Origin of the sequence: Photorhabdus luminescens subsp. luminescens (genome assembly GCF_001083805.1) — a bacterium.
In the GTDB taxonomy this organism is placed as follows: domain Bacteria; phylum Pseudomonadota; class Gammaproteobacteria; order Enterobacterales; family Enterobacteriaceae; genus Photorhabdus; species Photorhabdus luminescens.
This window is the reverse complement of record NZ_JXSK01000004.1, coordinates 461371-519041: the sequence shown is the minus strand read 5'-3', so window position 1 is coordinate 519041 and position 57671 is coordinate 461371. Positions and strand designations below refer to the sequence as shown.

The window sequence follows — 57671 nt, the reverse complement described above, 5'->3', positions numbered from 1 at the left end:
CGACAAACAAGCTGTTGTCCGGCAGGCGGGTATCTGGAGCAACGATACGGATAAGGGGTTCGACGCTTTGACCTTTGACGGTATCAGACGGTAGCGTCAGTTCAAATTGTTGGCCTGTTGGTAACACCAGCGGGCGATCATCCAATGTACCACTATTTGGTAGGGTGACAGTGGCAGGAGGGAGTACCCGTTCAGTTTGTTGAACTGGAGGAAGTACCGGGTGTTCAGTGAGTGCATCTCTGTTTGGTAGCGCCACTGCGCCGGACGATAATATCTGCTCAGTCTGTTGGCCTGTAGGTGAAAATATTGGGTGTTCAGTCAGCGCATCTCTGTTTGGTAGTGCCACTGTGCCGGACGATAATATCTGCTCAGTTTGTTGGCCCGTAGGTGAAAATATTGGGTGTTCAGTGAGTGCATCTCTGTTTGGTAGTGCTACTGCGCCGGACGATAATATCTGTTCAGTTTGTTGGCCCCTAGATGAAATTAATGGGCGATCAGTCGGTATGTCTCTGTTCGGTAGTGTGATGGCGTTGATAGTGGCATTTATGAACGTAACTTCACCGGCTTCTGCCATTCTTGAGGTCAGGTTAATCCCGGTTGGCGCACTTTGAACACGGTTTGTCTGCCTGTCACCTATTGTTATGCCGGTAGAGTTTGGACGAGTGTTGCCCTGCCAGGCTAGGGCTTTCAGGTCAATGGTTTCGGTTATCGGCGCTGGGTTATAGTCGTCCCAGTCTTTTCCTTGGGAGGTTTTGGTTCCTCTGAATCGACGTTTTTTCTTTTTGGCATACCAACGGATTTCGCTACCTTCATCCGTGATGATACGTTCGCCTTTGGTGGCGTTATTGTGCAGCTCGTCAATATCACCCCCTAGTATTCCGCCCGCTACGATCTGACTGTCGTCATTAGTCAGTATCGCGCTATTGATGGTCATATTACCCCCGGACAGGATTTTACCCGGATCACTCTCTTTTATCTGGGTTTCATTGATGGTACGGGTATATCGGTACTCGTAAAACTCATCATCGCTGCTACCATCCGGCATAACAGCGGTATGTACGCCGTATTTGTTGCTGTAGGAAGTGTCTACTTGTGACCAGTCATAGCGGGTGGTGTAGCCGCTCAATACTGCTTCATGACGCTGGGATTTTTCCGTTTCGACGATTTGGGTGACCAGACCGTTGTTGGTATTTTTGATAATAGCGGCATCAATCTTTAGGTTACCCCCGGCCTCAATGGTTGCCGCGTGGTTGTCGAGCATCCCGGCCTGACTAGTAGCAGTTAGGTTCTCATCCAGTTGTCCACCGATGCGCATATCTCCCGCGCTGAAAATATGGGCATGGTGACTGTTGTTGAGGGTTCCGGTGCCAATATCTAATTTATCTCGGGCGGCAATGACGGCGGCCTTATCATCTTTTGCTGTGTTATTGAGCGTGCCAGTCTTGAGGGCTATTTGGTCACCGTAAATACGTCCGGTTCCGGTGTTGTCCAGTACTTTGGCGGTGAGATGGGTCAGTTCGCCGTCAATGAGCCCGGTGTTGGTCAGCGTGTTTCGGACGTTGACTTCGGTTTGCTTAGCTCTGATTTCCGCGGCTTGGGTGTTGGTGAGATTTTGGGCTTCCAGGTATGCCTGTTCGGCTTTAATTGTGCTGTCATTGATGATGTTGCCGTCGGTTTCCAGAGACAGCTTGCCGTCGGCGGCGATGTTGCCGGTGTTGTGGAAGTCTTGTTTTAATTTCACCTCTATATCGCCCTGCGATACGATTTGACCGTCGCCGCTCAAGGCGTTGGCTTTAATTTTGACCTTTTCACTTCCAGTCAGTGTGCCTTGCTGGTTATTCACCGTCAGTTTCTGGGTTTTATCTTCGATGGTGAGTTGTTTTCCACCGGAGACTAGCCCTTGCTCGTTTTTCAGAGACTGATTAATGATAGCTTGCAGACGGTTGGCTCCCTGTAATGTTCCCTGGGTGTTATCCACCTGTTGAGCTTCAATTATCAAGTCTTGGGCTTCGGTACCTTGGTCAGGGTGATTAGTCTCCCGGTTAATAAGTTCTGCTGTTTTTAGTGTCAGTTGTTGGTCGCTGTGGATAAGGCCGCCAGTATTGTTCGTTTGTTTCGGGGTGTTAATCGTCGCGTCACCTATGGCTCTGACCTGTCCGCGACGGTTGTCGAGCTGTAGGGTATTCAGGTTCATGGTGTCTGTTGACAACAGTTTACCGTCTTGGTTATCCGTATCGGCTTGTCCGGTGTTGATGGTGAGTTTTTTGCCCTGAATGTGTCCGTGTTGGTTATTCAGTTTGCCGCTGGTCACGGTGGTGTTGTCATCGCCAATAATACGGCCATGCTGGTTGTCCAGTAGCTGCCCGTTGGTGTCAATATTGACAGTCTTTGCTGACTTTAATGAGCCATTGTTGTTGATAAGCGTCTGGCTATGAATTTCCAGCCCACTGTTACCCGCAATCAGTCCTTTTTCATTGGTAAGGGTTGTACTGGTAATCTTAGTTTTGCCATCCGTGGCGATAAAACCAGCGTCGTTGTTTAACTCACCGATATCCAGTGTCAAATCTCCTCGGGCAGAGAATTCGCCTGATTTATCTTTGTCGCCGGTGTTATTCAGGCGTTTGCCTTGAGTGTTGAGGCTCAGGTTGCCATCAGAATGGACATGGCCTTGTTGGTTATTAAATGCTTGGGTAATCAGCTTTATCTGTTGGGTGCCGACAATGGTGTCTTGAGTGTTATTTACGGTTGCGATTTTGCGATTGGTAATCTTACCAGCTTGATTATGTAAATCACCGCTGGTAATTAACATGTCGTCCTGGCTGCGGATACCGCCCCGATCACCACTGTTTTTATTAGTAAGTGAATGACCGTGTGTATCGAGAGTCAGTTTACCTGCGGATTGCAACAGACCGCCGCTGTTGTCAGTTTGGTTCACTGATAATGTTAGCGCCCCTTTTTCGCTGATAAGGGTTCCGCCCTGGTTGTTCAGTTCACCCCCGGTAACCGTTGCTGCTCCGGTACTGATGATCGCCCCATCCTGATTGTCGATATCACCGGCAGTCAGGGCCATCGTTCCTTTACTGATAACGCCTTTGGTATCGCCGCTTTTGGCGGTGGTCAGTTTTTCTCCGTGAGTATCTAGCGTCATGTTGCCGTCAGACTTTATTAGTCCACCGGTACTGTTTAACTCGCCGCTATCGAGTTGCAGGTTTTTCTTACTGACTATAGTGCCGGTTAGATTGCTTAATGTCTGTTGATGAGAATTGATGTGAGTTTCATCGCCACGGATATATCCGAGATCATTGATGAGTTCACCTGTAAGCAGTTTTAGGCTATCCCCTGCGAGGATTCCGTTAAGTTCTCCGCTATCGGTATTCGTCAGTTTTTGCTGTTGGGTATCCAGTTTCAGACTGGCAGCGGATTGTATCAGCCCACGTTGGTTGTTGACGGCTTGTGTTGTCAGATCGGCTTTTCCCTCTGAGAGGATTTTACCGTCGGTGTTGTTGAGGTTTTGGCTGGTCAGTGTAGTTTCACCTTTTGAGTCTATCACGCCCGCAGTGTTATCGATTTCGCCAGCTTCCAGGGTCAAGTCACTGCCGCTGCGTATACCGAGGTCATCCCCGCTTTGCGTATTAGTCAGCTTTTGGCCGTGGGTGTTAAGAGAAAGGGTTGTTTTGGATTGCAGCAAACCACTGGTGTTATTCAGTTCACCGGTATTCATGGTGAGTTGTTGATTCTGGCTGACAATTTTACCGCTGGTATTATCAACGGCTCCTGTTGATGTCACTTTGAGCTGTTTATCAGCGATAACTCTTCCCTGTTGGTTATCGATGGTACCCGCAGTTATTGCCAATTCTCCTTGGCTTGAGATCCCTTGCTCGGGTTGGCTGTTGCGGTTGGTTATTTTGCCTTGTTGCACATCCAGAGTCAGGTTTTTATCCGCATGGATCCAGCCTGCTTCATTATTGATACCTTGAGCAGTCAGCTTGACATTGCTTGCACTGACTATGCCTCCGGTCTTGCCGCTGTTGAGGTTAGTCAGTAGTTCGCCTTGTGTATCGAGTGTCAGATCACCCGCGGATTTCAACAAGCCGCCGCTGTTGTCGGTTTTTTTCACGGTCAATGTGAGCGCGCTGGTTTCACTGGCGAGGGTTCCGCCCTGGTTTTTCAGTTCGCCACCGGTAACGGTCGTTGTTCCTCTACCTTTGATAAAACCCTCTCGGTTGTCGATCTCGCCAGTAGTCAGCGTCAATGTTCCTTGACTGATAACGCCGCCGGTTTTACCGCTTTTGGCGGTGGTCAGTTTTTCTCCGTGCGTGTCCAGTGTCATATCGCCGGTAGACTCTATTCTTCCACCAGTACTGTTGAGTTCTCCGCTATCGAGTTTTAGATTTTTCTTACTGAATAGGGTGCCAGCCAAGTTGTTTAGCGCTTGTTGATGGGTGTTAATGTGGGTTTCGTTACCACGAATTTCGCCGCGGTCATTGATCAGTTTACCGGTAGTCAGTTCTAAGGCATCTTCCGCGACGATCCCGCTGTTTTTACCGCTATCGGTGTTGGTTAGTTCATGCTGTTGGGTGTCTAATTTCAGACTGGCTGAGGATTGTATCAGCCCGCTTTGGTTGTTGACCGCTTGTGTTGTCAGATCGGCTTTTCCTTTCGAGAGGATTTTACCGTCGGTGTTGTTGAGGTTTTGGCTAGTCAGCGTGGTTTCGCCTTGGGAATCTATCTTGCCTGCGGTGTTATCAATTTCACCAGCTTCCAGGGTCAGGTCACTGCCGCTGAGTATGCCGAGGTCATCCCCGCTTTGCGTATTAGTCAGTTTTTGGCCGTGGGTGTTAAGAGAAAGGGTTGTTTTGGATTGCAGCAAACCACTGGTGTTATTCAGTTCACCGGTATTCATGGTGAGTTGTTGATTCTGGCTGACTATTTTACCGCTGGTATTATCAACAGCTCCTGTTGATGTCACGTTGAGCTGCTTATCGGCGATAACTCTTCCCTGTTGGTTATCAAGGGTACCCGCAGTTATTGCCAACTCCCCCTGGCTTGATATCCCCTGTTCAGGCTGGCTGTTGCGGTTGGTTATTGTGCCTTGTTTCCCATCCAGAGTCAGGTTTTTATCCGCATGGATCCAGCCTGCTTCATTATTGATGCCTTGAGCGGTCAGCTTGACATTGCTTGCACTAATTATGCCTCCGGTCTTGCCGCTGTTGAGGTTAGTCAGTAGTTCACCTTGTGTATCGAGTGTTAGATCACCTGCGGATTTCAACAGGCCGCCGCTATTGTCGGTTTTTTTCACGGTCAATGTGAGTGTGCTGGTTTCACTGGCGAGGGTTCCGCCTTGGTTTTTCAGTTCACAGCCGGTAACGGTGGTTGTTCCTGTACCTTTGATAAAACCCTCTCGGTTGTCGATCTCGCCAGTAGTCAGCGTCAATGTTCCTTGACTGATAACGCCACCGGTTTTACCGCTTTTGGCGGTGGTCAGTTTTTCTCCGTGTGTGTCCAGTGTCATATCACCAGCAGACTCTATTCTTCCACCAGTACTGTTGAGTTCTCCGCTATCGATTTTTAGATTTTTCTTACTGGCGATGGCGCCCGCCACATTGTTTAGCGCTTGCTGATGGGTGTTAATGTGGGTTTCATCACCACGGATAGATCCACGGTCATTGATCAGTTTACCGGTAGTCAGTTCCAGGGCATCTTCCGCGATAATCCCACCGTTTTTACCGTTATCAGTGTTAGTGAGTTCATGCTGTTGTGTATCTAATTTCAGACTGGTTGCGGATTGTATTTGTCCGCTTTGGTTGTTGACTGTTTGTGTTGTTAGATCGGCTTTTTTCCGCGAGAGGATTTTACCGCCGGTGTTGTTGAGGTTTTGGCTGGTCAGCGTGGTTTCGCCTTGTGAGTCTATCACGCCAGCGGTGTTGTCAATTTCACCGGCTTCTAGGATCAGATCACTGCCGCTGCGGATACCGCGTTTTTCTCCGCTCTGTGCGTTAATCAGTTTCTGGCCTTGGGTGTTGAGTGACAGAGTTGAGCCGGATTTCAGCAGACCACCGGTATTGTCAATTGTCCCGGATGTTACGGTGAGTTGTTTATCAGCTTCCACAGATCCTTGATGGTTATCAATAGCACTTGCCGTCAGCGTTAAGTCTCCTGAGCTACGGATACCCTGATTAGGCTGGCTGTTGCGGTTGGTTATCGCTCCCTTCTGTCCGTCAAGGATCAGGTTCTTACCCGCATGGATTAGGCCCGCATCATTGTTAACCCCTTGGGTCTTCAGCTTCATGTTGCCTGTGCTGATTATGCCTCGGTCTTCGCCGCTGTGGGTGTTGGTTAGCAGCCCACCTTGCGTATCCAGTGTCAAATCACCCGCGGATTGCAATAGTCCACCGCTGTTGTCAGTGTTGTTTACCGTTAATGTTAGTGAGTCGGTTTTGCTGACCAGTTTTCCTCGTTGGTTATGGAGTTCCCCACCGGTGATAGTTGTCGTTCCGGTACCAGTTATGGTGCCATCGTGGTTGTCGATCTCACCTGTGGTTAAGGTGAGCTTTCCCCCGCTGATAATGCCATTGGTGTCGCCACTTTTCGCGGTGGTTAGTTTTTTCCCGTGGGTGTCTAATGTCATGTCGCCATCAGATTTTATTTGCCCACTGGTACTGTCGAGTTCTCCGCTGTCAAGTTGCAGATTTTTCTTGCTCTCTATGGCGCCCTTTTGGTTGCTTAGCTGATGTTCATGGGTGTCGATGTGAATGCCATGACCAAGGATAACGCCCGCATCATTAGTGAGTTTACCGCTGGAAATCCGTAATGCGTCTTTGGCAATAATACCGCCCGTTTTGCCACTATTGGTATTGGTCAGGGCTTGGTTTTGGGTATCCAACAACAAGGTTGACTCTGATTGGATCTGTCCACGAGTGTTATCTAATGCCAGTGTAGTCAGCTCCGCCATCTGCTGTGATACGAGTTGACCATCGGTATTGTTAACATTACCGGCGTTAAGGGTGGTTTTTCCTTTGGCGGAAATAATGCCGGTGGTGTTGTTGATATCCCCGGTACGGAGTTCCAGATTGCCATTGCTTAATATGATGCCTTTTTTGATCTCTTTTTTGTCATCATTTTTAGTGTCTTTGGTGCTTTTCTGGTCTTTCGTATTAGTTAGTTTCTGCCCATGAGTATTGACTATCATGTCACTGTCGGATTGTAATAGACCGTCAGTGTTATCCAGCTCGCCGCTGTTTAGGGTGAGTTTTTCTCGGGCAATAACCTGTCCTGCGGTGTTGGTGAATTTATGTCCTTTTGTCTGGCTGTCTATTTGCTGAGCTAGTAATAAGCCTTGATGGTTATCCAACGCCTGACTTTTTGTGGTGAGTTCTGTTTTGGCTTCGATTCGTCCGTCAACGTTTTTAATGTTTTCCGCAATGATCAGCTCTGTGCTGCCACCGGTTGCAGCGATTTTGCCCCGGCTGTTATCAAGTTGTGTTGCTGTCAGTTGGATATCTTGACCGGCTTCCAGGTGTCCATCTTGGTTATTCAGAGCGTCATCAACGGTCAATTCCAAGTTGCCTTGTTTGGCTGCTATGATTTTGCCTTTGCTGTTATCCAAGGTAGTGGCATTGATTTTCAGGTTGCCATTACCTTTAATCTCGCCATTTTGGTTATTCAGAATATTGGCAGTCAGGGACATTTTGTCCGTGCCCTGTTGCTGCATTACTCCACTATGATGGCTTAATGTGTCTGTTTTTATTGTAATCTTATCGGCGGTAGTGACTGCTTTTTTGTTCAGTTGCAGGTTGTGGGCTTGTATATCTAGTTCACCATTGGAGAGCAGCTCGCCTCCGTCACCTATCCACTGATGGGTGTTGAGTGACAGTTTACCTTTACCGGCGAGTTGAATTGTCCCGCCTTCCGTGTTGTTCGCTTCCTTGTGGACGGTTAGGTTCAGATCATCCCCATTATTGGCGATTTTTCCATGACGGTTGTCCAGATTGCTTGTAGTGATAACCAGACGTTTCCCCTCATTGAGAAGGGTCCCGCTGTGGTTATTCAGTTTTTGGGTGTTCAGTACCAGCTCGCCGTTGCCGGTTTGATTAATTTTCCCTTGCTTGTTGGATAAGTCTGGAGTCGTTAAGTTGATTTCCCGTGCGACCAGTGTGCCGCCGTCATTGTTAAATTGGCCGGGTGTTTTAGCTGTAAAGCGGTCAGCGGTGACTGTAGCGTTGGCAGTGCTAACTTCTTGCTGGCTGGCAGTGAGTTGAATGTTGTTGGCCGAAGTTTGGCTGTCGCTGAGATCAATCTTTTTACTCTGTACTTCCAGCGTGTTGGTTGTCAGATTTTTTCCATTGGCCTGAATTTGCTGTTTGGCGGTCAGTGTCAGCGATCCGGGCAGTGTAGCTTTCCCTTTATCATCAATTCCGGCAGCCAGGGTGCTGCCTTTGGCGCTCTGTATCGATTCCGCCTTGATTGTGGTATTACTCCGCGCAGCAATCGTGCCGCTATTCTCAATCTGCCCATCAACTGTGAGACGGACCTCACCGGCGGTTGCTCCTATGTGGCCGGCGTTACGTACCCCTACGCCAAATTCGGTGCCCACCAGCACGATTTTATTGGCGTACATGCCGCCCAAAGCTGCTACATCCAGCGTAAATGAGGGATTCTTGCTGCCGTCAGCAGATTTTTTCTCAATGTTCTGGTGAGCCGCATCAACGATATTACGTCCGGTGGTAACTTTCAGATCTTTCGCGTGCAGTTTGCCGTTGATGACCACCGAGCGGGCAATAATTTCGGTGTAATTTTGTTGTGAGCTGTCCAGTCCCAGATCTTCAATGCGGACTTCTCCCCGCTCAATATCAAAGCCTTTCAGTCGGCCTTGTTCCATCATGGCCTGTCCTGTGGTGAGTGTTGCGCGATGGGCGTTAATGAATCCACAGCCGTTGCAGGTGATACCTGCCGGGTTGGCAATAATCACGTCGGCTTTTTGTCCGGCGACTTCTATCCAGCCATTAAGTTTACTGGCGTTAATGCTGTTCACTTCATTAAGAATGATTTTGGCTTCCGCTTTGGCAAGCCACGGATTTCCTGCCACCATACCGCCCAGTTGAGTTTGGACTGCATTGTGACTGTTGTTAAGAATGACGCCTCGTTCATCGATATCAAATTGGCTGTAGGTATTATGCGAGATACCCGCGGCGTTAGGGGTCTGAATATCGATTTGGGGCGTACCGTTTGCGCTGTTCAGTATAGTCGGTTGCTGATTACCCGGCGCTTGTCCGTCGGCCACAATATTGGCTTGCGCTGTTAGGGAGATGCAGCCGGTTGCCAATAACAAACTCAGTCGTAACGCTGTTAACCTGCACAGGCATTGTGATGATTGCCGACGACTGCGACGGCGTACCGTACTACCTTGTCCAGAAGCTGCAATATCGGCCACGACCATCAGCATGTTCCGGGCTTTGTTAAAGATGATACGATACAGATGCTTGTTCATTGTTTCTCTCCGCTAACACTTTTTATCTACTACGCTTTGGCAACGTGGTTATTCTGAATTAGTACTGCCAGTACACACTGAATCCGGTTGTGACTGATGAGGTTTGAAAGCCATCCGGTTTGGATAGAGGGATACCGGCAAACAGGTCATAGCTCACGCTTTTCAGACTGCCGCGACAGCCCAAAACGCCGCCCGCCAGATGTTTTCCCAGGCGCCGCTCATTTCCCGGCCCACCAATTTCGCCATAATCCATGCCCATATACAGGGAGTGACCATTCAGTGGCGTTTGCCATTCCAGTTCGTTACGGCTGTACCAACCATGATCTCCATTTAATGTGCGTTCACCATCAAACCCGCGTACCGTCCAGCGGTTGCCAATTGAAAATTGATCTTGTGTTGTCAATGTTCTGGCGCTTATTTGGCGCAGGTATTGGGTTTTGTAGATGAAGGGCTGAGAAAATAGGGTAAATGGCGCAGCCAGCGCCGCAGAAAACTGGGTTGTTTTAAGTAGGGCGGTTGCTTCGCCCCGGACCTCTTCTGGCGCGGGCTGAGCGCCAAACCAGCGGGTTCCCTGTTGGTAAGTTACTCCGGCATCCAGGGTCGCTCTACCCATGTAGTGACGATGAGATAATCCTAATTTCCAGCCAGCCGTTTCCCGGCTCTGTACGTCGATTTTTTGGTCATTAATAAAGCTCTTGGATGTGCGACGATAAATTTCACCGTTAATCGAGGTTCTCTGACTGGCGTTACGATGCAAGAGTCGGCTGAGTTGGATATTCAGGTTTTTGCTTTCGCCGCTGTATTTGTTGTCTTTATTTGGACTGGCTACCTTTTGGTAGTAATCATAATTACTGGCAGTGATGCCCGCCATCCAGTATCCCACCGGTAGGGAGTAGTGGAGGGTGTAGTTTTTGCTGCTGCGACCGGAAGGGGAGCGAATATCGCGTCCACCGGAGATATAAAATAGATCACTCAACGCAAGAGGATTATCCAGATATAAAGTTAATCCGCCCTGGTAACGCCCGGTACTTTTAGAACCTGAATCGTCCAGGTAGCTAGCCAGTCGCCAATGTCTTGACTGACGCCAGTCCAGCACAATGTCGCTTTCTCCTAACTGTTCATTCGGTACAATTTCCATACTGGCTTGAACGGTAGGAAAACGTTGTAAATTTTCTAATCCTTGCTCGATATCCCGTAAGTCAAGCAGCTCTCCTTCGCGGGGAGGGAATGTGGTTATCCGTTGAATATAATTGCCGCTTTCAGCGGTATAGCGAATATGCCCGATTTTGCCCGGTATAATCATGAGTTTTAATGTTTTGGCATTAAGATTCTGGCTGGGCGCTAATACTCTGCTAGTGACATAGCCATGATTAATTAACCGGTTTTGTATCCGAGTCATTAATATATTAATCCCTTGGGTGCCCAGACATTGGTTTTCTCCCTGTTGAGCTAAACGCTTTAACGGTAACCAGTGAGGAAAATGTTCCGTGCCTTCAAGAACGACACGCGTAATGGGAAAACAGGGCGTATCGTCAGGGAATTGAGAAGGGACTGCTGTTTCAGGAACAGACAGACGAATATCCGCCGGTGGCGGAGCTAATTGGGCTTCCAGTGCTTTCTGTCGTTCTTGTTGATGAATGAGTTGCTGATCTGAAATTTCGGCGGCTTTAACATCGGTAGTAACAATAAGAAAACTAGTAAAAATAATCACCTTTTTTTTCATTATTCTTTGGCATCCCGCACGCGTCATATAATTTTGGGGGCGTATTAGCCATGAATTTGACTTAATAATCAATATGTAGATATTAATCACTGATGTGATTAATAAATGCGGATTGTTATGAATATCCAATAAAAACAAATGGATATGATTTTATTAGAAAATGAGCAATAATGAAAAATATTTTATTAATTAATAGGTTATGTGTTTTGGATCAGATGGTCTGATTTAATTCTCTATATTGATAAATATGTGATATATGTCACCAAAAATATTATTATGTAATTAAAGTTAAAGTAACTAAATAAACTATTAATTGTGTTATTAATATAGAGGGAGAGCTGTTTCTTTCAGTTATGATTGATGATTTTTTATTAGTTACAGCGTGTTTATTCGGCTATGAAATCTCTTGGCAAAGTAGGTTCTGGCAACAATTAAATGTTCCGAGCCATGCTTTAATTCCATCTACGAAGTGACGGAAATAATGGGATGGTAGAAATAATCGCCTCTATTAGTTCTGATATCAAAATGATTTAATGAGAAACTTTTACCTTATTTCTCTTCTTCTTCACTTGATTTGCTGTTGGCTGTCAGCAAATAAGGCGATTGTTGCCAGCGGCTTGGAGCTAATTGCAATAAGTTATGCGCCAGAATAAAACCAATTGCTAAAGCGAGTAAAATCATGATCCGAAGTAAGTTAGTCGTGTTATCCACCTGCTTGGACTCTGTTGCTAATTTATGGGTATCCAGTGTCAGGCGCAAAAAACCTTTTGGTTCATCTTTTCCTGGGATGGGAACGACTATTTGGTAGTTAAAGTAGCTGCCTGCTTTTTTACCATCCAAAGATAGACGATCCCGCACTGAGACGCTTTCCCCGCTATGAGCAACCTGTGTTCCATTGTTAAGATATACACTGGCATCAAGTATGCGGCTGTTTGTCGTCAGATGATGCAAATTAGCCAGTATCTGCTCATTATTAAGATCTTTGCTGCCACTCTCCATATAATCAGATAAGCTGAATGCGACTTGTTTTGCCAAGGTTTTTGCCAATTCCTCAAATTGATCCATCTGGGCTTGTTGGTGAGAACGGCTAAAATAAGAAACGCCCTGCATTAGAAATACTAATAAAGCAATGCAAATCAATATAATAGCTGTTTTATGCAGTCGGAATTTTAATTTAGCTTTGATCATAGTTATCTCTTCCAAGCTTTGGCCAACGCAATGTTGCCAGATGCAATATAGAGAGGATAGTTTGAAGCGCAATTTTTTGCTGTCAAATCATGTGGGATTACAGGAGTAGGGATTAATGTCTAATAACCTGGCTTATCACTATTTGCCGGAAGAGGTCCATAAGTGGCCGGGATTGCCACTTTCGTTAAGTGGTGAAGAAGTTATGCCATTGGATTACCGGGCTGGCGACAGTGGTTGGTTGATATATGGTCGTGGCTTGGATAAACAACGTATCAGTAATTTTCAGCATCGGCTTGGCGCGGCTATTGTTATCGTTTCTTCATGGCGCATTGATGATTATCAGGTAGTCCGTATTGCCGGGAATTTGACCGCGCGTATTAAGCGGCTGGCGGATGAGTGTCGTCTGGATGTGGTTCCTTTGGGGCAGATCCCAAGGTTGCGGTCGCCAGGTTTGCTGGTGATGGATATGGATTCAACCGCAATTCAAGTGGAATGTATTGATGAAATAGCCCGTTTGGCTGGCGTAGGTGATAAAGTTGCTGAAATTACCGAGCGAGCAATGCAAGGAGAGTTGGATTTTTCTGATAGTTTGCGGGAGCGAGTTGCTCAGTTGGCAGGGGCTGATGCTGGTATTTTGCGGCAAGTTGTAGAAAATTTGCCGCTTATGCCGGGGCTGACCAGTTTGGTACGTAAGTTACAATCCTTTGATTGGCATGTGGCAATCGCATCGGGTGGTTTTACCTATTTTGCTGACCATTTGCGTCAGAATTTACGTTTGGCGGCTGCGGTAGCTAATCAGTTAGAAGTCAAAAATGGCAAGTTGACAGGTAAGGTTATAGGGCCAATTGTTGATGCTAAATATAAGGCTGTCACATTGGTGAAATTGGCGAGAAAACTGGATATCCCATTGGAGCAGACTATCGCGATTGGTGATGGCGCTAATGATTTGAAGATGATCCGCAAAGCAGGGTTAGGTATCGCTTACCATGCTAAACCGAAAGTTTATGCGCAGTCGAAAGTGACCATCCGTCATGCTGATCTCATGGGAGTATTGTGTGTGTTAAGCGGCGGTCTCAAACACGAAGAGCGTTAATATAGTCCTTTAGGAGTACAGAGTGGCGAAAGCAGCAAAGCGGGCATTTGTCTGTAATGAGTGTGGGGCGGATTATCCGCGTTGGCAGGGGCAATGTAGCGCATGTCATGCCTGGAATACCATTACTGAGGTGCGCTTAGCCGCAGCACCTTCCTCCCGTAATGAACGGTTCAGTGGTTATGCGGGAGATGCTGGTGTCAACAGGGTTCAGAAATTATCAGAGATTAGTCTGGAAGAACTTCCTCGCTTTTCTACCGGATTTAAAGAGTTCGATCGGGTGCTTGGCGGCGGTGTTGTTCCCGGTAGCGCGATTCTGATTGGCGGTAATCCGGGAGCGGGGAAAAGTACCCTGTTGTTGCAGACAATGTGTCAGTTGTCTGCGCAGATGAAAACTTTATATGTCACCGGTGAGGAGTCGTTACAACAGGTTGCAATGCGTGCGCACCGGTTGGGGTTGCCGGCTGATAATCTGAATATGTTGTCAGAAACCAGCATTGAACAAATTTGTCTGATTGCGGAGCAGGAGCAGCCAAAGTTGATGGTGATTGACTCCATTCAGGTGATGCATATGGCGGATATTCAATCTTCGCCGGGGAGTGTCGCTCAGGTCAGAGAGACTGCCGCTTATCTTACTCGGTTTGCTAAGACCCGCGGTGTTGCCATTGTTATGGTTGGTCATGTGACCAAAGATGGCTCATTGGCGGGGCCAAAAGTGTTGGAACACTGTATTGACTGTTCAGTGATGCTTGATGGTGAAGCGGATTCCCGCTTTCGCACTTTACGTAGTCATAAAAACCGTTTTGGGGCCGTTAATGAGCTTGGCGTATTCGCCATGACAGAACAGGGATTGCGTGAAGTGAGTAATCCATCAGCGATTTTTCTGAGCCGTGGCGATGAAGTTACCGCCGGCAGTTCTGTCATGGTGGTGTGGGAAGGAACTCGCCCTCTGTTGGTAGAGATTCAAGCGCTGGTGGATCATTCAATGATGACCAATCCACGGCGGGTGGCTGTGGGGTTGGAACAAAACCGGTTGGCTATTCTGTTGGCGGTTCTTCATCGTCATGGTGGTTTGCAAATGTCCGATCAGGATGTGTTTGTGAATGTGGTGGGTGGAGTTAAGGTCGCGGAGACCAGCGCGGATCTCGCTTTATTGCTCTCTTTAGTCTCCAGTTTTCGGGATAGGCCGTTACCCCGTGATTTAGTTGTATTTGGTGAAGTCGGGTTGGCAGGAGAGATCCGTCCTGTTCCCAGTGGACAGGAACGCATATCCGAAGCCGCCAAACATGGTTTCAAACGGGCGATAGTGCCTTATGCCAATATGCCAAAAAAAGCGCTGCCAGAGATGCAAGTTTTTGGTGTGAAAAAGTTGGCGGATGCGTTATCTGTTATGGAAGATTTTGATTAAGCAGGGAGGAGATATGGGCCAATTTGACTACCTTAAAGAAGCGATTAAACAGACAGGCTATACGTTGCAACAGGTTGCCGATGCAAGTGGTATGACCAAAGGTTATCTCAGCCAATTAATTAATGACAAAATTAAAAGTCCCAGCGCCCAAAAATTGGCTGCTCTTCATCACTATCTGAGGTTGCAATATCCTGTGCAAAATAAAACCGTTGGAGTGGTATTCGGCAAGTTCTATCCATTGCATACCGGGCATATCTATCTGATTCAGCGGGCCTGTAGTCAGGTGGATGAGTTGCATATTATTCTTTGCCATGATGAGCCTAGAGATTGGGAGCTGTTTATGAGCAGTTCCATGTCTCAGCAACCTACGGTGAGCGATCGCCTGCGCTGGTTGCTTCAAACGTTTAAATATCAGAAAAATATTCATATTCACTCTTTTAATGAACAGGGAATTGAACCCTATCCACATGGCTGGGATGTGTGGAGTGACGGTATGAAAGCCTTTATGTCAAAAAAAGGTATTAATCCAACTTATATATATTCCAGTGAAACTCAGGATGCTCCCCGATATAAAGAGCATTTAGGAATTGAGACAATTCTTATCGATCCGCAACGTTCGTTTATGAAGATCAGTGGTCGGCATATTCGCCAGGACCCATTCCGTCATTGGGAATATATTCCTACGGAAGTGAAACCTTTCTTTGTTCGTACCGTAGCGATTCTTGGTGGAGAGTCCAGTGGTAAATCTACGTTAGTTAACAAATTGGCAAATATTTTTAATACGACAAGTGCTTGGGAATATGGTCGTGATTATGTTTTTTCTCATCTGGGGGGAGATGAGATGGCGCTACAATATTCGGACTATGACAAGATTGCATTAGGGCAAGCTCAATATATTGATTTTGCCGTAAAGTATGCGAATAAGGTTGCATTTATAGATACCGATTTTGTCACTACCCAAGCATTCTGTAAGCGATATGAAGGACGTGAACACCCGTTTGTTCAGGCATTAATTGATGAATACCGATTTGATTTGGTCATTCTACTGGAAAACAACACCCCTTGGGTTGCCGACGGTTTACGTAGTCTTGGCAGCGAGCAGGATCGTAAAGCGTTCCAGCAACTGTTGGAGGATATGCTGAAAAGTAATAATATTGAATATGTTAATGTGGATTCACCCGATTATGATCAGCGTTTCCTGCGTTGTATTGAACTAATTCAGCAACTTTTAGCGGCTAATCCGAAATGACTCGTCAGTTGAATCGTTTGTAATTAGATTTATATATAATATTTTATATGATAAATTAATAAATATATATCCAATCACAATATACGCTGTGGCTGGATATTTTTATTTTTTGTAAGTAATAAAATATATAACAGCTATTAATATTTTTGATACTTCTATTGATTATTTATTTCTTGAATAAAAACAAAATTAATAATTAAATACTTCCCGGTTGATTTATAAATAAAAATTTTTGTGTTTTTGATTGGTAGGGGAATAAGAGAAGATTGATTTTTTTATTAATAATTTAATGTTCGATGTGTCACTGTTATTATGATAATTAAATATTAATTTTAACATGTTGTTATGATATTAAGGTGTTTTTATCTATAAAAAATTATTTGTCTGATGTTATTTTTTTATTTGTACTAACAAGATAGTAGCCTATTGTTAATGAATGGTTGATAGGAATGGATTGATCTTGTTTAGTAAAATTTTGATTTTAGCATACAGATAGTCATTTGAAATAGTCACTGGTAGAAATATTGATATACTTTCAATTGAGATATTTCTTATATGATTTTCCCTCGTTTGTGTAATCTTATAATGATGAATATCTGTATTTTTACGGATTGCTCTGGCTGTAAGAGTTACTGATAATGCCAGATTTCTTACACTATTAATTATGCTGAGATAATGAATTTGAATCAAATCGCTACGATTGAAGCCATTGATATTTCATATGGTTTTTCGAAAAGTAAAGCTAACCAGAAAATGATTTCAGACATCACTTTTTCTATTTTTCCAGGTGAATTTACTTTGATTAATGGGGATCTCTGTTCAGGAAAAAGTACTTTGCTGGCAATGATTTCTGGGTTATTGCCTCTCGACGGAGGAAAAATATTAATTTCTGATAACGAATTGGGGAGGATGAATAACTTCGAATTAGATAGATTCCATTTGATGAATTGTGGTTTTATCTTTCAAAGAATTAATTTATCTAATGAACTTACAGTCCTGGATAATTTGCTATTATCTCTCTCTTGTGGAATCACGATTTCTCATCGGGAAGCAAGAGTCAAGGCAACCAAGGCACTGAATATTGTTGGTCTGAAACACAAGAAAGATATATATCCCAAGGAATTACGTGATAATGAAAAACAACGGGTGGCAATAGCCAGCGCCATTGTGAAAAGCCCTCGGTATTTGTTTGCTGATGAGCCGACCCGTTATCTTGATAATGATGACTGCCAAATAGCTATTGATATCTTAAGTTTTATTGCTCATAACCAAAGAGGGACGGTTGTTGTGGCTTCACAGGATAATAGGCTTATCAAACATGCAGATCGTATTATTACTTTGAAAGAAGGAAAGATTATCCATGATACGTATCTTACGCATAACATAATGAATAAGACTATGAGTTTATATCTAAATAATTGAGTGGAAAACGGCCTGTTACCAGGCCATTTTCAATATGATTATTTGCTGATTCTCTTATATTTAATGCGATGTGGTTCCAGCGCTTCTGCTCCGAGAGTCCGCTTCTTATAGTCTTCGTATTCACTAAAGTTACCTTCGAAGAAAGTGACTTTACCTTCATCTTGATAATCAATGATGTGGGTTGCAATACGATCAAGGAACCAACGATCATGGGAAATAACCATCGCACAACCTGGGAACTCCAGCAAGGCGTTTTCCAGTGCGCGCAAGGTTTCAATGTCCAAGTCGTTGGTTGGTTCGTCGAGCAACAGCATGTTACCGCCGACTTGCAGCAGTTTAGCCAAATGCAGACGTCCTCTTTCACCACCAGACAACTCACCGACGCGTTTGCCTTGATCAACACCTTTGAAGTTAAAACGACCAACGTAGGCGCGACTTGGCAGCTCGAAGTTACCAATACGCATGATATCTTGGCCGCCGGAAATCTCTTCCCAAACGGTTTTCTTATCATCCATGTTGTCACGGAACTGATCGACAGAAGCGAGTTTGACGGTTTCACCTAACGTGATAGTGCCGGAATCGGGTTGTTCCTGGTTGGAGATCATACGGAATAGGGTAGATTTACCTGCGCCGTTAGGCCCGATAATCCCAACAATCGCCCCTTTTGGCAGAGAGAAGCTCAGATTATCAATCAGAACTCGGTCGCCATAGGATTTGGTTAGATTTTCCACTTCCAGAACTTTGTCGCCTAGGCGTGGCCCAGGTGGAATGAACAGTTCGCTGGTTTCGTTACGTTTTTGGTATTCAACGTTGTTTAATTCTTCAAAACGGGCCAGACGTGCTTTACCTTTTGCTTGACGGCCTTTCGGATTTTGGCGAACCCATTCCAGCTCTTTCTCAATGGATTTACGACGTGCGGCTTCTGTTGCGGCTTCTTGAGCCAGACGAGCATCTTTTTGTTCCAGCCATGAAGAGTAGTTACCTTCCCACGGAATACCTTCACCACGGTCAAGTTCCAGAATCCAGCCGGCAACGTTATCAAGGAAGTAGCGGTCGTGGGTAATTGCGACAACGGTACCTTCGTAATCGTGCAGGAAGCGTTCCAGCCAGGCGACAGATTCGGCGTCAAGGTGGTTAGTCGGCTCGTCCAGTAGCAGCATGTCGGGTTTTTCCAGCAGTAAGCGGCAGACTGCCACACGGCGGCGCTCCCCCCCGGATAGATGCTCGATTTTTGCATCCCACGGCGGCAAACGCAGGGCGTCAGCGGCGCGTTCAAGCTGGTTATCAAGGTTATGGCCGTCGTGGGACTGAATAATCGCTTCCAGTTCACCCTGTTCTTTAGCCAGTTTGTCAAAATCGGCGTCAGGATCAGCATAGGCTGCGTAGACTTCATCCAAACGAGTCAGCGCGTGTTTTACTTCGCTAACCGCTTCTTCCACTGCTTCGCGGACAGTGTGCTCAAGGTTTAATTTAGGCTCCTGTGGTAGATAGCCAATTTTAATGCCTGGTTGTGGGCGAGCTTCTCCTTCGATATCTTTATCGATACCAGCCATAATGCGCAGTAAGGTCGATTTACCGGCGCCATTAAGGCCAAGAACACCAATTTTTGCTCCCGGAAAGAAACTCAAGGAGATATTTTTCAGAATATGACGTTTCGGGGGAACGATTTTACCAACCCGATGCATGGTGTAAACGTATTGAGCCACGTTGCTATAAGCCTCGCTATCTCTGATGGTGATAATGCCTGTTTTGCAAAGCAAGTCGCATGAACAGGGTGCGTTGATGCCTGATTATATCCGTTTAGGTTATTGATGTTCATCTGAACACGATTTGTCACAGTTTACCCGATTTAAGTCAATAAACTCTATAACCCAATTGCCAGAATAAGATAATCCTGGGTTGAGTTGGTTAAAGTGGATCAATTTATTAGATAAAAAACTTACCTGTTATGAATATGCGGGTAGATATCTCATCATAGAGTAAATTGATGTGGTAAGGGGTGGTAATTATATTAATATGGTGTTTATGTATTCGTAATATTAACCTGTGTGACTTGATCTCCCGGAGGAATGTGATAATGGCTAAGTGGCAATACCTTGCGGTGGCTGTAGGGTTGGTTTTTATCTCTGTAGCAGCAAAGGCTGATTCTCTGGAAAATCAGCGGCAGAGATATCAGCAAATTAAGCAAGCGTGGAATGTCGGCGATAGGGCTGAAATCGCGAGGTTGATGCCAACATTGAAAGACTATCCGCTTTATCCTTATCTGCAATATCGGGAGCTGACTCGGGATCTGTCACTTGCTACACCAGCGCAGATCCGTGATTTTATTGATCGTCACCCTAATCTGCCGCCTGCACGTTCTTTATCGTCTCGTTTTATCAGTGAGCTTGCACGCCGCGAAGACTGGCGCGGGGTACTGGCATTCACCTCTACTGCTCCGAAATCTATTACAGCTCGCTGTCATTATTATTTTGCTAAATGGGCTACAGGAGAGGAACAGGTTGCCTGGCAGGGAGCGAAAGAGGTTTGGTTGAATGGCCGTTCTTTACCAGCCAATTGCGATAAATTATTTGATGTTTGGCAGCAAACCGGCCATTTATCAGCGAAACTGATATTACAGCGTATTAGTCTCGCGTTAAAAGCGGGAAATACGTCGTTGGTCAGTTACCTCGCTAAACAATTGCCGCAGGGATACAAAAGTATCAGTGAAGGCCTGATTACATTGCAAAATGATTCGGCGACTGTAGCGGATTTTGCTGATCATACCGGGCCGACTGATTTTACCCGTGTAGCCACTTTAGCGGCTTTCTCGCGTTTCGCACGTCAAGATCCGGAGCAGGCAAGAGCGATCATCTCATCAATTGTCAGAGTGCAAAAGATGAATGCAGGTGAACGTCAGCGATTAAAAGATATTGTTGCCTGGCAGCTAATGGGCGATGTGAGTGATGAACAAGAAAAGTGGCGTGATGATGCGATCCGCAATAGCCAATCCGTTGCATTGCTTGAGCGTCGTATTCGTTTAGCGTTGGGTCATGCAGATGAGCGTGGTTTGGCTCAATGGATAAAATTGTTACCGTTAGAGAACCAGAACAAAGAGGAGTGGCGTTATTGGCAAGCCAATATTCTATTAGCTCAAGGTAGTAAAAGCGAAGGTGAGGCGATATTGCGTAAACTGATGGAAGGCCGTGGTTTTTACCCAATGGTTGCTGCGCAGAAATTAAATGTCAGCTATCCGCTGATGATAAGCATCGCAAAAAAGCCAGATGCCGCTATTGCTTCAATACCCGAAATAGAGAGAGTAAGAGAGCTGCTGTATTGGCAAATGGATAATCTTGCTCGCATAGAGTGGCATTATTTGATCGCTAGCCAAGATAAATTAAAACAACAGCAACTGGCGCGTTATGCTTTCGATCAAAAATGGGCGGCGCTTAGTGTACAGGCGACAATAACCGGAAAAATGTGGGACTACCTTGAAGAACGTTTTCCATTAGCATGGCAGCGGGAATTTAGTCATTTCACTGCCAATAAAGGCATTCCTCAAAGTTATGCGATGGCGATAGCCCGTCAGGAAAGCGCCTGGAATCCGCAAGCCAGTTCGCCAGTTGGGGCAATTGGGTTGATGCAGGTGATGCCGGAAACGGCGAAGGATACGGTTAAGCAAAATGGCATCCAGGGATATGTAAACAGTAGCCAACTTATAAACCCGCTAACGAATATCGAAATCGGCACTGCTTATCTTGAATTGGTTTATCAACGCTTTGGTAATAATCGGATACTTGCCAGCGTTGCCTATAATGCCGGACCAACTCGCGTAGATCGTTGGTTATCTAACAGTGGTGGGCGACTGGATGCGATAGCCTTTATTGACAGCATTCCATTTTCTGAAACCCGCAATTATGTCAAAAATGTTTTGGTTTATGATGTCTTCTACAGTCATTTCATGGGCAAATCATCAAATGTGCTGACTAACGTGGAATGGCAAAGGCGTTATTGATTTATGGCAAACTATGTTATGCTGCTGTACTAGTTAAATAGTATAATGATTGATTATGACGACGAATCATCTGACAGACCCGGCACTTTCGCCGCAAGATCATGAAGATTGGCAATGTTTCGTGACATTACTCCAACAGGCTTTTGCTGAAAATCTACAGCATCCGATTTTGCAGTTATTATTGACACCGGATGAACGGACAGCACTGGCTACCAGGGTACGAATCATCAAGGAGTTGATGAGTGGAAAAATGAGTCAACGTGAGCTGAAAAATGAACTTGGGGTGGGTATTGCGACGATTACGCGCGGTTCTAATAGCCTGAAATTTGCTTCAAACGATGTGAAGGCTTGGTTAGAACAGCAATTACTGAAATAGCAGGCCGCCAACTGCGGCCTATGGTGAATGCCTGTTTAACGGGCGTTCAGTTCCTTATAAATTTCATGATGTACCGGCACCAAAGCGAGTATTAGAGCTTGGTGGTACACACTGGTACGAGTCAGGATGCCATCAGTAAAAAAGCCAATCGCTCCATCTTTCTGCTTGATGTTATCAATGCCTGTAAGGTAAGCCATTTCATGGCCTAATTCCCGACCTTCTCGAATACCATCAAGAATTTTCTCAGGTAGCATTAGACTGGCTGAACGAGATTCTCCGCGAATTTGCTGATATTCCACCACCATCCAGGCAAATGTCATATCGTCTTCAATACCTGCTTCAACACCGACCCAAAAATCTGCTTCAGGACGAACTTGTCTGGCGGCCATTACGCGCTGACGGGCGCCAGTACGGGTTTCCGTGTTACCAATAGGTTGTTGTGGGACGCTACTATCTACATTGATATCTTCGATCCGATAAGTACCTGGCCCAAAAACATCATCAAAGGCGAGACTAATGGCTTTAATTTTTGCAGGGTTGGTGGTTGCAGCAATAACGTGATACATAATAGGTGAGTTATCCTTTGAACGAGTATTTACGCAGTATAACGGAAAATGAAAATGTTACAGGTATATCTTGTTCGGCATGGGGAGTCCGAATGGAATGCGGCACGTCGTATTCAGGGACAATCTGACAGCCCTTTGACCGAAACAGGCGAACATCAAGCCAGATTAGTGGCGCAAAGAGTAAAATCTGAAAGTATTACCCATATTATTACCAGCGACCTTGGGCGGACACGCCGAACGGCGGAAATTATTGCTGAGGTTTGTGGTTGTGAAATTATTCTGGAGCCACGTTTGCGCGAATTGCACATGGGAGTGCTTGAACGCAGAAATATTGATTCTTTGACCTCGGAAGAGGAGACTTGGCGCAAGAAGGTCCTTGATGGCACACCTGGGGGGCGTATCCCCGAAGGTGAATCTATGGATGAACTTGCTATGCGTATGAGAGCTGCGCTGGAAAGCTGCCGTAATTTGCCGGTTGGGAGTCGGCCATTGTTAGTCAGTCACGGCATTGCTTTGGGATGTTTGGTTAGCACAATACTGGGATTGCCGGCGCATGCTGAACGTCGCCTTCGCCTGAGAAATTGCTCTCTGTCCAGAGTGGATTATCAACACAGTCCGTGGCTGGCGTCAGGTTGGATTGTAGAAACGGCAGGCGATATCACACATCTGGATACGCCCGCGCTGGATGAATTACAACGTTAATGCTGGATAGGAATGAGATACTGAAATTCGATGATATGGTTCGCTGCTTCCTTATCTCTATCATTGATATTGGTAAGATAATATCGCTCGATATCGTATCCTTTCCTACGTGTCAGGTTTAGCATTGGCAGGCAAATGCCATAGACGGTAAACAGAAAATCCTGTAAGCCATCTTTGGTGCCGTAGTAACTAAATGAGACGTATTCTCCAGCCGGTAATGTAACAGGTTGGCTGCCTGCCACATCAAACTGGGCATATTGGGGTTCTACCGCTGTGGTGTACAACACGGTTTGTTCATCTTCTTTTTCTGGATTGGGCGTCGCATGATGAAGGCCATAAAGTACAGGAGGCAACACTTCCGCATTTTTCAGATAGTATGTCCAGAAATTGTGTCGCATTTCAGTACAAAAACTGGACCATTGTTCCAGCGTATAAGAACAGGTCTGTTCTATACCAACCAGTGGCTGTTCCTTTAGTGTGAGATAGGTTGCTTCGGGAATATACCTCTTGTCCAACAATATGGGGGGGCAAATACCTGTGGCGCACCACTCCTCACTGAGACGATAAAGTGCTGGTGTTTTATTAAATTGTTTTTTAAATGCGCGAGTGAACGTTTGTTGGGAGTCAAACTGGTACTGTAAAGCAATATCCAGAATAGGGCGGCTGGTTAAACGCAAAGCAACGGCTGCCCGTGATAACCTTCTGGCACGGATATAGGAGCCAATAGCCTGGCCGGTAATGTCTTTAAACATACGTTGCAGGTGCCATTTAGAATAACCTGCTTTAGCTGCAACATTATTGAGTGATAACGGTTGATCTAAATGATTGTCTAGCCAACGTAATAAATCACGAATGATGCCGGTTTGATCCATACATCTCCTTAGTCGTTAAGACCAGAAAGAACAACATAAGAACCTATATTACTAGACTATTTTGTTTGCCACTTGAACAGGTCTACAGAGTGAGTAAAACGATCATTCCTGTGTATTGCATGTCTGTTCTGGTGTCTGCGTGCTGTTCGTGTTCATAATTTATTGACAAACGTGGCATTCAACAATAACTCTACTGGATATAAGTTCTAAGTGTAAAACAAGTCTTGTATTTACAATAGGATACTTATTCGTATTATTATTTCACTCATTACTTTGTGAAACTATTCTAATAAGTAATTATTGCTATTGGGTGGTATTACCACCCTATTTGGTATCTCGGCGGTGAAATTTTACGCTGAATTAATTAAGGAACGAGACTATATATGTTAAAAATCATAAAGATACTAGTAACAACAACATTGTTGTTCATACCTGTGGCGACTGAGGCTGAAGAGATTGGTTCGGTAGACACTGTTTTTAAATTTATCGGGCCTGATCACAAAATTGTCGTGGAAGCATTTGATGATCCTGATGTTAAAAATGTGACTTGTTACCTAAGCAGGGCAAAAACAGGCGGCATAAAAGGGGGGTTAGGACTTGCGGAAGATACTTCTGATGCGGCTATTTCTTGTCAGCAAGTTGGAGAGATTGAATTAACAGATAAGATTAAAAAGAGCAGCAAAAAAGGTCAGGTGGTTTTTCAGAAACGAACCTCACTGGTGTTTAAAAAACTTCAAGTCGTTCGCTTCTATGATGCAAATCGTAATGCATTAGTCTATCTGACATATTCCGATAAGATGATCGATGGTTCTCCGAAGAATGCGCTCAGTGCTGTACCGATTATGCCGTGGAAGACGGTGGGAAATTGAGGGGCAGGATGGGTTCCTACAGGGATATCCCATCCTGTTATTTTTAGAGGCTTACCGGTATTCAAGTTATGCTTCTAAATCGCCACAGAAACGATAGCCTTCACCGTGAATGGTGGCGATAATTTCCATCGTATCTGGCGTCGATTCGAAATGTTTACGGATACGACGAATAGTGACATCGACAGTACGGTCATGAGGTTTCAATTCACGACCTGTCATCTTTCTTAGTAAATCTGCGCGCGTTTGGATTTTTCCTGGATTTTCACAGAAATGAAGCATGGCGCGGAACTCGCTGCGTGGCAATTTATACTGCTCACCCGCTGGGCTGATCAGTGAGCGGCTATTGATATCTAATTCCCAACCGTTGAATTTATAACTTTCAACTTGGCGGCGCTCCTCGCTGGCATTACTCAGATTCATGGTACGAGAAAGCAGGTTGCGGGCGCGAATAGTCAATTCACGTGGGTTAAATGGTTTGGTGATATAATCATCTGCGCCAATTTCCAAGCCAAGGATTTTGTCTACTTCGTTATCACGGCCGGTCAGGAACATCAGGGCAACATTTGCTTGCTCACGCAGTTCGCGGGCAAGTAACAAGCCATTTTTGCCTGGAAGGTTAATGTCCATGATCACCAAGTTAATGTCATTGTTTGACAGAATGTGGTGCATCTCTGAGCCATCGGTGGCTTCATAAACGATATACCCTTCAGCTTCGAAAATGCTTTTTAGGGTATTGCGAGTGACAATTTCGTCTTCAACAATCAAAATGTGCGGGGTTTGCATGGTTGCTACCTAGAATCGCTTAAAAATAAATCAGAATGATTCAAACTACTCTTATCTCAGGATATTTACTGGTTATTATTTGTCATCACTGAAATTATAACTTAAATCAGTAATAACATTTATTGATATGTTTTACACTGAAAGTAAAAGTTGCTTTTCCTTTGGTGGGTATATACCCAAAAAACTGGTTAAACAGTGTTATGTTAGTTCATTAACAGCAATATAACAGCTTGCAATGCATTTACCATCTAAAAAAACTACCTTTTATTGACGTACATCAAAATTGATTGTAGCACGTTAATATTATTTATATTGGTTATTTTATACCTTGTATTCTGTCATGCAAATGACAAATTTCTATTAATATACCCGTGTGTTTTTGTATCAAAAGCAACCTGCTATAAGCTTAATAGTGAACAAAAATCACTGATTTTTACTAAAAGATAAAATATATTGTTAATTTTGTTAAAAATGGATTTAACAACTAAAAAATTGTGTTCAGTAAGAAATATTTGTTTGCATTGACGACCATAAGATGGATTATTCCAATGCTAAAAATATCAAAAATATAAGATTATTTAGCGAAAATGTTTGACTTTGTGCACAAAATAATTTAACCAATATAGGGTCGAACCCATTAAATGACAGACAGGAACCTAATGCAAACTATCAGCCTGAAAACCACAATTATTATCACCACCGGAACCACAGGTTGCGGGGCGGGCTGACGCATAAATAAAACAGAGAAAAAAGCCCGCATCCAAATCAGATGCGGGCTTTTTTTTGGCGCGGAATCAGGAGAAAAATGTTAATGCGAGTGCTTAAATTTGGAGGAACTTCGGTCGCGAATTACCAGCGTGTGCTGAGCGTTGCCGATATTGCAGAAAAAAAACTTTCCCAAGGCGGAGTTGCGTTGGTGCTTTCCGCACCGGCAAAAATTACCAATCATTTAGTGGAGATGATTGAAAAAACGGTAGCCGGGCAAGAGATCATTACCCATATGCATGATGCTGAGCAAATCTTTGCTGATTTATTACAGGGATTGGCACAGGCGCAACCCGGTTTTGCTTATGAAAGGTTAAAGATGATGGTTGAGCAAGAATTGGCTCAATTGAAACAGGTTCTGCATGGTATTTCGTTACTGGGTCAATGTCCGGACAGCATTAACGCTTCCCTGATTTGTCGTGGGGAAAAACTCTCTATCGCAATCATGGAGTCTGTATTGCAGGCGCGTGGTCACAAGGTCACGGTGATTGATCCGGTAAGAAATTTGCTGGCGCAAGGTCATTACCTTGAATCTACGGTAGATATCAGCGAGTCTACGAAGCGTATTTCTTCTCTGAATATTCCTGATGACCATATTGTTCTGATGGCTGGATTTACGGCCGGAAATGATAAAGGGGAGCTAGTTGTTCTGGGGCGTAATGGTTCTGACTATTCTGCTGCGGTTTTGGCGGCTTGTTTGCGGGCGACATGTTGTGAAATCTGGACCGATGTGGATGGCGTTTATACCTGTGATCCCAGAGTCGTGCCGGATGCGCGGTTACTAAAAGGCATGTCCTATCAGGAAGCGATGGAACTCTCTTATTTCGGCGCCAAGGTATTGCATCCACGGACCATTGCCCCGATTGCTCAATTTCAGATCCCTTGTTTGATTAAAAATACCGCCAATCCAGATGCGCCGGGAACGCTTATCGGTGACGGGCAGAAAGATGAAAGTACACCGGTAAAAGGGATTACCAACCTGAGCAGTATGGCAATGATTAACGTATCAGGCCCTGGAATGAAGGGGATGGTGGGTATGGCGGCAAGGGTATTTGCTGTCATGTCTCGCAAAGGGATCTCTGTTGTGCTGATTACTCAATCATCTTCAGAATACAGTATCAGTTTCTGTGTCCCTCAACGTGAATTGGAACGTGCGCGCCAAGCGCTGAGTGAAGAATTCTATCTTGAACTGAAAGAGGGGGTTCTTGATCCTCTGGATATGATGGAAAATCTTTCCATTATCTCTGTTGTTGGCGATGGTATGCGTACTTTGCGTGGCATCTCTGCCCGTTTCTTCTCTGCATTGGCGCGCGGTAATATCAATATCGTTGCAATCGCACAGGGATCTTCTGAACGTTCTATCTCTGCGGTTATCGATAATGAAATGGCAACCACAGCCGTTCGTCTGTGTCATCAGATGCTATTTAATACCGATCAGGTGATCGAAGTTTTTGTTGTCGGTGTTGGTGGTGTAGGCAGTGTTTTGATTGAGCAGATCCGTCGTCAGCAAACTTGGTTGAAGCAAAAGCACATTGATTTACGGGTGTGTGGTATTGCTAATTCACGGGCGATGCTGACGGACATGAGAGGTATTTGCCTTGATAATTGGCAGCAATGTTTATCAGAGGCCAAAGAACCTTTTAGCTTAAGCCGTCTGATCCGTTTGGAGAAAGAGTACCATTTGCTAAACCCGGTGATAGTGGATTGTACCTCTAATCAGCAAATTGCTGATCAATACGCCAGTTTCCTGAGTGATGGCTTCAATGTGGTCACGCCGAATAAAAAAGCCAATACGTCGTCAATGGCTTATTATCACCAAATCCGCAAGGCAGCCGAGAAATCCAAACGCAAATTTCTGTATGACACTAACGTCGGGGCTGGCTTGCCTGTTATTGAAAACTTACAAAACCTGCTTAATGCGGGTGATGAACTGATTCAGTTCAATGGCATTCTTTCCGGTTCTCTCTCTTTTATTTTCGGTATGTTGGATGAAGGAATGTCACTATCTCAGGCAACGTTGCTGGCAAAAGAGAAGGGTTATACCGAACCCGATCCGCGTGATGATCTGTCCGGGATGGATGTTGCTCGTAAACTGTTGATTCTGGCTCGTGAAGCGGGTTATGAACTGGAACTGGATAATATTGATGTGGAACCTGTACTACCAGCTTCCTTTGATAACAGTGGCGGCGTGGATAGTTTCCTTGAGCGTTTACCCGCTCTTGATCAGGTTTTCAGCCAGCGTGTGGCGGAAGCCAAAGGGCAGGGAAAAGTGCTGCGCTATGTTGGCGTCATTGAAGATGGCCGTTGCAAGGTGAAAATTGCCGCAGTAGATGGCAATGATCCACTTTATAAAGTCAAAAATGGCGAAAATGCGTTGGCATTCTACACGCGTTACTATCAGCCAATCCCGCTGGTACTGCGGGGATACGGGGCGGGTAATGATGTGACTGCCGCAGGTGTGTTCGCAGATATGCTGCGTACCTTGTCCTGGAAACAGGGAGTTTAATTGTGATTAAAGTCTATGCGCCTGCATCTATTGGCAATGTCAGTGTTGGGTTTGATGTACTGGGAGCGGCGGTCTCTCCGGTTGATGGTGCTTTATTAGGTGATTGCGTTACTGTCCGGGCAGCGGAGAGCTTCAGTTTGCATAATGAAGGGCCTTTTGTGGGGAAGTTACCTGAGAAGCTGGAGTACAACATCGTTTATCAATGCTGGCAATTATTCTGCCAGCATTTGGGCAAGCAATTACCTGTGGCAATGACGCTGGAAAAAAATATGCCGATTGGTTCTGGCCTTGGCTCCAGCGCTTGTTCTGTTGTTGCTGGTTTGATGGCATTGAACGAGTTTGCGGATCTCCCGTTTAGTAAGAACCAATTACTGGCAATGATGGGGCAACTGGAAGGACGTATTTCCGGCAGTATTCACTATGATAATGTTGCTCCATGCTATCTCGGCGGTTTACAACTGATTATGGAACAGGGGGATATTATCTGTCAGCCAGTACCTTCGTTTGATGAGTGGTTATGGGTGATGGCTTATCCGGGCATCAAAGTTTCTACCGCAGAAGCCAGAGCAATTTTACCTGTGAAATACTCGAAACAGGATGTTATCGATCATGGACGCTTTCTTGCTGGTTTTATTCATGCCTGTCATACACGTCAACCAGAGCTGGCAGCCAAATTGATGAAAGATGTGGTTGCTGAACCGTATCGTACTCAACTGTTACCGGGTTTTGCTAAGGCGCGAGAAACAGCAAAACGGGTAGGCGCATTGGCGTGTGGTATTTCTGGTTCTGGTCCGACCTTGTTCTCCATTTGTAATGATATGGCGACCGCAGAGGAAGTAGCTGAGTGGCTGCAACAGCATTATGTTCAGAATGATGAAGGTTTTGTACACATTTGCCGTCTGGATCTCGCAGGCGCACGACAGATAGGGTAACTGATGAAACTGTATAACTTGAAAGACAACAGCGAGCAGGTGAGTTTTGCACAGGCAGTCAAACAGGGGTTAGGCAAACAGCAAGGGCTTTTCTTCCCGCAAGATTTACCGGAATTTAGCCGTGAAGAAATTGACCAACTGCTGAAACTGGATTTTGTTACCCGCAGCGGTCGCATTCTCTCAGCGTTTATTGGCGATGAAATTCCGCCAGAACAGTTGGCGACGCGGGTTAAGAGAGCTTTTGATTTTCCAGCGCCTGTTGCCAAAGTGGAAAATGATGTTGCAACGCTGGAATTATTCCACGGCCCGACTCTGGCATTTAAGGATTTTGGCGGCCGTTTTATGGCGCAAATGTTGGCACAAGTTGCTGGTGAGCAGCCAGTAACTATCCTGACTGCGACTTCCGGCGACACGGGGGCAGCAGTAGCGCACGCCTTTTATGGACTGAATAATGTACAAGTGGTAATCCTCTATCCGCGAGGCAAGATCAGCCCGTTACAGGAAAAACTATTCTGTACATTGGGCGGTAATATTCACACGGTGGCGATTGATGGCGATTTTGATGATTGTCAGGCGTTGGTTAAACAGGCGTTTGATGATCAGGAATTGAAACAAGCTCTGTATCTCAATTCAGCTAACTCAATTAACATCAGCCGCTTGTTGGCGCAAATTTGCTACTACTTTGAAGCGGTTGCTCAGCTACCGGAAGATAAGCGTGAACAACTGGTTATCTCTGTACCGAGTGGGAATTTTGGTGATTTGACCGCGGGTTTATTGGCAAAATCGATGGGATTGCCGGTAAAACGCTTTATCGCCGCCACTAATGTTAACGATACGGTTCCTCGTTATCTCGTGGATGGAAAATGGCGGCCTCATCAAACGGTTGCCACGCTTTCCAACGCAATGGATGTGAGCCAGCCAAACAATTGGCCACGGATTGAAGAACTGTTCTATCGTAAATCTTGGCCGTTGAACGAATTGGGATATGGCGTAATCAGTGATGAGGTAACTAAAGAGACAATTAAAGAACTGGCTAAACTGGGTTATATCTCTGAACCTCATGCAGCGGTTGCTTATCGTGTTCTGCGTGATCAATTACAAGAAGGTGAATACGGGTTATTTCTTGGTACAGCTCATCCAGCGAAATTTAAAGAGAGTGTGGAACAGATTCTGGGTGAGGAACTGCCATTACCCGAAGCGTTGGCTGAACGAGCTGATTTGGAGTTGCTATCCCATTACTTACCGGCAGATTTTGCTAAGTTGCGATCTTTCTTGATGGAAAGAGCAGCTAAGTTATCATGAAAATAAGCGCCGCACAGATCATGCGGCGTATATTATTGATAATAAGGTCTTAATGTTGTTCTGGGCGTTTAAATACCAGTTCGTTCCCTTTGGATAACGATTCATCAAAGGCGTAGCCATCCAGATTAAACTCCACCAGACGGTCAGCTTGCGTTAATTGATTCTGAATAATAAACCGGCTCATTAGCCCACGAGCTTTTTTCGCATAAAAACTAATGATTTTATACTTACCGTTTTTCTCATCGAGGAATACAGGTTTAATGATTTTACCGGCTAATTTTTTCGTATTCACGGATTTGAAATATTCATCAGAAGCCAGATTAACCAGTATATTATCGCCTTGCTGTTCCAGAGCCTCATTAAGCTTTTCTGTGATCAGATCTCCCCAGAAAGCGTAGAGATCTTTACCGCGTTTATTTTCCAGTTTGATCCCCATTTCCAGCCGGTAAGGTTGCATCAAATCTAACGGACGGAGTACACCGTAAAGGCCAGATAAGATTCTCAGATGATTCTGAGCAAAATCGAAATCCTTATCGGAGAAAGATTCAGCTTGCATACCGGTATAAACATCACCTTTAAATGCCAGGATAGCCTGACGGGCATTTTCTGGAGTGAAATCAGCATGCCACTCGCCAAAACGGGCTGCATTCAGGCCGGCAAGTTTATCGCTGATACCCATCAAACTCGCAATTTGGGCGGGTGCCAGTTCGCGACAAATACTGATTAACTGCTCTGATTGGTTGAGTAATACTGGCTGACTATATTTTTCCGTGGCAAGCGGGCTTTCATAATCAAGGGTTTTTGCAGGTGAAATAGTAATAAGCATAATATCGTTCCGGTTGTTCAGATGAAGTTACTTTAACAAAAGATAGGATAATAAAGAATTAATAACGACGATAGCGGAAACTGTGTACGTGATATCTGTCGGGTAACAAGCTGATAATTTTGCACTCCATTTTATTGATCGATATTACTTTTAATATTAAAAATATTTAAATAATTTATAAATTTAAATTAAGTTTTGATTGATTATTTAAATGTCAGATTTTGTGCGTTTGATCGATTTTTTTGAATTGTAATATAGTAATTATTCTAAAAGTAAACGGCTATACTATATTTCCAATTTATCATTTGATTGAAATCGATTGGATAAATAAAATATAAGCGGGATAGGATATGGAAAATAAAAACAGGCTATTATCCTCTGATATAATATCTATCTTTGGTACAGGAATAAGTGAAATAGCGCTTCTTTCACTTGTATATTCAATTACCAAGTCGGAGATAGATGCGTCTTTAATGGTATCTGTAAGGTTAACAGCGAGTATATTAGTTTTTGTGGTTATTGGTTGGCTAACTGCTCGGTTTAATATGCGGGCTATTTGTATTTCTTCGGATTTCTTCCGGGCAGTAACAATATTTCTTGCTGTATTTGTCGATAATATATATTTATTGTTTTTCATATCTTTTCTTCTATCATTTTTTTCAGGTTTGAATATATCAATAAGGTCAGTAGCATACCAGGCATTTGTTAGCTCAGAAGAAAGAGTGGCTTTTATATCAAAGCAACAATTCTATTATGGATTGCTCTCTATATCTTCTCCATTGATAGCTGGTTTTTTGATAAATATGATTTCAATACGCCCCTTATTTTTTATTGAATCAATGTGTTTTATTTTATCAATTATATTTCTATTATTTATCAGCGATTGGGGAACTAAAATAAAGGAAAAAGATATTTCTATGAAATATGGTGGATTAGAATATATTATCAAGAATAATACTCAGAGAAATATATTATTATTCAGGATAAGTATTTTAACTGCAATGGTGTCATACCAAGTGATTTCGACCTATATAGTGACTTCTAACTATATAACAATTTCCTCTTTATTTAGTGGGTCATATTCGTTTTCTTTTTCTGATCTGATTGCTTATTTTTCCTTTTTAGCTTCTGTTTCAATGTTATTTGGGTCTTATTTATCTGGTCGCTATTTTACTATAAGTAGAATAAAAAAATCTTTCTTCCTTGGTTCTCTATTGATTGCGATTGGGAGTATTCTTTGGGCTATGCCTTTATCAAAAATTGTCCTGTTATACTATACACTGGGAACCATGCTTATTTTTATCGGACTTTCTTTTTTAAGAATCTCTCTCTATACATCAGGGCAAGAGCTGACGCCAGAAAAATATTTTGCGAGAATAATATCGTCTTCGGATGCAATTTCAAGAAGTTACCAATCAGCCTTTGGTATTATAATAATATGGTTAATCCCTTTGCTAGGAAGTAGTATTTTATTTGTCTTTTTTGCAATGTGTTCTTTGAGCTCAGTTTTTGTTGCAAAGAAAATAAGTGCTGATGTTGAGAATAAACTAACATTAAAGTAATTTATTTTGTATAAAGTTATTGGTAATAGTTTCAATTTACTGAGTTCTTTGGCTTCGTTTTTTCTGATGTTTACAATACAGGAAAATCGGCGGTTGGGTGTAAGTATATAAAACATAATTTATGCGACATTTACCCCATATCTGAGAGATCATCATTGACCAACAATATTGAAATGATTTAAATATTCGCTTTTATTCCAGCAAGCTAATAAACATTTCCAATTAAAGGAGAAAAAATTGAGTAATAAAGAAAAAGCTAAATTAATGAGATTACTTAAACAAGTAAGAAAAGATAAAGATTTTAAGAGTGAGTTTTCAAGACCTGACATCATTTTTGTAAGTAATGCAGGGAGCAAAGAAGACCTAATTTAGCTATTAAAAAATAAGGTGGAAAATGAACATTTCTGCAATTAAGGACAATTTAACAAAGCAATATAGTACATTAATTCTATTTCCTATTGAGGTAATAATTAATTTATTATCTTCTTTCTTTTCATTTTTCATACTGATTTATATAATAACACTGCCTTTGACTGAGGGTTTAGAGGCAGGTAGTGTTGGCGTGATTATCTTCTTAATTATAATATTAAGACCTATCTTGAGTGTGATTAATAATCTAAGTCTATTTCTCATCACTAAAAAACAGGCTTATATTCTCTCAATATTTGATAGCTGTTTCACCAGTAAAAAAGATGCTCAGCAGAATGAGCATGATATTGTAAATTACTCCACGTATGATACTAGTGTGGTTTTGATGATATCTAAGGTAATCTGCTTCATTTATCTGTCCATTCTAATGGTCATTAATGTTGAGGGCGGAACAGTTGGCTTATTATCTTTGTGTCCTATATTAATACTATTATCCTTTTTTCTATTTAAAAAGCGAATATATTTCTCTAAGAAATTAGCAAAGATAAGGAAACGGAGATATGGATTTATTGGAGATAATTTAGAGTCTCTGACTGCTATATTGTTAACTGGATACCAAGGAGGGAAATTTTCAAACTTGAATAGAATTATTAATATTGAAGAAAAAGTAAAGCGTACTGATTCACTGTGGAGAGCTGTAGATATTTCATCAAATGCATTTTTAAAAGTGATTCCTGTTCTTTTTCTCATTCTAATTGGCAAGGAAATATATAATAGTGATAAAATGCTAATTCTTTTATATTCTCTAATTTTGGTTAGTGAATATCTTGGTTTAGTTAGATTACTAACGCCATTTTATGATGGTTATTTAGCTAAATTGTCAATTATTAGGAGATATAAAAATTATCGATGCAAGCCAGAGGAATATTATGATTTAGATGGTAAACAGGGTTTTATTGAGAAAACTATTCTGGGGAATATATATTTATCAAAAGAGCTAATTAATAGAGGAATATTAAATAAATTAAGTTATGAAATTTTTCAGATTAATAAATATATTGATATGAATTCAAGTATTAGCGATCTGTCAAGAGGACAATTGAATCTTATTTTTGCTGTAAGGAATGTATATATGGCTATACTTGATAATTATAAAGGCCATATTTATTTTGACGTAAATAGGACTGGGTGGGATTCTAATTTATTGCTTGATTTAGACAGTATAATATCAAGACTAAGGGAAGAGTATCAAATTGATGTTATATTATCATTTCCTCATGAGCTTAAGAATATTGAACTGGATATAAAAAATAAACCCCTAAAATCGACGTCAAATAGTGGTGTTATATTAGAAGAAGATTATAAAATTAATAAATCAAGAGTTTCTCAGTTGCTATATGTTTTTAGTTATAATTCTGTAATTGGGATTATACTCTTGTTCATTGCTAGTTTTTCATTATTCGAGTTGGGAGCAATTACATATAGTGAATATGGTAGTGAAACCTATAAAATAATATTTATATCTCTATTAGGTATGATTTCATTGATTGTAGGATCATATTTAATAGAGCTTAAGATAAGAAAAAAAGCAAGACAAGACATATATAGTTCTATTAAAAGCAACTTTAGGATCGAAGGCTTCAATTTATTTAAGCATGAATATAATGTAATAATAAATAGATTTACCATGTATGCTAAGGATGTTTTTTGGTTTGGTTCGATATTTGTCGGAACTGTACTTTTATTCCTTAATTCTGACAATTTTATGATTATGTTTGGAGCTATATTTGTATTGCTCACTAGCGTTTATTTATTGTATCCTGTGTACAGGCATAATAGAAATAAGCATTATAAAGAGTTGCATAATTTATCAATTCTCTTTTCTTATCTTAATAAGTTACCTCAATGTCGTCTGGCTAATCGTTTTTGCCGAGATACTATTCTATCTGGAATACATAGTTTGTATACCATAGCATCGCAGCGATATTTAATTAATTCTTTGGCTTCTATATTAGGTCTTATAATATCTAGCTTAATGATCTTTTATTCTTTATATCCCAGTTTCGAATCAGATAACATTACGGCGGCTATAAACTTAGATAGTAGAATAGTCATTTTTTACTTCGCCATATTTGGATATTTGTCAGAAACTGTATCTATTAAAAGAATAACTGAACACTACAATGCTTATTATAAAAAAATAAATTTATCTTCTAATTTATCAATTTTAGAACAAAACTTGGAAAAAGATAGAATTATACAATTAGTGGGAAATAATGGTAGTGGTAAAACCTTTCTTCTTAAGAGATTATCTGAAATAAAAGGATACATATATATAGATCATAATTTTGATTCCTATTTAGCAAACGATAGATTTTTAGATTATCTCAACAATTCCAATTCAGATGTGATTATATTTGATGAGTTTGATTGCAGGAAATTAATAAATAGAATTGATAAAAATAAGAAAATAATCGTTGTCTCACATATGGAAACTATTGGTTCAAGATTGGACATTAGCGAGGTGGTATAAAAAGGTTGGTTGCAATTTAAATTATGTTGAATTGGCTGACCGAAATAGGATCAGCAAGTATTATTATATACCCTATGGATTTCAAGATGCATCGCGACGGCAAGGGAACGAATCCCCGGGAGCATAGATAACTATGTGACTGGGGTGAGTGAGTGCAGCCAACAAAGAGGCAACTTGAAAGATAACGGATATATTAGGATTTGCCTTAAGATTTACTAAGATTGGTGACAGATACGGAATCGAAAACGGTTGCGAGTGAGTGATCGTTTTTACCGCCTTGCAGCAAGGACCTACCGTGTTATCATCAACGGATGGCTCAGAAACCATGCCACAATTTCACGCATAACGATGAGATATGACAAAATGACCGATAAACTAACCTCCCTGCGTAAACTGACAACAGTCGTGGCAGATACCGGGGATATTGCGGCGATGAAACTTTATCAGCCACAAGATGCGACAACTAACCCATCTCTGATCCTTAACGCCGCACAGATTCCTGAATACCGTAAATTAATTGATGAAGCAATTGCGTGGGCGCGTGAACAGAGCGATTCCCACGAGCAGCAGATTATGGATGCGAGTGATAAACTGGCGGTAAATATTGGCTTGGAAATTCTCAAATTGATCCCTGGCCGTATTTCGACAGAAGTTGATGCCCGTTTGTCTTATGACACCGAACGCAGTGTTGCTAAAGCTAAACGCCTGATTAAGTTGTATAACGAGGCAGGTATCAGCAATGATCGGATTCTGATTAAATTGGCTTCAACCTGGCAGGGTATCCGCGCGGCTGAACAGTTAGAAAAAGAAGGTATTAACTGTAACCTGACACTACTGTTCTCCTTTGCTCAGGCGCGTGCTTGTGCGGAAGCCGGGGTTTATCTGATTTCGCCATTCGTTGGCCGTATTCTTGACTGGCATAAAGCGAACAGTGATCAGAAAGAGTTCGCTCCACACGAAGATCCCGGCGTCATTTCTGTGACTGAAATCTACCAATACTATAAACAACACGGCTATAACACTGTGGTTATGGGAGCAAGCTTCCGTAATGCTGGTGAGATTTTGGAATTGGCAGGTTGTGACCGTTTGACTATTGCCCCTGCGCTGTTGAAAGAGTTGTCTGAAGCTCAGGGTGAAGTTGAACGTAAACTGGGTTATTCCGGTGAAATTAAAGCGCATCCAGAGCCATTGAATGAAGCTCAGTTCTACTGGGAACATCATCAGGATGCAATGGCGACAGAAAAACTGGCGGATGGTATCCGTAAATTTGCTATTGATCAGGGCAAACTTGAGAAGATGATCGCTGATCTGTTGTAATGATAGGCTATAAACTATTCTTTTAGCTTTAAAGGCGGCATAATTGGCCGCCTTTTTGCTATTTGGTTAATTGTGTTAATTGAGGTTTGTATGAATGAATTGCGTATTGGCTTGGTATCCGTCTCTGATCGTGCATCAAGCGGTGTTTATCAGGACAAAGGGATTCCGGCATTGGAAGAGTGGCTGAAAAGTGCGATTACTACCCCTTTTCAGATAGAGACTCGTTTGATCCCGGATGAGCAGATCATCATTGAACAAACCTTGTGTGAGTTGGTGGATGAAATCGGTTGTCATCTGGTTTTGACCACTGGTGGAACGGGTCCGGCACGCCGAGATGTGACGCCTGATGCCACATTAGCGGTTGCAGACCGAGAAATGCCGGGCTATGGCGAACAGATGCGTCAGATTAGTTTGCAATTTGTTCCAACGGCAATTTTATCCCGTCAGGTTGGCGTTATCCGCAAGCAGTCTCTTATCTTGAATTTACCAGGGCAGCCAAAAGCAATCGCGGAAACGCTAGAAGGCTTGAAAGACGAAAATGGCAACGTTCTGGTATCCGGTATTTTTGCCAGCGTGCCGTATTGTATTCAATTGCTGGATGGTCCATATGTGGAAACCGATAATAAGGTAGTCGCGGCTTTTAGGCCGAAGAGTGCTCGGCGTTGAATGAATTTATCGAATTAATGGCTTCCTGAATGTGCCCACTAATAATGATTTAGTAATAAACATCGGCCTTATTATGACAGCCTCCATTAGTAGAGGCTGTTAAAGAAACTGACTACCAGAAAACAACGTACAATACAGCCAGAATGATCATAATGGCATAAGATGCAATATTAAAACTGCGGCCCGTAGCAAACATAGATGAAACTAATACAATGCCTTTAGGATCATCGTCATTAGCCGATGTACTTAAACTCGTGAATGCAATAACCACCAGCGTAAAGAGTAATGTGTAGAGCATTTGATCCATAAATGGCATCGAAAACGGCATAAATTTCAGGAATAAGGCAAAAGGTATCGATAAAACCACACCAATTATCGCGCCTTTACTGGTTGTTTTTTTCCAGAACAGACCAAGTAAAAATACGGCTAAAATACCGGGGCTGACAAGGCCGGTATATTCCTGAATATATTGGAATGCTTGGTTAATGCCGCCAAGCATTGGCGCAACAAAACAGGCGATAATCAGGGCAATAACGGCAGAAATACGGCCAACATTAACCAGTTTGTGGTCGCTTGAATCAGGTGCGATATATTCCCGATAAATGTCCATAGTGAAAATGGTGGCGGTCGAATTTAACATTGATGCTAATGATGAAACGATAGCGGCTGCTAATGCGGCAAATACGATACCTTTAAAACCGACAGGTAGAAATTGGGTTAACCACGGATAAGCTTTATCTGCGTGCGTTGCATCAGGCATGTTGTTTAGTGCGAGGTCACCTAAACCTGCCATTAATTCAGGGGATGTTGTGATCACGTAAGCGGCAATGCCCGGCACAACAACTAGGAAAGGCAGAATGAGTTTCAGAAAGGCGGCGAAAACAATTCCTTTCTGCGCTTCCTGCACTGATTTGGCAGCAAGGGTACGCTGAATAATGTATTGGTTGAAGCCCCAATAATAAAGGTTGGCAACCCATAAACCGCCAATCAGTACAGCAATACCCGGCAAGTTTATGAATTGAGGATTACTTTTATCCAGAATCATTTTAAAGTGTTCTGGCGCTGCATCAGCCATTTTTGCAAATCCGGCCATCATGCCGTCACTACCGCCAATATAGCTGATAGCGATAAATGTTGTGAGCAATCCGCCTAATATCAGGAAAAAGACTTGAATAACATCGGTCCAAACGATAGCTGAGAGGCCGCCGTAAATAGAATAAACCAAGGCAAAAATGGCAAGCCCAATAATCGAATAGATCAATGGAATATTCAGAATGGTTTCAAGTGCTAAGCCACCTAAATAAAGCACAGAGGTCAGATTGACGAAAATATAGAGTGAGATCCAGAATATTGCCAGAATGGCTTTTAAGTTTTTATTAAACCGTTGTTCCACAAATTCGGGAATAGTATAAATGCCTTTCTCAATAAAAATGGGTAAGAAATATTTACCTACGATAATTAATGTAATTGCCGCCATCCATTCATAAGAAGCTATTGCTAAACCAATGGAATAACCGGAGCCGGACATGCCAATAAATTGCTCGGCAGAAATATTTGCTGCGATCAGTGAAGCGCCTATTGTCCACCAAGGTAAAGATTTACCCGCCAGGAAGTAATCTTCAGTGCTTTTATCTGATCCTTTTTTATCTCTTGATACCCAGAGCCCCACACTGACGATAATGGCGACATAGAGCATAAATACCAATATATCTACCAAGCTTAAACCGTGTTCTATAGTGGACATGTTTCTTTTCCTGGTTAGTCTATTTGATACTGAATTGTAAACGTTACCATTTGGTGGGGATGTAATCAGAATCACAAAATTGTTATTAAATATCGTATTTGTAACTTATCTTAATTCTTAATAATTCGTTTTAATTAATAGATTAAGTAAATTTACTGTGACTTTTAACTCATGTTTGCGGAATATATCAAATATGAGCACTTTATCTTTCTTTTAGGTTTATATTTAAACTTTTTGGGTAAGCATTTGCATTTGCGTGATTGATATCTCAGATTAGCATTAATGCCCGTTGTTAAACTGTGTCCAGCCTGAGTATTAATAACGATTTTCATAATCGGTGTTGAAAAATACAAAAAGTAGAGACTGCTATGCCCAAGATTGCATTCAATCCTGTTGAACATCCCCATCGTCGTTATAATCCGCTAACCGGGCAATGGGTTTTGGTCTCTCCTCATCGGGTGAAGCGGCCGTGGCGTGGGCAGGATGAACCGTCATTGATAGACGATATCCCTAACTATGATGAGCAATGTTTTCTTTGCCCATCAAATACACGTATTTCCGGTGATAAAAATCCTGCTTATCAAGGAACCTTTGTTTTTAATAATGATTTTTCGGCTTTAATACCCGACTCACCTGATGTTCCCCAATCGTCTCACCCGTTATTTAAAATACAAGGAGTACGAGGATTAAGTCGTGTGATCTGTTTTTCTCCTGATCACAGTAAGACATTACCGGAATTGACAGTTGAACAAATTCGTCAATTGATTGATACCTGGAATGAACAACTTGAGATATTGGGTAAAGAGTATCTCTGGGTACAATTATTTGAAAATAAGGGCGAGATAATGGGGTGTTCTCAGCCTCATCCGCATGGACAAATCTGGGCAAATAGTTTTTTACCCAATGAAATTGAACGTAAAGATAAACAGCTACGTAACTATTATCAAGAAAATGGTTCTAATTTACTGATGGATTATGTTCAGGCTGAATTAGCTGATGATGAACGGATTGTGGTCGATACAACCTATTGGTTGGCAGTTGTGCCTTATTGGGCAGCATGGCCTTATGAAACCATGTTGTTACCAAAAGTTCATGTTCGTCGTATGAATGAATTAACGGATGAACAACGCGATGATTTGGCAGTTGCGCTTAAAAAGCTGACCAGTCGTTATGACAACTTATTTCATAGCTCTTTTCCCTATTCGATGGGTTGGCATTTTGCGCCGTTTTTTGAACAAGGCAGCGATATTGAACATTGGCAATTACATGCACTTTTCTATCCGCCATTATTGCGATCGGCTACTGTGCGAAAATTTATGGTGGGCTATGAAATGTTTGCTGAAACACAGCGTGATTTAACGGCAGAGCAAGCAGCTCAGTTTTTACGCGCGGTGAGTGATGTACATTATAAAGAACAACCATGATAATTATCGTGCGGCTAATATCATATTTGAGAATAAGGCGATGAAAACTTTAATTAAGCGTGTTAAAGATGTTTTTAATTCGGTATTTCATTATATGCCGACACATATTATTCAAGCGCCCGGCCGAGTGAATTTAATTGGAGAGCACACGGATTATAATGACGGCTTTGTATTGCCCTGTGCTATTAATTACCAAATTATGGTTGCTGCCGCGAAACGAGAAGATAATATTATCCGTGTTGTTTCGGTTGATTATGATAATCAGTTAGACGAATTTGATATTAGCCAATCTATTACATTTCATGAAAGTAATATGTGGGCTAATTATATTCGCGGTGTTGTAAAATGTCTGCTCAGTCGTGGGTATATATTTAACGGGGCAGATATTGTGGTAACCGGCAATGTGCCGCAAGGGGCGGGGTTGAGTTCATCGGCTGCATTGGAAACAGTTATTGGTCAAACAATTAAAAATCTTTACCACTTAGACATTAGCCAAACGGAAATTGCCTTAAATGGGCAGCAAGCTGAAAATGAATTTGTCGGTTGTCATTGTGGCATTATGGATCAATTAATTTCCGCGCAAGGTAAGAAAAATCATGCGTTATTAATTGATTGTCGTCATTTAACCACGCAAGCCGTATCTATGCCGAAAGATATTGCGGTTATGATTATTAATTCAAATAAAAAACGGGAATTGGTTGGCAGTGAATATAATATTCGTCGGGCCCAATGCGAACAAGCTGCGGCATTATTTGAGGTTAAAGCTTTGCGGGATGTGACATTAGATGAATTTGAAAAGCGTAGTTCTGAACTTGATAGTATCGTAGCTAAACGTGCACGCCATGTCATCACAGAAAATGAACGTACACTTCTGGCAGCAAAAGCGTTGGCAGAGGGAAATATGCCATTAATCGCGGAACTTATGGCGCAATCACATCAGTCAATGCGTGATGATTTTGAAATTACCGTACCTGAAATCGATACTTTGGTTGATATTGTGCAGCAAGCCATTGGTAAACAGAGGGGAGTGAGAATGACTGGTGGCGGATTTGGTGGTTGTGTGGTGGCTTTAGTTCCACAAACTTTGGTTAATGTGGTTAAGGCAGCGGTGGAACAACACTATTTTGCGTTGACGGGTTTGAAAGAGACCATTTATGTATGTCAGGCTTCGGACGGGGCAAGTCTGGTTGAAACAGGGTAGCAATATGCTCATAACGGACTGGAAGAGGGGAAAAAATTTGCCTTCTCCCAATCCACGGTTTATTACGGTTTTATCTCGCCAATGGGCAGAATAGTGCGTCCATACTGTTCATTTAGTACTTCCGCCATTGCCAAATAAAATGCGCTGGCGCCGCAAATTATCCCTTCATAACCGGCAATCGTCAGAAGAGCGGTATTGCCGGTAAAGTTACCGATGGCTAACAGAGCGAACAACAGAGTCAGGCCACCAAAGATAAACTGTAGTACGCGGTTAGTCTTGAAGGTGCCGAAGAACATAAACAGAGTGAACACCCCCCACAGGCCAAGATATACCGCTAAATATTGGCTGCTGGTGGCTTCTGCCAGTCCCATTTTGGGTAGAAATAATAACCCGATTAGACTGAGCCAAAAGAATCCATAAGAGGTGAAAGCGGTTGCGGCAAAGGTATTGCCTTTCTTATATTCAAAAAGTCCGGCCAGTACTTGGGCCAGGCCGCCGTAGAAAATGCCCATACTCAGGACAACGGATGCCAGCGGAAAGAAACCGGCGTTATGCAGATTAAGCAGAATGGTTGTCATGCCGAAGCCCATCAAACCTAAGGGGCCGGGATTAGCCAATTGATTAGCGCTCATAAGTCCTCTGAAAGAAAATCGCAAAAGTCATAAATAGCAAAGGTGGCGAATCATAATGATCTGTCAGTAAGGAAACAATGACCTTTGAAATAATAAAAAGGTTTTTTTTTCTCATCCCCCCTTGATGATGGTTTTAACGGCCCCATCTTATAATCAACCGCAGTTGCTAATGGCTGTCTTATACAGCCGGTGTATAAAGCAAAGGTGAGGAATCTCGTAGAGGCATAAAAATGGGTGCCATTGAAAAGCAGAGAGTTATCCTCATATTGATTAGCAACTTGACTGATTACGAATTTCTTTGGAGGCGTTTAGATGGGTAAAATTATTGGTATCGACCTGGGAACTACCAACTCTTGTGTAGCTATTATGGATGGCACGACAGCTCGTGTGCTGGAAAACAGCGAAGGTGATCGCACCACCCCTTCCATCATTGCTTATACCCAGGATGGTGAAACTCTGGTTGGTCAACCGGCTAAACGTCAGGCTGTTACTAACCCGCAAAATACGTTGTTTGCTATTAAGCGTCTGATTGGACGTCGTTTCCAAGACGAAGAAGCGCAACGCGACGTAGCTATCATGCCATATAAAATTATTGCGGCAGATAATGGCGACGCATGGCTGGAAGTGAAAGACCAGAAAATGGCTCCTCCTCAGGTTTCTGCTGAAGTTTTGAAGAAAATGAAGAAAACAGCGGAAGATTATCTGGGTGAGCCAGTGACTGAAGCGGTAATTACCGTTCCTGCCTATTTTAACGATGCTCAGCGTCAGGCAACCAAAGATGCGGGCCGTATCGCAGGTCTGGAAGTAAAACGTATTATCAACGAACCAACGGCTGCTGCGCTGGCTTATGGTTTGGACAGAGAAGTGGGTAACCGTACTATCGCGGTTTATGACCTCGGTGGTGGTACTTTCGATATCTCTATTATCGAAATTGATGAAGTTGACGGCGAAAAAACCTATGAAGTGCTGGCAACCAACGGTGATACTCACTTGGGCGGCGAAGACTTCGATAGCCGTATGATCAACTATCTGGTTGACGAATTTAAGAAAGATCAGGGCATTGATCTGCGTAACGACCCACTGGCAATGCAACGTCTGAAAGAAGCGGCGGAAAAAGCGAAAATTGAGCTCTCTTCTGCACAGCAGACCGATGTTAACCTGCCATATATCACCGCAGATGCAACTGGTCCTAAGCACATGAACATCAAAGTGACCCGTGCGAAACTGGAATCATTGGTAGAAGATCTGGTTAAACGTTCTATGGAGCCTGTACGCGTTGCATTGCAAGATGCTGGCCTGTCAGTTTCTGATGTGAACGATGTTATTCTGGTGGGTGGTCAGACCCGTATGCCGATGGTACAGAAAGTGGTTGCTGACTTCTTCGGTAAAGAGCCGCGTAAAGACGTAAACCCTGACGAAGCGGTAGCAATGGGTGCGGCGGTACAGGGCGGTGTTTTGGCCGGTGATGTGAAAGATGTCCTGTTGCTGGATGTCACGCCACTGTCTCTGGGTATCGAAACAATGGGTGGCGTAATGACTTCCCTCATTGTGAAAAACACCACTATCCCAACCAAACACAGCCAGGTGTTCTCTACGGCAGAGGACAATCAGTCTGCGGTAACTATTCATGTATTGCAGGGTGAGCGTAAACGTGCCGGCGATAACAAATCTCTGGGCCAGTTCAATTTGGATGGTATTCAGCCATCACCTCGTGGCATGCCTCAGATTGAAGTGACTTTTGATATTGATGCCGACGGTATTTTGCACGTATCTGCTAAAGACAAAAACACGGGTCGCGAACAGCAGATCACCATTAAGGCTTCTTCCGGTCTGAATGAGGAAGAAATTCAGCGGATGGTTCGTGATGCAGAAGCTAACGCTGAATCTGATCGTAAATTTGAAGAGTTGGTACAAACGCGTAACCAAGCGGATCAACTGGTTCACGGTACTCGTAAGCAAGTAGAAGAAGCGGGCGACAAGCTGCCGGCAGAAGATAAAACTGCGATTGAAAGTGCTGTTGCTCAGCTAGAAACTGCGGCGAAAGGCGAAGATAAAGCGGATATTGAAGCGAAAATTCAGGCTTTGGTTCAGGCTTCCGCTAAGCTGTTGGAAATTGCTCAGCAGCAGGCTCAGGCTGGCGCAACCGCAGACGCTGGCGACAGCGCGAAGAAAGATGACGACGTTGTAGACGCTGAATTCGAAGAAGTTAAAGATAAAAAATAATAGCCCTTAGCGGGCGCGGTGACAGTTAGATGATGACAACTGTTGCTGATTAACCGGCACGGGCGTTGAGGGAACTCTGCGCCCGTGCGCGCATGTTAAGGGTAAAATAAGAGATGGCGAAAAGAGATTATTACGAGGTTTTGGGGGTTTCCAAAACAGCGAACGAAAAAGAGATTAAAAAAGCCTATAAGCGGCTGGCGATGAAATATCATCCTGATCGTAATCAGGGAGATAAAGAGGCAGAAAGCCAATTTAAAGAAGTTAAAGAAGCTTATGAAATTCTGACGGATGACCAGAAACGGGCTGCTTATGACCAATATGGTCATGCTGCTTTTGAACAAGGCGGCATGGGCGGCGGCGGTGCTGATTTTAGCGATATCTTTGGTGACGTTTTCGGTGATATCTTCGGTGGTCGTCGTCAGCAGCGTCCAAGCCGTGGTGCTGATTTGCGTTACAGCATGGAGTTGACGCTGGAAGAAGCGGTTCGTGGTGTGACCAAAGAGATCCGCATCCCGACACTGGAAACTTGTGATACCTGTCATGGTAGCGGCGCTAAAGCAGGCACCAGCCCTGTAACCTGCTCAACCTGTCAAGGTGCTGGTCAGGTTCATATGCGTCAGGGGTTCTTCACTGTTCAGCAACCTTGTCCACACTGTCATGGCCGTGGTCAGATCATTAAAGATTCTTGCCATAAATGTCATGGTCATGGGCGAGTCGAAAGATACAAAACCCTGTCTGTTAAAATCCCAGCGGGTGTGGATACTGGCGACCGCATTCGTTTGAGTGGCGAGGGTGAAGCAGGAGCTAAAGGCGCTCCCGCAGGTGATCTGTATGTTCAGGTACAGGTGAAATCGCACCATATTTTTGAGCGTCAAGAAAGTAATCTCTATTGTGAGGTGCCAGTTAACTTTGCAATGGCGGCACTGGGCGGAGAAATCGAAGTACCCACCCTCGATGGCCGTGTGAAACTGAAAATACCTGCTGAAACTCAGACCGGTAAAATGTTCCGCATGAAAGGCAAAGGTGTTAAATCGGTCCGTGGTGGTGTTCAGGGTGATTTACTGTGCCGGGTAGTGGTAGAAACGCCAGTTAAATTGAATGAAAGACAGAAAGAATTACTGCGTGAATTGGGTGAATCTTTCGGTGGTACTGGCGAAGAAACAAATAGTCCACGGTCTAAAAGTTTCTTCGATGGCGTAAAGAAATTTTTTGATGATTTGACCAAGTAACAGTTGATATCTATATATAGCTGGATTGTTAAATAAAGTTCAAATTATAGGTAAAAAAGTCCTCGTTATTAAATGAGGACTTTTTGTTTGAGAAAATTATAGGCATCATCTTATTTCGGTGTCACTGATGGGTGATAAGTATACAATAAGTTATTAGTCCAATAGATTCCGTTGTAAACACGATAGGTATATTCTTTCTGATGTATCTCTCTATTTTTTGCTTGGCATTTTTAGTAGTTTCTTAGTAGCGTGTATATCCACCTTATTAATAGAGAGGAATATCACTCAATAATGCCGACTAAAAGAAAAAGTGTTATTGGATGTAGTTGGTTATTAAGCCATTTTAATTTCTAATTTTGATAATCTATATATTAAGGATATTCATGGTATATTTTTGTTTTATTATTTTTAAATTCATCCATTGTTGAGTCTAAAATAGATAAACATTTATCTCCTTCTGGTGTGATCTTTTTAAGAGCTGCATGAGTCCGTTGGTAATAATTGTAAATGGCATTTTTTGATTGATCAAAAGGTAATGTGCATACAATGTCTGAGCCAATCATATAAGGATATTGGTTTCTATCAATTATGTTTAGGATATGTAGTGTTTCTTTTGTGTTTGTTGTCAAAGCATTAGATAATGAATCTTCTAGCATAGCTGCATATTTTGGGCCAGCTCCTACGGCTAATAGTGGTACTAGACTTAGCCATGAAGAGTCACCTGATGATATACCGTTTATAACACTGTTTTTCCAATCTTCTTTACTTATTTCTAGGATAGCTTTATGTACCCCGATTTCATTTACTGATTTCAACAATAACGGTGGCGTTATTGTTGCATTAGAGAAAAATGGGAATAGAGTCAATAGTAGCAAAATTTTCATTTAACTACCTCTAGATCCCTATCTCCTGAGCGAATAATACTCCATCTAGTATTTGGACCTAGTATAATGCATCCTTCGGAGGCCCAACCTCTAGGACCATGTATTCGTTCTCCGTGGATTCTGAACGCATCACGGCCAAACATCTCGTTAGATGAGTCAGGTTTTAATACTATTGTCATTGGTCCTTTTGATGAATTGAAACTATCAATGCGATATTTGCCCCGTGGGATTGGGCCTAATCCTTTCACCTGTTGCCTGTCAGGGTTGTTTTTGTTCGTCATTCGGCCAGAATAGCCAGTCTCAACCAATTCACCATTGTGGTACATTTCGCCAGTGCTTTGATGATATGTCCAAGCCATATTTAGTACTCTTTAATAAGTTGTTACTCGTTCATTCCAGCTATCTGAATGGGTAATGTTGCCATCTTTGTAGGTCCAAGTTATTTTTTCATAACGTAATTCGATATATTCAAGGGAGTTATGCCGTTTGCCGTGAGCTGATTTAATGTCATGCATCAGAGGAACTACGGCTACAACTTTCACATTTTCAAGCTGGGTAATGAAATACTCAATTTCCTGCCCGGCGTCATTAATTCGGTAAGATTTAAATTTGGCTTCTTTAAGGGTTTGCCCTGTACTCAAAGCCTTATAGATATAAGGTGAAGATGAGTCCACTTCTTTATCAAAACAAAATGTACCGTGTATACGAGTACCCGTCAGTTTTCCTGTATTGTCATCAGTAGGTATATATACATCATGATTGAATCCAGTAACTTCAATGCTACCTTCTCGGCCTGTAACATCGACAGAACCTTTGATGTCTGAACCGCCATCATCTTTTAGCCAAAGATAAACAGGTATTGCCATATTTAATAATCTCTTTTCTTGATAATTTGGTTTCTAATGCCATGTATATACAGCACGTTACTATATGGTTTTGATATCTTCAATATTATTGATCTTAAATATTGAGTTATTTAGAGTAAAAAATTGTAAATTTATCTATATATTTTATTGTTTGGTGGCTGTGCTATTTTTTCTAGGCCGGATTTTCTGGGTTGGTTCTATTATTTTGTCTTGAATTATCTTTCATCCTTGTTTCGTGAAATTATCAATCTCAATAAGCAGTTAATTAGCTCTCTTCCTCCAATTGATAATCTATTTTATTGAGATGTAGATCATCAATAGATCGGTTATAGCGAATTATTCTGGTTATAAAATCGATTTTTTTCGAAACCATAGCTAGAGTACCATTTTAAGTCCGATCAGTTTCAGAGGTAAATCATCGTGACCGCAATTATTCGTCAATTCCTGAAATTAGAAGCGGCTGGAGGGCTCCTTCTTATCATTGCTGCCATTATTGCGCTGATAATGGCAAACTCACCACTACAGGATATTTACCAGCAATTTCTTAATCTTTCGGTGGTAGTACAATTCGCAGCACTGGAGATCAATAAGCCCTTGTTGCTGTGGATTAATGACGGCTTAATGGCGGTCTTCTTTTTGATTGTTGGTCTGGAAGTCAAACGGGAACTGCTGGAAGGCTCTTTGGCAGGGCGTGATAAGGCGGTATTTCCGGTGATTGCGGCGATAGGTGGTATGGTCGCTCCGGCACTGATATATCTGCTATTTAATGGCAATGATGAGTTTACCCGTCAGGGATGGGCTATTCCTGCGGCAACCGATATTGCTTTTGCCCTAGGTGTGATGGCGTTATTGTCTAAGCGAGTACCAACAGAACTCAAGGTTTTCTTGTTGGCGTTAGCGATTATTGATGATCTGGGCGTTATCGTGATCATCGCTCTGTTTTATACCAAAACTGTTTCTCTTGTGGCGCTTGGATTGTCAGCCGCGATGATTGCTTTGCTGGTTTGGATGAATTGGCGTGGTGTCGAAAAAATATCGGCTTATCTGGTTGTTGGCGCTATCCTTTGGGTTTGTATCCTGAAATCGGGTGTTCATGCAACACTGGCCGGCGTTATCATTGGTTTTCTCATTCCTCTACGTGGTCAGAATGGTGATTCACCATCTGAATCGCTCGAGCATGGTTTGCATCCTTGGGTGGCGTATCTTATTTTGCCGTTATTTGCCTTTGCCAATGCAGGTGTGGTCCTAAATGGCGTTACGTTAAATAGTTTGACCGATATGTTACCTCTAGGTATTGCTGCGGCTCTATTTCTTGGTAAGCCATTGGGAATTTTTCTGTTTAGCTATATTTCTATTAAGATCGGATTTGCTAAATTGCCGCAGCGGATTAATCTTAAACAGATATTTGCGGTTTCCGTTCTTTGTGGAATCGGTTTTACTATGTCTATCTTTATTTCAGGATTGGCTTTTGAAGGGGGAGATGAATCTTTCAGTATCTATTCTCGTCTTGGCATTCTGATGGGTTCAACCATTGCTGCATTTGTGGGTTATGGCTTGTTACGAATGGTCTTACCAAAGAAAAAGTGATGGCAGAGCTGTGGTAAATTCATTAATTTAGCCGGTAGTTTCAGAAAGAATTTCCGAACTGACTCTCATTTTTGTACTCGCGGTACGATATTAAAATGGTATCGCGGATATTTTATGTAGTGAAAAACAGGAAATCGCCGTAAAGCGGTAAATTAGAGATGTATGGCTAGGTAGTCTGTTAGACGAAAGCGATACATAAGGAAAAATATATGCGGGTGTCACATCTGAATTTTAATCATCTCTATTATTTCTGGCATGTTTGCAAGGAAGGATCTGTGGTTGGGGCGGCAGAAGCGCTTTATCTAACGCCTCAGACGATCACCGGACAGATAAAGGCGCTGGAAGAGCGTCTGGGAGGAAAGCTGTTCAAACGTCAAGGCCGGGGTTTAGTTCCGTCCGAGCTAGGGCAACTTATTTTCCGCTATGCGGATAAGATGTTTATGCTAAGCCAGGAGATGTTAGATATCGTTAACTATAGCCGTGAATCTAATCTTTTATTTGATGTTGGTGTTGCTGATGCACTGTCCAAACGTCTGGTTAGCCAGGTATTGAAAACGGCGGTTGTGGAACATGAACAGATCCATCTACGTTGTTTTGAATCAACCCATGAATTGCTATTGGAGCAACTCAGCCAGCACAAACTCGATATGATATTGTCTGATTGCCCGGTGGATTCTTCCCAACAGGAAGGGTTGTTCTCGGTAAAACTGGGTGAATGTAATGTAAGTTTTTTCTGCCGACAGCCTATCCCGGAAAAACCTTTCCCGGAATGTTTGGAGGAACGTCGCTTATTGGTTCCAGGGCGCCGCTCTATGTTGGGGCGTAAATTGTTGACTTGGATACGTAATAAAAATCTTCAAGTTGAAGTATTAGGTGAGTTTGATGATGCCGCGTTAATGAAAGCGTTTGGTATGTACCATAATGCGATTTTTGTGGCGCCATCTTTGTATACCAATGATATTTTTGCGGATAATGATATTGCCGAAATTGGTCGGTTGGATGCCGTGCAGGAAGAGTATTATGTGATTTTTGCTGAACGAATGATTCAACACCCGGCTGTTCAAAGGGTATGTAATAAAGATTTTTCTGCGTTGTTTAATGTGCCGCCTAAGAAGCGTGCTTAAAAAATAATTGATAATAACTGCAAACACAAAAAAACCGGCGCAGGCCGGTTTTTCAGTAATCTAAACGCAAATTATTGCATTGCGTTGATTTGAGCCGCCAGATTAGATTTATGACGTGCTGCTTTGTTTTTGTGGATCAGACCTTTACAGGCGTGACGATCGACAATAGGTTGCATGTCATTAAATGCTTTCTGTGCAGTTTCTTTATCGCCAGTAGCGATAGCAGCATATACCTTCTTGATGAAGGTACGCACCATAGAACGACGGCTAGCGTTGTGCTGACGACGTTTTTCAGACTGTATGGCGCGTTTCTTAGCTGATTTGATATTAGCCAAGGTCCAACTCCCAAATATATTCTATCGAGGACAATTCAAAGGCCGAGGAATATGCCTGTTCAACCTTCTTTTGTCAATGGATTTGTGCAAATAAGCGCCGTTGTACCGCGGCAACTTGTTTCGTTGTGATGGCGCAGGATTTTATCAGCTTACTTAGCGGGAATACAGTCTTTCACAATAAAAATCTCATTGAATAGTCCAGATAGAAATAAAATGAATATTTTTCGGGATTCCTGCGCGTTTTTGTTGTATGAATCAGGGTTATTGATTTAAATCATCTTATGATGGTGGGTTAACCTTGAGCTTTGTACAAGGTATAATTTGGTAATTTCCAGGGTATTGGGCCAGCTATGGAGCTAATTCGCGGTATACGTAATATCCGGGCATGTCACCGCGGTTGCGTGTTGACGATTGGTAATTTTGATGGCGTCCACAGAGGCCATCAGGCACTACTGAGGCACTTAAAACACGAAGGGCAGCGTCTGGGATTACCAGTAATGGTCATGATTTTTGAGCCACAACCCTTGGAGTTTTTTGCTAAGGGTAATGCTCCCGCGCGTTTGACGAGATTAAGGGATAAAGCCAAATATCTCGCCCAATGTGGAGTGGATTATTTATTATGCGTGAAATTTGACAGGAATTTTGCGGCAAATACGCCAGAAGCTTTTGTTTCACGGTTGCTGGTGGAAAAATTGGGTGTTAAGTTTCTCGCCGTAGGAGACGACTTTCGTTTTGGTCAAGCTCGCAGTGGTGATTTTGCCTTTTTACAGCGAGCCGGTGAAACATACGGCTTTGACGTGACCAATAGTGAAAGTTTTTGTGATAATGGTTTGCGGATCAGCAGTACAGCTATCCGTCAAGCATTGCAAAATGATGATTTGGCATTAGCCGAAACATTATTAGGGCATCCATATAGCATTTGCGGCCGGGTCGTTCATGGTAAACGACTAGGGAGCACTATTGGTTTTCCAACAGCTAACTTGCCGTTAAAACGATTAGTGGTTCCTGTACAAGGCGTTTATGTTGTTGAAGTTTATGGTTTAGGAGACAAGCCCTTACCGGGTGTTGCCAATATTGGTACGCGCCCAACAGTTTCTGGTCAGGGTCAACAACTTGAAGTACATCTAATTGATGCCCAAATGGATCTCTATGGGCATTATATTGATGTGGTGTTACGCAAAAAATTGCGTAATGAGCAGCGGTTTGCTTCCCTTGATGCACTCAAGCAGCAAATTGCTAATGATTTGGTCGCTGCGAGGGAATTTCTTAAACAGCGGCCTGTGTCATGTATCTAGCGGAAAATTGGAATTGAGAATCGAATGAGTGACTATAAAAACACCCTGAATCTGCCAGAAACAGGGTTTCCAATGCGTGGAGATTTAGCAAAGCGCGAACCAGATATGTTAAAACGTTGGTACAAAGATGAGTTGTATCAGGTAATTCGTAAAGCAAAAGCCGGCAAAAAAACATTTATTCTGCATGACGGCCCTCCTTATGCGAATGGCAGTATTCATATTGGTCACTCAGTCAATAAAATTCTCAAAGATATTATTATTAAATCCAAAGGGATGGCGGGATATGACTCGCCATATATTCCTGGTTGGGATTGCCACGGTTTACCTATTGAGCTTAAGGTTGAGCAGATTATTGGTAAACCTGGGGAAAAATTTTCCGCCGCTGAATTTCGTGCTGAGTGCCGCAAATATGCCAAAGAGCAGATTGAAGGTCAGAAGAAAGATTTTATTCGTCTGGGCATATTAGGTGACTGGGAACGTCCATATCTGACGATGGACTTTAAGACCGAAGCCAATATTATTCGCGCATTGAGCCGTATTATCGCTAATGGTCATTTATTGAAAGGCGCCAAGCCTGTTCACTGGTGTACCGATTGCCGTTCATCATTGGCCGAAGCGGAAGTTGAGTATTACGACAAAACTTCGCCATCGATTGATGTGCGTTTTAAGGCGGTCGATGTAGCAGCGGTTTGTGCGAAATTTGGTGTACAAGCACCAGATCAGCCAGTCTCTCTGGTGATCTGGACAACCACGCCGTGGACATTGCCGGCTAACCGGGCCATCGCTTTGCATGCTGAATTTAACTATCAATTAGTACAGATTGAGGGCGAATGTCTGATCCTGGCTGCTGATTTGGTAGAAAGCGTGATGCAGCGCGCGGGTATAACTTCGTGGATGGTATTAGGGAGTTGTGCGGGTGCGGCATTGGAGCTGTTGCGCTTTAAACATCCATTTATGGGTTTTGATTCACCGGTTGTATTGGGTGATCATGTGACTCTGGATGCGGGTACCGGTGCTGTGCATACGGCCCCAGGTCACGGCCCGGACGATTTTGTTCTCGGTCAGAAATATGGTTTGGAAGTTGCAAACCCGGTTGGCCCGAATGGTTGCTATCTGCCCGGTACTTATCCTGCTCTGGATGGCATATTTGTCTTTAAGGCGAATGATGTTGTGCTGAATATCCTGAGTGAAAACAATGCATTGTTGCATTTGGAAAAATTACAGCATAGTTATCCCTGCTGCTGGCGCCATAAGACGCCTATCATTTTCCGTGCCACGCCGCAGTGGTTTGTCAGCATGGATCAAAATGGTCTGCGTAAACAATCGTTGCAAGAGATCAAAGGGGTTCAGTGGATTCCGGGTTGGGGTCAGGCCCGTATTGAGGCAATGGTTGAAAACCGCCCTGACTGGTGTATTTCACGTCAACGTACTTGGGGCACGCCGATGTCTCTTTTTGTCCATAAAGAGACAGAAGAGCTTCATCCACGTACCATCGAATTGATGGAAGAAGTGGCAAAACGTGTTGAAGTTGACGGTATTCAGGCGTGGTGGGATCTGGAGCCAGCCGAACTGCTAGGTGATGACGCAGCTAACTATGTCAAAATTTTTGATACGTTGGATGTCTGGTTCGATTCGGGATCAACTCACGCATCGGTGGTTGATGCCCGCCCTGAATTCCAGGGTAACGCTGCGGATATCTATCTTGAAGGTTCAGATCAGCACCGTGGCTGGTTTATGTCTTCCCTGATGATCTCAACGGCAATAAAAGGTAAAGCGCCTTATCGTCAGGTGTTAACGCATGGTTTCACTGTGGATGGTCAGGGCCGTAAGATGTCTAAATCTATCGGTAATACCGTCAGTCCGCAGGATGTCATGGATAAATTAGGGGCAGATATTCTGCGTCTATGGGTTGCTTCTACCGATTACACCGGTGAAATTGCGGTATCCGATGAGATCCTAAAACGCTCTGCTGATGCATATCGTCGTATCCGTAACACGGCGCGTTTCCTGTTGGCAAACCTGACTGGTTTCGATCCTGAACAACATAGGGTTGAACCAGAAGAGATGGCGGTGCTGGATCGTTGGGCTGTAGGGCGTGCTCAGGCAGCGCAGGCAGACATTGCCAAATGTTACGATGAATATGATTTTCACACTGTTGTTCAGCGTATGATGCAATTCTGCTCCGTGGAGATGGGATCGTTCTATCTCGATATCATTAAAGACCGTCAGTACACCGCTAAGAGCGATAGTCTGGCTCGTCGTAGTTGTCAGACTGCGTTGTATCATATTGCGGAAGCGTTGGTTCGTTGGATGGCGCCTATCCTCTCCTTTACTGCCGATGAAGTTTGGAATGAGTTGCCTGGCAAACGTGCTCAATATGTATTTACCGAAGAGTGGTATGACGGTTTGTTTGGTCTGGCCGCGGGCGAGCAAATGAATGATGCTTTCTGGGCTGATTTGCTGGCAGTGCGTGGTGAAGTTAACAAAGTGCTGGAGCAGGCACGTGCAGACAAACATATTCGTAGTTCACTGGAAGCCGCGGTGACGCTGTACGCCGATACTGAATTGGCGGACAAACTGAATAGCCTCAGAGATGAATTGCGTTTCGTTCTGCTAACATCTCAGGTTGTTGTTGCAGATTATGAGCAGGCTGGTGAAGATGCGCAGCAAAGCGAAATTGGTAGCCTGAAAATTGCTTTCCGTAAAGCGGATGGCGAAAAATGCCCTCGTTGCTGGCATTACGCTAAAGATGTGGGATTGGTGGCGGAACATGCAGAACTTTGTGGCCGCTGTGTAACTAATGTTGCCGGTAACGGCGAAGAGCGTAAGTTTGCCTGATGAATAAACCCATTTGCTCCACCGGCCTTCGCTGGCTTTGGTTAGTTGTTGTGGTATTGATTCTGGATCTGGGTAGTAAACAGCTAGTGTTACAACACTTTCATCTGTATGAATCCGTTCCATTGATACCTTATTTTAATCTGACTTATGCCCAGAATTTTGGGGCGGCTTTCAGTTTCCTTGCAGAGAAAGACGGCTGGCAGCGTTGGTTCTTTGCATTCATTGCTGTTGCTATTTCAGTTGTGTTGACGGTGATGATGTATCGTGCCAGTGCACAGAAGAAACTGAGTAATATCGCTTATGCCCTGATTATTGGTGGAGCATTGGGTAATCTGTTTGACCGGTTGGTTCATGGTTTTGTCATCGATTTTATTGATTTTTACGTCGGTGATTGGCACTTTCCAACTTTTAATATCGCCGATATGGCGATATGCATCGGGGCTGGATTGGTTATCATTGATAGCTTTTTAAGCCCGGATGAAAAGACAATCAAAGTGGGATAAGTAATATGTCAAACCAGGTGCAGGCGGATAGTGCAGTTTTACTGCATTTTACTTTAAAACTGCAAGACGGCTCTACTGCCGACTCCACTTACACTCAGGGCAAACCTGCATTATTTCGTTTAGGTGATGGAACCCTTTCCTCACCTTTGGAACAGCAGCTTACTGGGCTAAAAGAGGGAGATAAACATAGTTTTACTCTGGCTGGTGAAGCTGTATTTGGTAAACCAAATCCTGATCTGATCCAATATTTTACTCCGCGTGATTTTGCTGAAACCGGTATTCCTGAAATCGGCACTATAATGTTATTTACGGCGATGAATGGCAGTGAAATGCCGGGTGTAGTCAAAGCCGTAACAGAAGAGTCTGTAACGGTTGATTTCAATCACCCGTTAGCTGAACAGAACGTCACGTTTGAAATTGAAGTGTTGGAAATTGATCCACAATTGGAGGAAAACCATGCAGATATTGCTGGCTAACCCTCGCGGTTTTTGTGCCGGTGTTGACCGAGCTATCAGTATCGTAGAACGCGCACTGGAATTATATGGCGCGCCAATCTATGTTCGTCATGAAGTTGTGCATAACCGTTATGTTGTAGACAACCTGCGCAAGCGGGGGGCTATCTTTATTGAAGAAATTTCAGAAGTACCGGATGACGCGATTCTGATTTTTTCGGCGCATGGTGTTTCACAGGCTATCCGAGCGGAAGCGCGTTCTCGCAATTTGACCATGTTGTTCGATGCGACTTGTCCGTTAGTGACGAAAGTCCATATGGAGGTCGCAAGAGCCAGTCGCAAGGGTAAAGAAGCTATTCTGATTGGTCATGCCGGCCATCCCGAAGTTGAAGGAACAATGGGCCAGTACAACAATGTGGAAGGTGGCATGTATCTGGTTGAATCCCCTAAAGATGTATGGAACTTGAAAGTCAAAGATGAAGATAACCTGTGTTTTATGACACAAACTACGTTATCTGTTGATGATACTTCAGAAGTGATTGATGCGCTTAATGCGCGATTCCCGAACATCGTCGGTCCCCGTAAAGATGATATTTGCTATGCGACGACTAACCGTCAGGAAGCGGTACGAGATTTGGCGTCTGATGCTGATGTTGTCTTGGTTGTGGGATCGAAGAATTCATCTAACTCAAATCGTCTTGCTGAGTTAGCTCAGCGAGTTGGTAAGCCTGCTTATCTGATAGATTCTGCTGAGGATATTAAAGAAGAGTGGATTACCGGCACCTCTCTGGTTGGTGTAACCGCTGGCGCTTCTGCGCCAGATATTT

General features: G+C 43.2%; 42 protein-coding genes and 1 other annotated feature (2 of these 43 only partly in view). Of the genes, 28 read left to right on the top strand and 14 right to left on the bottom strand.

Features of this window, described 5'->3' with window-relative positions; translation table 11 throughout:
* From TI10_RS26485 to TI10_RS13160, 3 genes are all read right to left on the bottom strand, one after another.
* A protein-coding gene (locus TI10_RS26485) for a hemagglutinin repeat-containing protein (RefSeq protein WP_049583784.1) crosses the window boundary here: on the bottom strand, window positions 1-9487 show its 5' portion. 4637 nt of this gene lie to the left of the window's left edge; 9487 of the gene's 14124 nt are visible here — the first part of the coding sequence; it begins with the start codon at window positions 9485-9487; the stop codon falls past the left edge of the window.
* A gap of 58 nt (window positions 9488-9545) precedes the next feature.
* Window positions 9546-11210 (bottom strand): ShlB/FhaC/HecB family hemolysin secretion/activation protein, encoded by a 1665-nt coding sequence (locus TI10_RS13165; RefSeq protein ID WP_049583783.1) that lies wholly within the window; start codon window positions 11208-11210, stop codon window positions 9546-9548.
* A gap of 549 nt (window positions 11211-11759) precedes the next feature.
* Window positions 11760-12398, bottom strand: a complete 639-nt coding sequence (locus tag TI10_RS13160) for a YtjB family periplasmic protein (protein WP_049583782.1) — start codon at window positions 12396-12398, stop codon at window positions 11760-11762.
* 115 nt (window positions 12399-12513) lie between these two features.
* Here TI10_RS13160 and serB point away from each other — a divergent pair, with 115 nt between their 5' ends.
* The 4 genes from serB to TI10_RS13140 all read left to right on the top strand — a co-directional run bounded on the left by serB (window position 12514) and on the right by TI10_RS13140 (window position 17567).
* On the top strand, window positions 12514-13491 hold the full coding sequence (serB, locus tag TI10_RS13155; protein ID WP_049583781.1) for a phosphoserine phosphatase: 978 nt from the start codon (window positions 12514-12516) through the stop codon (window positions 13489-13491).
* A 22-nt stretch (window positions 13492-13513) separates the two neighbouring features.
* Window positions 13514-14896 (top strand): DNA repair protein RadA, encoded by a 1383-nt coding sequence (gene radA / locus TI10_RS13150; protein WP_049583780.1) that lies wholly within the window; start codon window positions 13514-13516, stop codon window positions 14894-14896.
* 13 nt (window positions 14897-14909) lie between these two features.
* Window positions 14910-16145 (top strand): multifunctional transcriptional regulator/nicotinamide-nucleotide adenylyltransferase/ribosylnicotinamide kinase NadR, encoded by a 1236-nt coding sequence (gene nadR, locus TI10_RS13145; protein ID WP_049583822.1) that lies wholly within the window; start codon window positions 14910-14912, stop codon window positions 16143-16145.
* Window positions 16146-16820: 675 nt separating this feature from the next.
* A complete protein-coding gene (locus TI10_RS13140) occupies window positions 16821-17567 on the top strand; it encodes an ABC transporter ATP-binding protein (protein WP_049583779.1) in 747 nt (248 codons plus the stop codon).
* 38 nt (window positions 17568-17605) lie between these two features.
* On the opposite strand, the gene ettA is transcribed toward TI10_RS13140, so the two are convergent.
* Window positions 17606-19273, bottom strand: a complete 1668-nt coding sequence (gene ettA, locus TI10_RS13135) for an energy-dependent translational throttle protein EttA (RefSeq protein WP_049583778.1) — start codon at window positions 19271-19273, stop codon at window positions 17606-17608.
* A 371-nt stretch (window positions 19274-19644) separates the two neighbouring features.
* Between ettA and sltY the strand changes: the two genes are divergently transcribed.
* Complete coding sequence (gene sltY, locus TI10_RS13130; RefSeq protein ID WP_049583777.1) at window positions 19645-21561, top strand: murein transglycosylase; 1917 nt, start codon at window positions 19645-19647, stop codon at window positions 21559-21561.
* 55 nt (window positions 21562-21616) lie between these two features.
* Window positions 21617-21937, top strand: coding sequence for a trp operon repressor (trpR, locus tag TI10_RS13125; RefSeq protein ID WP_011144939.1), 321 nt, complete (start codon window positions 21617-21619; stop codon window positions 21935-21937).
* A 35-nt stretch (window positions 21938-21972) separates the two neighbouring features.
* Here trpR and yjjX read toward each other — a convergent pair whose 3' ends face one another.
* Complete coding sequence (gene yjjX, locus TI10_RS13120) at window positions 21973-22503, bottom strand: inosine/xanthosine triphosphatase (RefSeq protein WP_049583776.1); 531 nt, start codon at window positions 22501-22503, stop codon at window positions 21973-21975.
* A gap of 54 nt (window positions 22504-22557) precedes the next feature.
* Between yjjX and gpmB the strand changes: the two genes are divergently transcribed.
* Window positions 22558-23205 (top strand): 2,3-diphosphoglycerate-dependent phosphoglycerate mutase GpmB, encoded by a 648-nt coding sequence (gene gpmB, locus TI10_RS13115; RefSeq protein WP_049583775.1) that lies wholly within the window; start codon window positions 22558-22560, stop codon window positions 23203-23205.
* Here gpmB and robA read toward each other — a convergent pair.
* Window positions 23202-24077 (bottom strand): MDR efflux pump AcrAB transcriptional activator RobA, encoded by an 876-nt coding sequence (gene robA, locus TI10_RS13110; protein WP_049583774.1) that lies wholly within the window; start codon window positions 24075-24077, stop codon window positions 23202-23204. The two genes, gpmB and robA, sit on opposite strands and share 4 nt — an antisense overlap.
* A gap of 383 nt (window positions 24078-24460) precedes the next feature.
* Between robA and creA the strand changes: the two genes are divergently transcribed.
* Entirely contained in the window at window positions 24461-24946 is a 486-nt protein-coding gene (gene creA / locus TI10_RS13105; protein WP_074524983.1) for a protein CreA, read from the top strand.
* Window positions 24947-25012: 66 nt separating this feature from the next.
* Here the strand turns inward: creA and arcA are convergent, their stop codons facing one another.
* Window positions 25013-25729, bottom strand: coding sequence for a two-component system response regulator ArcA (arcA, locus tag TI10_RS13100; RefSeq protein ID WP_049583773.1), 717 nt, complete (start codon window positions 25727-25729; stop codon window positions 25013-25015).
* 641 nt (window positions 25730-26370) lie between these two features.
* Here arcA and TI10_RS26655 point away from each other — a divergent pair.
* The 4 genes from TI10_RS26655 (at window position 26371) to thrC (ending at window position 31234) form a co-directional block, all read left to right on the top strand.
* Window positions 26371-26457: a thr operon leader peptide gene (locus TI10_RS26655; RefSeq protein WP_132346351.1), complete on the top strand. Its 87-nt coding sequence runs from the start codon at window positions 26371-26373 to the stop codon at window positions 26455-26457.
* Window positions 26396-26515 (top strand) — a sequence feature (Thr leader region). Its footprint overlaps the gene before it by 62 nt.
* A gap of 25 nt (window positions 26516-26540) precedes the next feature.
* A complete protein-coding gene (gene thrA / locus TI10_RS13095) occupies window positions 26541-29000 on the top strand; it encodes a bifunctional aspartate kinase/homoserine dehydrogenase I (protein ID WP_049583820.1) in 2460 nt (819 codons plus the stop codon).
* A complete protein-coding gene (gene thrB / locus TI10_RS13090) occupies window positions 28982-29932 on the top strand; it encodes a homoserine kinase (protein ID WP_074524982.1) in 951 nt (316 codons plus the stop codon). The genes thrA and thrB overlap by 19 nt, the downstream gene beginning before the upstream one ends.
* 3 nt (window positions 29933-29935) lie before the next feature.
* Entirely contained in the window at window positions 29936-31234 is a 1299-nt protein-coding gene (gene thrC, locus TI10_RS13085; protein ID WP_049583771.1) for a threonine synthase, read from the top strand.
* A gap of 49 nt (window positions 31235-31283) precedes the next feature.
* On the opposite strand, the gene yaaA is transcribed toward thrC, so the two are convergent.
* Window positions 31284-32060, bottom strand: coding sequence for a peroxide stress protein YaaA (gene yaaA / locus TI10_RS13080; RefSeq protein ID WP_049583770.1), 777 nt, complete (start codon window positions 32058-32060; stop codon window positions 31284-31286).
* 350 nt (window positions 32061-32410) lie between these two features.
* Here yaaA and TI10_RS13075 point away from each other — a divergent pair, with 350 nt between their 5' ends.
* The 5 genes from TI10_RS13075 to mog all read left to right on the top strand — a co-directional run bounded on the left by TI10_RS13075 (window position 32411) and on the right by mog (window position 38507).
* On the top strand, window positions 32411-33622 hold the full coding sequence (locus TI10_RS13075; protein WP_049583769.1) for an MFS transporter: 1212 nt from the start codon (window positions 32411-32413) through the stop codon (window positions 33620-33622).
* A 237-nt stretch (window positions 33623-33859) separates the two neighbouring features.
* Window positions 33860-33994, top strand: coding sequence for a hypothetical protein (locus TI10_RS26350; RefSeq protein ID WP_279615324.1), 135 nt, complete (start codon window positions 33860-33862; stop codon window positions 33992-33994).
* Window positions 33995-34016: 22 nt separating this feature from the next.
* Window positions 34017-36524 carry a hypothetical protein gene (locus tag TI10_RS13070; protein ID WP_049583768.1) on the top strand — a complete coding sequence of 836 codons (2508 nt, stop codon included), beginning with the start codon at window positions 34017-34019 and terminating at the stop codon, window positions 36522-36524.
* A 363-nt stretch (window positions 36525-36887) separates the two neighbouring features.
* The gene (gene tal, locus TI10_RS13065; protein WP_049583767.1) at window positions 36888-37841 is read left to right on the top strand and encodes a transaldolase; all 954 of its coding nucleotides are present in this window, start codon (window positions 36888-36890) and stop codon (window positions 37839-37841) included.
* Between the two features lie 90 nt (window positions 37842-37931).
* Entirely contained in the window at window positions 37932-38507 is a 576-nt protein-coding gene (gene mog / locus TI10_RS13060; RefSeq protein WP_049583765.1) for a molybdopterin adenylyltransferase, read from the top strand.
* Window positions 38508-38619: 112 nt separating this feature from the next.
* Here the strand turns inward: mog and TI10_RS13055 are convergent, their stop codons facing one another.
* Complete coding sequence (locus TI10_RS13055; RefSeq protein WP_049583764.1) at window positions 38620-40251, bottom strand: sodium/sugar symporter; 1632 nt, start codon at window positions 40249-40251, stop codon at window positions 38620-38622.
* A gap of 368 nt (window positions 40252-40619) precedes the next feature.
* Between TI10_RS13055 and TI10_RS13050 the strand changes: the two genes are divergently transcribed.
* Both TI10_RS13050 and galK read left to right on the top strand, forming a co-directional pair.
* Window positions 40620-41675, top strand: coding sequence for a UDP-glucose--hexose-1-phosphate uridylyltransferase (locus TI10_RS13050; protein WP_049583763.1), 1056 nt, complete (start codon window positions 40620-40622; stop codon window positions 41673-41675).
* 40 nt (window positions 41676-41715) lie between these two features.
* Complete coding sequence (gene galK / locus TI10_RS13045) at window positions 41716-42876, top strand: galactokinase (RefSeq protein WP_049583819.1); 1161 nt, start codon at window positions 41716-41718, stop codon at window positions 42874-42876.
* Between the two features lie 62 nt (window positions 42877-42938).
* Here the strand turns inward: galK and satP are convergent, their stop codons facing one another.
* The gene (satP, locus tag TI10_RS13040) at window positions 42939-43508 is read right to left on the bottom strand and encodes an acetate uptake transporter (RefSeq protein WP_049583762.1); all 570 of its coding nucleotides are present in this window, start codon (window positions 43506-43508) and stop codon (window positions 42939-42941) included.
* Window positions 43509-43820: 312 nt separating this feature from the next.
* Between satP and dnaK the strand changes: the two genes are divergently transcribed.
* Both dnaK and dnaJ read left to right on the top strand, forming a co-directional pair.
* A complete protein-coding gene (gene dnaK / locus TI10_RS13035; protein WP_049583761.1) occupies window positions 43821-45731 on the top strand; it encodes a molecular chaperone DnaK in 1911 nt (636 codons plus the stop codon).
* A 113-nt stretch (window positions 45732-45844) separates the two neighbouring features.
* Window positions 45845-46960, top strand: coding sequence for a molecular chaperone DnaJ (gene dnaJ, locus TI10_RS13030; RefSeq protein WP_049583760.1), 1116 nt, complete (start codon window positions 45845-45847; stop codon window positions 46958-46960).
* Between the two features lie 371 nt (window positions 46961-47331).
* Here dnaJ and TI10_RS13025 read toward each other — a convergent pair whose 3' ends face one another.
* Genes TI10_RS13025 through TI10_RS13015 form a run of 3 tightly spaced genes read right to left on the bottom strand, consistent with a single transcriptional unit; the run spans window position 47332 to window position 48710 of the window.
* Entirely contained in the window at window positions 47332-47844 is a 513-nt protein-coding gene (locus tag TI10_RS13025; protein ID WP_049583759.1) for a hypothetical protein, read from the bottom strand.
* A complete protein-coding gene (locus TI10_RS13020) occupies window positions 47841-48203 on the bottom strand; it encodes a tlde1 domain-containing protein (protein WP_049583758.1) in 363 nt (120 codons plus the stop codon). Before TI10_RS13020 ends, TI10_RS13025 begins: the two co-directional genes overlap by 4 nt.
* A 12-nt stretch (window positions 48204-48215) precedes the next feature.
* The gene (locus TI10_RS13015; protein ID WP_049583757.1) at window positions 48216-48710 is read right to left on the bottom strand and encodes an Hcp family type VI secretion system effector; all 495 of its coding nucleotides are present in this window, start codon (window positions 48708-48710) and stop codon (window positions 48216-48218) included.
* Window positions 48711-49130: 420 nt separating this feature from the next.
* Between TI10_RS13015 and nhaA the strand changes: the two genes are divergently transcribed.
* Together nhaA and nhaR are read left to right on the top strand one after the other, a co-directional pair.
* Window positions 49131-50297, top strand: coding sequence for a Na+/H+ antiporter NhaA (gene nhaA, locus TI10_RS13010; RefSeq protein ID WP_049583756.1), 1167 nt, complete (start codon window positions 49131-49133; stop codon window positions 50295-50297).
* 209 nt (window positions 50298-50506) lie between these two features.
* Complete coding sequence (gene nhaR, locus TI10_RS13005; protein ID WP_049583755.1) at window positions 50507-51421, top strand: transcriptional activator NhaR; 915 nt, start codon at window positions 50507-50509, stop codon at window positions 51419-51421.
* A 71-nt stretch (window positions 51422-51492) separates the two neighbouring features.
* On the opposite strand, the gene rpsT is transcribed toward nhaR, so the two are convergent.
* A complete protein-coding gene (gene rpsT, locus TI10_RS13000; RefSeq protein ID WP_049583754.1) occupies window positions 51493-51756 on the bottom strand; it encodes a 30S ribosomal protein S20 in 264 nt (87 codons plus the stop codon).
* Between the two features lie 350 nt (window positions 51757-52106).
* Between rpsT and ribF the strand changes: the two genes are divergently transcribed.
* The 5 genes in view from ribF to ispH are tightly spaced (at most 24 nt apart) and all read left to right on the top strand, a layout consistent with a single transcriptional unit that may run on beyond the window.
* Entirely contained in the window at window positions 52107-53051 is a 945-nt protein-coding gene (ribF, locus tag TI10_RS12995; RefSeq protein WP_049583753.1) for a bifunctional riboflavin kinase/FAD synthetase, read from the top strand.
* A 24-nt stretch (window positions 53052-53075) separates the two neighbouring features.
* Window positions 53076-55889: an isoleucine--tRNA ligase gene (ileS, locus tag TI10_RS12990; RefSeq protein WP_049583751.1), complete on the top strand. Its 2814-nt coding sequence runs from the start codon at window positions 53076-53078 to the stop codon at window positions 55887-55889.
* Window positions 55889-56392, top strand: a complete 504-nt coding sequence (gene lspA, locus TI10_RS12985; RefSeq protein WP_049583750.1) for a signal peptidase II — start codon at window positions 55889-55891, stop codon at window positions 56390-56392. The genes ileS and lspA overlap by 1 nt, the downstream gene beginning before the upstream one ends.
* A gap of 5 nt (window positions 56393-56397) precedes the next feature.
* Window positions 56398-56868, top strand: a complete 471-nt coding sequence (gene fkpB, locus TI10_RS12980; protein ID WP_049583749.1) for an FKBP-type peptidyl-prolyl cis-trans isomerase — start codon at window positions 56398-56400, stop codon at window positions 56866-56868.
* Window positions 56849-57671, top strand: the 5' portion of a protein-coding gene (ispH, locus tag TI10_RS12975; RefSeq protein WP_049583748.1) for a 4-hydroxy-3-methylbut-2-enyl diphosphate reductase. 131 nt of this gene lie beyond the right edge of the window; 823 of the gene's 954 nt are visible here — the first part of the coding sequence; its start codon is at window positions 56849-56851; its stop codon lies beyond the right edge, outside the window. Before fkpB ends, ispH begins: the two co-directional genes overlap by 20 nt.

Bases quoted from the DNA above. Each gene is read 5' to 3' on its own strand.
- TI10_RS13070 (WP_049583768.1), top strand. From the start codon at position 34,017: ATGAACATTTCTGCAATTAAGGACAATTTAACAAAGCAATATAGTACA.
- TI10_RS13165 (WP_049583783.1), bottom strand. From the start codon at position 11,210: ATGAAAAAAAAGGTGATTATTTTTACTAGTTTTCTTATTGTTACTACC.
- dnaK (WP_049583761.1), top strand. From the start codon at position 43,821: ATGGGTAAAATTATTGGTATCGACCTGGGAACTACCAACTCTTGTGTA.
- lspA (WP_049583750.1), top strand. From the start codon at position 55,889: ATGAATAAACCCATTTGCTCCACCGGCCTTCGCTGGCTTTGGTTAGTT.
- trpR (WP_011144939.1), top strand. From the start codon at position 21,617: ATGACGACGAATCATCTGACAGACCCGGCACTTTCGCCGCAAGATCAT.
- mog (WP_049583765.1), top strand. From the start codon at position 37,932: ATGAATGAATTGCGTATTGGCTTGGTATCCGTCTCTGATCGTGCATCA.
- serB (WP_049583781.1), top strand. From the start codon at position 12,514: ATGTCTAATAACCTGGCTTATCACTATTTGCCGGAAGAGGTCCATAAG.
- creA (WP_074524983.1), top strand. From the start codon at position 24,461: ATGTTAAAAATCATAAAGATACTAGTAACAACAACATTGTTGTTCATA.
- dnaJ (WP_049583760.1), top strand. From the start codon at position 45,845: ATGGCGAAAAGAGATTATTACGAGGTTTTGGGGGTTTCCAAAACAGCG.
- robA (WP_049583774.1), bottom strand. From the start codon at position 24,077: ATGGATCAAACCGGCATCATTCGTGATTTATTACGTTGGCTAGACAAT.
- yaaA (WP_049583770.1), bottom strand. From the start codon at position 32,060: ATGCTTATTACTATTTCACCTGCAAAAACCCTTGATTATGAAAGCCCG.
- tal (WP_049583767.1), top strand. From the start codon at position 36,888: ATGACCGATAAACTAACCTCCCTGCGTAAACTGACAACAGTCGTGGCA.
- gpmB (WP_049583775.1), top strand. From the start codon at position 22,558: ATGTTACAGGTATATCTTGTTCGGCATGGGGAGTCCGAATGGAATGCG.
- TI10_RS13025 (WP_049583759.1), bottom strand. From the start codon at position 47,844: ATGAAAATTTTGCTACTATTGACTCTATTCCCATTTTTCTCTAATGCA.
- TI10_RS13075 (WP_049583769.1), top strand. From the start codon at position 32,411: ATGGAAAATAAAAACAGGCTATTATCCTCTGATATAATATCTATCTTT.
- galK (WP_049583819.1), top strand. From the start codon at position 41,716: ATGAAAACTTTAATTAAGCGTGTTAAAGATGTTTTTAATTCGGTATTT.
- TI10_RS13055 (WP_049583764.1), bottom strand. From the start codon at position 40,251: ATGTCCACTATAGAACACGGTTTAAGCTTGGTAGATATATTGGTATTT.
- arcA (WP_049583773.1), bottom strand. From the start codon at position 25,729: ATGCAAACCCCGCACATTTTGATTGTTGAAGACGAAATTGTCACTCGC.
- TI10_RS13015 (WP_049583757.1), bottom strand. From the start codon at position 48,710: ATGGCAATACCTGTTTATCTTTGGCTAAAAGATGATGGCGGTTCAGAC.
- sltY (WP_049583777.1), top strand. From the start codon at position 19,645: ATGGCTAAGTGGCAATACCTTGCGGTGGCTGTAGGGTTGGTTTTTATC.
- TI10_RS13160 (WP_049583782.1), bottom strand. From the start codon at position 12,398: ATGATCAAAGCTAAATTAAAATTCCGACTGCATAAAACAGCTATTATA.
- yjjX (WP_049583776.1), bottom strand. From the start codon at position 22,503: ATGTATCACGTTATTGCTGCAACCACCAACCCTGCAAAAATTAAAGCC.
- thrC (WP_049583771.1), top strand. From the start codon at position 29,936: ATGAAACTGTATAACTTGAAAGACAACAGCGAGCAGGTGAGTTTTGCA.
- thrA (WP_049583820.1), top strand. From the start codon at position 26,541: ATGCGAGTGCTTAAATTTGGAGGAACTTCGGTCGCGAATTACCAGCGT.
- TI10_RS13050 (WP_049583763.1), top strand. From the start codon at position 40,620: ATGCCCAAGATTGCATTCAATCCTGTTGAACATCCCCATCGTCGTTAT.
- fkpB (WP_049583749.1), top strand. From the start codon at position 56,398: ATGTCAAACCAGGTGCAGGCGGATAGTGCAGTTTTACTGCATTTTACT.
- ribF (WP_049583753.1), top strand. From the start codon at position 52,107: ATGGAGCTAATTCGCGGTATACGTAATATCCGGGCATGTCACCGCGGT.
- satP (WP_049583762.1), bottom strand. From the start codon at position 43,508: ATGAGCGCTAATCAATTGGCTAATCCCGGCCCCTTAGGTTTGATGGGC.
- TI10_RS13020 (WP_049583758.1), bottom strand. From the start codon at position 48,203: ATGGCTTGGACATATCATCAAAGCACTGGCGAAATGTACCACAATGGT.
- ileS (WP_049583751.1), top strand. From the start codon at position 53,076: ATGAGTGACTATAAAAACACCCTGAATCTGCCAGAAACAGGGTTTCCA.
- TI10_RS13140 (WP_049583779.1), top strand. From the start codon at position 16,821: ATGAATTTGAATCAAATCGCTACGATTGAAGCCATTGATATTTCATAT.
- nadR (WP_049583822.1), top strand. From the start codon at position 14,910: ATGGGCCAATTTGACTACCTTAAAGAAGCGATTAAACAGACAGGCTAT.
- nhaR (WP_049583755.1), top strand. From the start codon at position 50,507: ATGCGGGTGTCACATCTGAATTTTAATCATCTCTATTATTTCTGGCAT.
- TI10_RS26655 (WP_132346351.1), top strand. From the start codon at position 26,371: ATGACAGACAGGAACCTAATGCAAACTATCAGCCTGAAAACCACAATT.